This window comes from Micromonospora humida (assembly GCF_016901255.1).
Taxonomy (GTDB): domain Bacteria; phylum Actinomycetota; class Actinomycetes; order Mycobacteriales; family Micromonosporaceae; genus Micromonospora; species Micromonospora wenchangensis.
On sequence record NZ_JAFEUC010000021.1, the window covers coordinates 55,962 to 110,813 of the forward strand.

At 73.9% G+C, this 54,852-nt stretch carries 55 protein-coding genes and 1 rRNA gene (1 of these 56 cut by a window edge); 35 read left to right on the forward strand and 21 right to left on the reverse strand.

Going from position 1 to position 54,852, the window contains the following annotated elements:
• Nucleotides 1-11, forward strand: partial view of a serine hydrolase domain-containing protein gene (locus JQX11_RS30410; protein ID WP_307826443.1) — the 3' end only. 1,096 nt of this gene lie to the left of the window's left edge; the window shows 11 of its 1,107 coding nt (coding positions 1,097-1,107); its start codon lies beyond the left edge, outside the window; it ends in the stop codon at nt 9-11.
• 13 nt (nt 12-24) lie between these two features.
• Here JQX11_RS30410 and JQX11_RS30415 read toward each other — a convergent pair whose 3' ends face one another.
• Nucleotides 25-1,203 carry a lycopene cyclase family protein gene (locus JQX11_RS30415; RefSeq protein WP_204928361.1) on the reverse strand — a complete coding sequence of 393 codons (1,179 nt, stop codon included), beginning with the start codon at nt 1,201-1,203 and terminating at the stop codon, nt 25-27.
• Between the two features lie 99 nt (nt 1,204-1,302).
• On the opposite strand from JQX11_RS30415, the gene JQX11_RS30420 reads away from it, so the two are divergent.
• On the forward strand, nt 1,303-2,400 hold the full coding sequence (locus JQX11_RS30420) for a serpin family protein (RefSeq protein ID WP_204928362.1): 1,098 nt from the start codon (nt 1,303-1,305) through the stop codon (nt 2,398-2,400).
• Nucleotides 2,401-2,474: 74 nt separating this feature from the next.
• Nucleotides 2,475-3,545, forward strand: coding sequence for a Gfo/Idh/MocA family oxidoreductase (locus JQX11_RS30425; protein WP_204928363.1), 1,071 nt, complete (start codon nt 2,475-2,477; stop codon nt 3,543-3,545).
• A gap of 28 nt (nt 3,546-3,573) precedes the next feature.
• Here JQX11_RS30425 and JQX11_RS30430 read toward each other — a convergent pair whose 3' ends face one another.
• Nucleotides 3,574-4,839 (reverse strand): MFS transporter, encoded by a 1,266-nt coding sequence (locus JQX11_RS30430; RefSeq protein ID WP_204928364.1) that lies wholly within the window; start codon nt 4,837-4,839, stop codon nt 3,574-3,576.
• A 109-nt stretch (nt 4,840-4,948) separates the two neighbouring features.
• On the opposite strand from JQX11_RS30430, the gene JQX11_RS30435 reads away from it, so the two are divergent.
• The 4 genes from JQX11_RS30435 (at nt 4,949) to JQX11_RS30450 (ending at nt 8,522) form a co-directional block, all read left to right on the forward strand.
• Nucleotides 4,949-5,809, forward strand: coding sequence for a class I SAM-dependent methyltransferase (locus JQX11_RS30435; RefSeq protein ID WP_204928365.1), 861 nt, complete (start codon nt 4,949-4,951; stop codon nt 5,807-5,809).
• Nucleotides 5,810-6,106: 297 nt separating this feature from the next.
• Nucleotides 6,107-6,598, forward strand: coding sequence for a hypothetical protein (locus JQX11_RS30440; RefSeq protein ID WP_204928366.1), 492 nt, complete (start codon nt 6,107-6,109; stop codon nt 6,596-6,598).
• Nucleotides 6,599-6,708: 110 nt separating this feature from the next.
• Nucleotides 6,709-7,341: a class F sortase gene (locus JQX11_RS30445; RefSeq protein ID WP_204928367.1), complete on the forward strand. Its 633-nt coding sequence runs from the start codon at nt 6,709-6,711 to the stop codon at nt 7,339-7,341.
• A 71-nt stretch (nt 7,342-7,412) separates the two neighbouring features.
• A complete protein-coding gene (locus JQX11_RS30450; RefSeq protein ID WP_307826445.1) occupies nt 7,413-8,522 on the forward strand; it encodes a magnesium and cobalt transport protein CorA in 1,110 nt (369 codons plus the stop codon).
• 13 nt (nt 8,523-8,535) lie between these two features.
• Here JQX11_RS30450 and JQX11_RS30455 read toward each other — a convergent pair whose 3' ends face one another.
• A complete protein-coding gene (locus JQX11_RS30455; protein WP_307826446.1) occupies nt 8,536-9,540 on the reverse strand; it encodes a phosphotransferase family protein in 1,005 nt (334 codons plus the stop codon).
• 523 nt (nt 9,541-10,063) lie between these two features.
• Between JQX11_RS30455 and JQX11_RS30460 the strand changes: the two genes are divergently transcribed.
• Nucleotides 10,064-10,714, forward strand: coding sequence for a C39 family peptidase (locus JQX11_RS30460; RefSeq protein WP_204928369.1), 651 nt, complete (start codon nt 10,064-10,066; stop codon nt 10,712-10,714).
• A gap of 63 nt (nt 10,715-10,777) precedes the next feature.
• The gene (locus JQX11_RS30465) at nt 10,778-11,173 is read left to right on the forward strand and encodes a YchJ family protein (RefSeq protein ID WP_307826448.1); all 396 of its coding nucleotides are present in this window, start codon (nt 10,778-10,780) and stop codon (nt 11,171-11,173) included.
• 39 nt (nt 11,174-11,212) lie between these two features.
• Here the strand turns inward: JQX11_RS30465 and JQX11_RS30470 are convergent, their stop codons facing one another.
• From JQX11_RS30470 to JQX11_RS30485, 4 genes are all read right to left on the reverse strand, one after another.
• Nucleotides 11,213-12,466, reverse strand: a complete 1,254-nt coding sequence (locus JQX11_RS30470) for an MFS transporter (protein ID WP_204928371.1) — start codon at nt 12,464-12,466, stop codon at nt 11,213-11,215.
• A gap of 205 nt (nt 12,467-12,671) precedes the next feature.
• Complete coding sequence (locus tag JQX11_RS30475; protein WP_204928372.1) at nt 12,672-13,658, reverse strand: mechanosensitive ion channel family protein; 987 nt, start codon at nt 13,656-13,658, stop codon at nt 12,672-12,674.
• A gap of 93 nt (nt 13,659-13,751) precedes the next feature.
• Entirely contained in the window at nt 13,752-15,371 is a 1,620-nt protein-coding gene (locus JQX11_RS30480) for a serine/threonine-protein kinase (RefSeq protein ID WP_204928373.1), read from the reverse strand.
• Nucleotides 15,372-15,510: 139 nt separating this feature from the next.
• On the reverse strand, nt 15,511-16,041 hold the full coding sequence (locus JQX11_RS30485) for a MarR family winged helix-turn-helix transcriptional regulator (protein ID WP_204928374.1): 531 nt from the start codon (nt 16,039-16,041) through the stop codon (nt 15,511-15,513).
• 51 nt (nt 16,042-16,092) lie between these two features.
• Between JQX11_RS30485 and pip the strand changes: the two genes are divergently transcribed.
• The 4 genes from pip (at nt 16,093) to JQX11_RS30505 (ending at nt 20,496) form a co-directional block, all read left to right on the forward strand.
• On the forward strand, nt 16,093-17,046 hold the full coding sequence (gene pip / locus JQX11_RS30490) for a prolyl aminopeptidase (RefSeq protein WP_204928375.1): 954 nt from the start codon (nt 16,093-16,095) through the stop codon (nt 17,044-17,046).
• Between the two features lie 195 nt (nt 17,047-17,241).
• Entirely contained in the window at nt 17,242-18,375 is a 1,134-nt protein-coding gene (locus JQX11_RS30495; protein ID WP_204928376.1) for a peptidoglycan recognition protein family protein, read from the forward strand.
• 59 nt (nt 18,376-18,434) lie between these two features.
• Complete coding sequence (locus JQX11_RS30500) at nt 18,435-20,009, forward strand: FMN-binding glutamate synthase family protein (protein WP_204928377.1); 1,575 nt, start codon at nt 18,435-18,437, stop codon at nt 20,007-20,009.
• Between the two features lie 115 nt (nt 20,010-20,124).
• Entirely contained in the window at nt 20,125-20,496 is a 372-nt protein-coding gene (locus JQX11_RS30505) for a hypothetical protein (protein WP_204928378.1), read from the forward strand.
• Nucleotides 20,497-20,537: 41 nt separating this feature from the next.
• On the opposite strand, the gene JQX11_RS30510 is transcribed toward JQX11_RS30505, so the two are convergent.
• Both JQX11_RS30510 and JQX11_RS30515 read right to left on the reverse strand, forming a co-directional pair.
• Nucleotides 20,538-22,004, reverse strand: coding sequence for an SDR family NAD(P)-dependent oxidoreductase (locus JQX11_RS30510; RefSeq protein ID WP_204928379.1), 1,467 nt, complete (start codon nt 22,002-22,004; stop codon nt 20,538-20,540).
• Nucleotides 22,005-22,159: 155 nt separating this feature from the next.
• Nucleotides 22,160-22,801: a hypothetical protein gene (locus JQX11_RS30515; protein WP_204928380.1), complete on the reverse strand. Its 642-nt coding sequence runs from the start codon at nt 22,799-22,801 to the stop codon at nt 22,160-22,162.
• Between the two features lie 283 nt (nt 22,802-23,084).
• Between JQX11_RS30515 and JQX11_RS30520 the strand changes: the two genes are divergently transcribed.
• Genes JQX11_RS30520 through JQX11_RS30530 form a run of 3 tightly spaced genes read left to right on the forward strand, consistent with a single transcriptional unit; the run spans nt 23,085 to nt 24,935 of the window.
• The gene (locus tag JQX11_RS30520) at nt 23,085-23,486 is read left to right on the forward strand and encodes a YbaB/EbfC family DNA-binding protein (RefSeq protein WP_204928381.1); all 402 of its coding nucleotides are present in this window, start codon (nt 23,085-23,087) and stop codon (nt 23,484-23,486) included.
• The gene (locus JQX11_RS30525; RefSeq protein WP_204928382.1) at nt 23,473-23,793 is read left to right on the forward strand and encodes a type VII secretion target; all 321 of its coding nucleotides are present in this window, start codon (nt 23,473-23,475) and stop codon (nt 23,791-23,793) included. The genes JQX11_RS30520 and JQX11_RS30525 overlap by 14 nt, the downstream gene beginning before the upstream one ends.
• The gene (locus JQX11_RS30530; protein ID WP_232378898.1) at nt 23,790-24,935 is read left to right on the forward strand and encodes a WXG100 family type VII secretion target; all 1,146 of its coding nucleotides are present in this window, start codon (nt 23,790-23,792) and stop codon (nt 24,933-24,935) included. The genes JQX11_RS30525 and JQX11_RS30530 overlap by 4 nt, the downstream gene beginning before the upstream one ends.
• Nucleotides 24,936-25,276: 341 nt before the next feature.
• On the opposite strand, the gene JQX11_RS30535 is transcribed toward JQX11_RS30530, so the two are convergent.
• The 6 genes from JQX11_RS30535 to JQX11_RS30560 all read right to left on the reverse strand — a co-directional run bounded on the left by JQX11_RS30535 (nt 25,277) and on the right by JQX11_RS30560 (nt 29,654).
• Nucleotides 25,277-26,260, reverse strand: a complete 984-nt coding sequence (locus JQX11_RS30535; RefSeq protein ID WP_204928383.1) for a hypothetical protein — start codon at nt 26,258-26,260, stop codon at nt 25,277-25,279.
• Nucleotides 26,257-26,478 carry a hypothetical protein gene (locus tag JQX11_RS30540; RefSeq protein WP_204928384.1) on the reverse strand — a complete coding sequence of 74 codons (222 nt, stop codon included), beginning with the start codon at nt 26,476-26,478 and terminating at the stop codon, nt 26,257-26,259. Before JQX11_RS30540 ends, JQX11_RS30535 begins: the two co-directional genes overlap by 4 nt.
• A gap of 38 nt (nt 26,479-26,516) precedes the next feature.
• A complete protein-coding gene (locus JQX11_RS30545; protein WP_204928385.1) occupies nt 26,517-27,191 on the reverse strand; it encodes a DUF6308 family protein in 675 nt (224 codons plus the stop codon).
• A gap of 260 nt (nt 27,192-27,451) precedes the next feature.
• Complete coding sequence (locus tag JQX11_RS30550; protein WP_204928386.1) at nt 27,452-28,399, reverse strand: phosphotransferase; 948 nt, start codon at nt 28,397-28,399, stop codon at nt 27,452-27,454.
• A 123-nt stretch (nt 28,400-28,522) separates the two neighbouring features.
• Nucleotides 28,523-29,404 carry a helix-turn-helix domain-containing protein gene (locus JQX11_RS30555; RefSeq protein WP_204928387.1) on the reverse strand — a complete coding sequence of 294 codons (882 nt, stop codon included), beginning with the start codon at nt 29,402-29,404 and terminating at the stop codon, nt 28,523-28,525.
• Nucleotides 29,397-29,654: a hypothetical protein gene (locus tag JQX11_RS30560; protein WP_204928388.1), complete on the reverse strand. Its 258-nt coding sequence runs from the start codon at nt 29,652-29,654 to the stop codon at nt 29,397-29,399. Before JQX11_RS30560 ends, JQX11_RS30555 begins: the two co-directional genes overlap by 8 nt.
• Nucleotides 29,655-29,769: 115 nt before the next feature.
• Between JQX11_RS30560 and JQX11_RS30565 the strand changes: the two genes are divergently transcribed.
• The gene (locus JQX11_RS30565) at nt 29,770-30,006 is read left to right on the forward strand and encodes a GntR family transcriptional regulator (protein ID WP_204928389.1); all 237 of its coding nucleotides are present in this window, start codon (nt 29,770-29,772) and stop codon (nt 30,004-30,006) included.
• A gap of 225 nt (nt 30,007-30,231) precedes the next feature.
• Here the strand turns inward: JQX11_RS30565 and JQX11_RS30570 are convergent, their stop codons facing one another.
• Entirely contained in the window at nt 30,232-30,546 is a 315-nt protein-coding gene (locus tag JQX11_RS30570; protein ID WP_204928390.1) for a hypothetical protein, read from the reverse strand.
• Between the two features lie 9 nt (nt 30,547-30,555).
• A complete protein-coding gene (locus tag JQX11_RS30575) occupies nt 30,556-31,212 on the reverse strand; it encodes a DJ-1/PfpI family protein (RefSeq protein WP_204928391.1) in 657 nt (218 codons plus the stop codon).
• Nucleotides 31,213-31,313: 101 nt separating this feature from the next.
• Here JQX11_RS30575 and JQX11_RS30580 point away from each other — a divergent pair, with 101 nt between their 5' ends.
• Entirely contained in the window at nt 31,314-32,267 is a 954-nt protein-coding gene (locus tag JQX11_RS30580; RefSeq protein WP_204928392.1) for a GlxA family transcriptional regulator, read from the forward strand.
• Between the two features lie 33 nt (nt 32,268-32,300).
• On the opposite strand, the gene JQX11_RS30585 is transcribed toward JQX11_RS30580, so the two are convergent.
• Nucleotides 32,301-33,182: a LysR family transcriptional regulator ArgP gene (locus JQX11_RS30585; protein ID WP_204928393.1), complete on the reverse strand. Its 882-nt coding sequence runs from the start codon at nt 33,180-33,182 to the stop codon at nt 32,301-32,303.
• Nucleotides 33,183-33,251: 69 nt separating this feature from the next.
• Here JQX11_RS30585 and JQX11_RS30590 point away from each other — a divergent pair, with 69 nt between their 5' ends.
• The 17 genes from JQX11_RS30590 (at nt 33,252) to JQX11_RS30670 (ending at nt 52,897) form a co-directional block, all read left to right on the forward strand.
• Nucleotides 33,252-33,845: a LysE/ArgO family amino acid transporter gene (locus tag JQX11_RS30590; RefSeq protein ID WP_204928394.1), complete on the forward strand. Its 594-nt coding sequence runs from the start codon at nt 33,252-33,254 to the stop codon at nt 33,843-33,845.
• 120 nt (nt 33,846-33,965) lie between these two features.
• Nucleotides 33,966-35,339 carry a M23 family metallopeptidase gene (locus JQX11_RS30595; protein ID WP_204928395.1) on the forward strand — a complete coding sequence of 458 codons (1,374 nt, stop codon included), beginning with the start codon at nt 33,966-33,968 and terminating at the stop codon, nt 35,337-35,339.
• Between the two features lie 621 nt (nt 35,340-35,960).
• Nucleotides 35,961-37,313 carry an RCC1 domain-containing protein gene (locus JQX11_RS30600; protein WP_204928396.1) on the forward strand — a complete coding sequence of 451 codons (1,353 nt, stop codon included), beginning with the start codon at nt 35,961-35,963 and terminating at the stop codon, nt 37,311-37,313.
• A gap of 480 nt (nt 37,314-37,793) precedes the next feature.
• The gene (locus JQX11_RS30605; RefSeq protein WP_204928397.1) at nt 37,794-39,155 is read left to right on the forward strand and encodes a DegT/DnrJ/EryC1/StrS family aminotransferase; all 1,362 of its coding nucleotides are present in this window, start codon (nt 37,794-37,796) and stop codon (nt 39,153-39,155) included.
• Complete coding sequence (locus tag JQX11_RS30610) at nt 39,152-40,327, forward strand: MFS transporter (RefSeq protein ID WP_204928398.1); 1,176 nt, start codon at nt 39,152-39,154, stop codon at nt 40,325-40,327. Before JQX11_RS30605 ends, JQX11_RS30610 begins: the two co-directional genes overlap by 4 nt.
• On the forward strand, nt 40,324-41,280 hold the full coding sequence (locus JQX11_RS30615) for a sulfotransferase (RefSeq protein ID WP_204928399.1): 957 nt from the start codon (nt 40,324-40,326) through the stop codon (nt 41,278-41,280). Before JQX11_RS30610 ends, JQX11_RS30615 begins: the two co-directional genes overlap by 4 nt.
• A 5-nt stretch (nt 41,281-41,285) precedes the next feature.
• A complete protein-coding gene (locus tag JQX11_RS30620; RefSeq protein ID WP_204928400.1) occupies nt 41,286-42,113 on the forward strand; it encodes an SDR family NAD(P)-dependent oxidoreductase in 828 nt (275 codons plus the stop codon).
• A 45-nt stretch (nt 42,114-42,158) separates the two neighbouring features.
• Nucleotides 42,159-42,998 (forward strand): class I SAM-dependent methyltransferase, encoded by an 840-nt coding sequence (locus JQX11_RS30625; protein WP_204928401.1) that lies wholly within the window; start codon nt 42,159-42,161, stop codon nt 42,996-42,998.
• Between the two features lie 46 nt (nt 42,999-43,044).
• The gene (locus tag JQX11_RS30630; RefSeq protein ID WP_204928402.1) at nt 43,045-43,920 is read left to right on the forward strand and encodes a family 3 encapsulin nanocompartment shell protein; all 876 of its coding nucleotides are present in this window, start codon (nt 43,045-43,047) and stop codon (nt 43,918-43,920) included.
• An 11-nt stretch (nt 43,921-43,931) separates the two neighbouring features.
• Entirely contained in the window at nt 43,932-45,233 is a 1,302-nt protein-coding gene (locus JQX11_RS30635) for an NAD(P)/FAD-dependent oxidoreductase (RefSeq protein ID WP_204928403.1), read from the forward strand.
• Nucleotides 45,230-45,928 (forward strand): aspartate/glutamate racemase family protein, encoded by a 699-nt coding sequence (locus tag JQX11_RS30640; RefSeq protein ID WP_204928404.1) that lies wholly within the window; start codon nt 45,230-45,232, stop codon nt 45,926-45,928. The genes JQX11_RS30635 and JQX11_RS30640 overlap by 4 nt, the downstream gene beginning before the upstream one ends.
• 277 nt (nt 45,929-46,205) lie before the next feature.
• Nucleotides 46,206-48,803, forward strand: coding sequence for a class III lanthionine synthetase LanKC (lanKC, locus tag JQX11_RS30645; protein ID WP_204928405.1), 2,598 nt, complete (start codon nt 46,206-46,208; stop codon nt 48,801-48,803).
• A 69-nt stretch (nt 48,804-48,872) separates the two neighbouring features.
• Complete coding sequence (locus JQX11_RS30650; RefSeq protein ID WP_088647629.1) at nt 48,873-48,992, forward strand: SapB/AmfS family lanthipeptide; 120 nt, start codon at nt 48,873-48,875, stop codon at nt 48,990-48,992.
• An 82-nt stretch (nt 48,993-49,074) separates the two neighbouring features.
• Entirely contained in the window at nt 49,075-49,194 is a 120-nt protein-coding gene (locus JQX11_RS30655) for a SapB/AmfS family lanthipeptide (protein ID WP_067312693.1), read from the forward strand.
• Between the two features lie 82 nt (nt 49,195-49,276).
• Nucleotides 49,277-49,396: a SapB/AmfS family lanthipeptide gene (locus tag JQX11_RS30660; RefSeq protein ID WP_067312693.1), complete on the forward strand. Its 120-nt coding sequence runs from the start codon at nt 49,277-49,279 to the stop codon at nt 49,394-49,396.
• 70 nt (nt 49,397-49,466) lie between these two features.
• Nucleotides 49,467-51,134 carry an ABC transporter ATP-binding protein gene (locus JQX11_RS30665; RefSeq protein ID WP_204928406.1) on the forward strand — a complete coding sequence of 556 codons (1,668 nt, stop codon included), beginning with the start codon at nt 49,467-49,469 and terminating at the stop codon, nt 51,132-51,134.
• A complete protein-coding gene (locus JQX11_RS30670) occupies nt 51,131-52,897 on the forward strand; it encodes an ATP-binding cassette domain-containing protein (protein WP_204928407.1) in 1,767 nt (588 codons plus the stop codon). The genes JQX11_RS30665 and JQX11_RS30670 overlap by 4 nt, the downstream gene beginning before the upstream one ends.
• 200 nt (nt 52,898-53,097) lie before the next feature.
• Here JQX11_RS30670 and JQX11_RS30675 read toward each other — a convergent pair whose 3' ends face one another.
• The 3 genes from JQX11_RS30675 to rrf all read right to left on the reverse strand — a co-directional run.
• A complete protein-coding gene (locus tag JQX11_RS30675; RefSeq protein ID WP_204928408.1) occupies nt 53,098-53,790 on the reverse strand; it encodes a response regulator transcription factor in 693 nt (230 codons plus the stop codon).
• Nucleotides 53,791-53,900: 110 nt separating this feature from the next.
• The gene (locus JQX11_RS33535; RefSeq protein WP_204928409.1) at nt 53,901-54,488 is read right to left on the reverse strand and encodes a helix-turn-helix transcriptional regulator; all 588 of its coding nucleotides are present in this window, start codon (nt 54,486-54,488) and stop codon (nt 53,901-53,903) included.
• A 288-nt stretch (nt 54,489-54,776) separates the two neighbouring features.
• Nucleotides 54,777-54,852, reverse strand: a 5S ribosomal RNA gene (gene rrf / locus JQX11_RS33735); the annotation flags it as partial.

Genomic DNA, 54,852 nt, shown 5'->3' on the forward strand with positions numbered 1-54,852 from the left:
CCGCCGGCTGACCGACGCCCCCGCTCAGCGCCGGGTCAGCCGGGCCCGCAGCCGGCCCACCGCGTCACCGACCACCGCCGAGGTCATCGGCAGCAGCGGACTCGACCGCATCAGGGCCACGTCCTCCGCCGGGCCGGTCGCCCCGTCGAGGAACCGCAGCACCCGCGACGCCGGGTTCCGGTCGAACAGCCGGTCGAAGAACTCCGGCCCGCCCACCGCGCCGGAGTCCCACGCCCGCAACGCCACCGCGTCCATCCACCGGTGCCGCCCCGGGTACGCCGGCCGGGGCACCGGCGGACGACCCGCGGCGAGCGCGGCGGCGACCTGCCCGGCCTGGCGGTGCATCGCCGAGAAGGTGAACCCGGTCGACGGGCGGGTCGCCCCACCGGCGGTGCCCAGGCGCACCACCCGTGGCGACGGGCGGCCGTCGAACGGCGCGTCGGTCATCGGGATCACCCCGTCCTCCACCTCCCGCACCGTCAACGCCGCCAGATCCAGCCCGAGCAGCCCCGCGTAGCCGCGCAGGCCGGCGTCGTAGCCCGCGTCGGTGAGCACCGCCGGGGAGAACTCGGTGTACTCGACGAGCGCGTACCGGTCGCTGACCGGCAGCACGTAGCCGAACGACACCCCCCGGGTCGGCTGCGGGGTGCGGAAGTCCATCAGCACCGCCCGCCCCGGATCGAACACCGGGGTCGACGACTCCAACCACCAGCCCCGGAAGTGCTGCAACCAGGCCGTCCGGCCGGGCCGGCGGGGCGGGCGGGGACGCGAGTCGAGGACCCACCCGGCGCGCAGCACCGCCCGCCCGTCGGTGTCGCGCACCGTCACCGTCGTGCCGTCGTCGTCGAGCGCCCCCACCGCCACGTCGTGGCGGGCCGCGCCGAGGCGCCGTTCCGCCTCGGCGGCCCGCTCGTAGACCGGGGCGGAACGCAGCATCGCGTACCGCAGCGGGGTCAGCTCCAGCACCCGGGTCGCCGCCGGGGTGGCCACCTCCACCCGCGACCAGCTGGCGCTGAGCATCGGCTCCAGATCGCCGCCGGGAGCGCCCCAGAACGCCCAGGTGCGGTCCTGGCCGCGCTTGCGCACCGGGTCCACCACGGCGACCCGCAACCCCGCCAGTTCGTGCCGGGCCAGCGCGGCGAGCACCAGCGAACCGGCCCCACCACCACCGACGACGGCCAGGTCGACCTCGCGTACACCCACCCGGCCACGCTGTCACACCACCGCCGGCCGGCCGCACCGACCCCACCGCACCACGCCGGGCGGGCACCCGGCAGGGTGCGCCGGGTAGCCTGCCGCCCCATGAGCCCGCCCGCCAACGCCCTCACCGCCCGCTGGGCGGCCCGCCTGGATGACCGGCAGACCGTCCTGTCCGGCGCCGGGGCGTACCCGCTGCTCGCCCTGCTCGCCCGGTACGCCACCGGCCCGGCCCGCACCGAACTGCACGCCGTCGCCCCCACCCCGGCCACCCCGGTCGACTCCCCCACCATCCGCCTCGCGGCAGGCTTCTGGTCCCGCGCCGGACTGCCCCTGGGCCACCGGTGGCTGACCGAGGTGGACGCCTCGACCCGGGGCGAGCTGACCGGCGACCCGACCGTCGACCAACCGCGTCTCGACCGGTGGGCGCACGACCACACCGACGGCCTGGTCCCCCGGCTGCCCGTCCCGGTCGGCCCCGGCACCGCGCTGGTGCTGGCCACCGCGCTGAGCGTGCTCGTCGACTGGGCCACCCCGTTGCACCCCGCCCCCTGCCGACCGGCGACCGGGCCGTGGCAGGGCCGCACCCTGGCCGGACTGCACTCCGGCGGCGGCGACCCGACGGCGCTGCGGGTCGCCGACACCGCCGCCGGCCCGGTCAGCCTGCTCACCGTCACCGGGGACGCCGACGTCGACGTGCTGCTCGCCCTCGGCCCGCCCGGTCAACCCGCCGCCCGGGTGCTCCCCGCCGCGATCCACGCGCTCGACCACCCGGCGACCCTGCCCGCACCGGCCGGACCGGGCGTCACCGAGGACACCGTCGACGGGCACGACGACCGGCCGGAGCTGCTGGTACGTACCGTCGGGTTCACCGTGACCGGCGAGCACGACCTGCTCGACCACGCCGACCTGTTCGGCCTCACCACCGCCGCCCGCGACGGCGACCACTTCCCCGACATCAGCCCCCGCCTGTCGGTCTCCGACGCCCGGCAGAGCGCCCGCGCCGAGTTCACCGCCACCGGCCTGCGGGCCGCCGCCGTCACCGCCCTGGCCATGCGGGCCGGCGGCGCGGCACCCCGCGCCACCGTCCGGCGACGCCGGGTACGCCTCGACGTGGACCGCCCGTTCGGTTTCCTCGCCGTGCACCGCCCCACCGGCCTGGTGCTGGTCGCCGGCTGGGTGACCGACCCGACGCCGGCCTGACACCGGACCCGCACCGACCGGCGCGTAGGTTCGGTGGGGACCGGACCACCGGCGGCGACGATCGGGGAACCAGCATGACGGACGGCACGCGGCACCCACTGCGGGTCGGGCTGCTCGGCTACGGCGTCGCCGGCCGGGTGTTCCACGCCCCGCTGATCGCCGCCACCGGCGGGCTACGGCTGGCCGCCGTCGTCACCGCCGACCCGCAGCGGCGGCAGCAGGTCGCCGACGAGCACCCCGACGCCCGGGTCGTCGACGACGCCGGGGCGTTGTGGGCCGACCCGGACGCCCTCGACCTGGTGGTGGTGGCCACCCCGAACAGCTCCCACGTCACCCACGCCCGGGCGGCGCTCGCCGCCGGGCTGCCGGTGGTGGTGGACAAGCCGCTCGCCGCCACCGCCGCCGACGCCCGCGCGCTGGTCGACGAGGCGGACCGCCGGGGCGTGCCGCTGACCGTGTTCCAGAACCGCCGGTGGGACGGCGACTTCCGCACCGTACGACGGCTGGTCGAGGACGGCGCGCTCGGCCGGGTGACCCGGTTCGAGTCCCGCTTCGAACGCTGGCGGCCGCAGATCCGGGCCGGCTGGCGGGAGGGCGGCAGCCCCGCCGACGCCGGTGGGGTCCTCTACGACCTCGGCGCACACCTCGTCGACCAGGCCGTGCAGCTGTTCGGGCCGGTCGACACCGTCTACGCCGAGGTGGACCGGCGTCGCCCCGGCGCGCAGGTCGACGACGACGCGTTCGTGGCGCTCACCCACGTCGGCGGGGTCCGCTCCCACCTGTGGATGAGCGCGGTCACCGCCCAGCTCGGCCCCCGGCTACGGGTCCTCGGCGACCGCGCCGCGTACACCTGCCACGGCCTCGACGGGCAGGAGGACGCGCTGCGCCGTGGCGGCCGGCCCGACGCACCCGGCTGGGGCGAGGTCACCCCCGACCGGTACGGCCTGCTCGGCGCGGGCGACGACCTCCGCCCGACACCCACCGAACCGGGCCGCTACCAGGACTTCTACGCCCAGGTCGAGGCGGCGTTACGCGGCGACGGACCGCTGCCGGTGGACCCCCGGGACGCGGTACGCACGGTGGAACTGATCGAGCTGGCACACCGCAGCGCCGCCGAGCGGACCGTGCTCACCGTCCCCGCCTGACGACACGCGCGTGGGCTCCCCGCCCGCCTCACCCCGTGACCGCACCGGGCGCGGCGGCCGACCGGGACGGCGTGCCGGCGTAGGCGGCGGCCACGACGGCACGGTCGAAGACCCGCCAGGTCGCCACCGCGACGGCAAGGGCCACCACGAACCCCACCCAGTAGGGCGCGGTCAGCCCGAACCGACCGGCCACCACCCCGCCGAGCAGCGCGCCCACGCAGTTGCCGCCGGCCGCGATGAACAGCGTCGTCGCACCGACCCGGCCGCGCAGCTCGGACGGGGTCAGCCGCTGCCGCAGCGAATGGAACACGATCCCCCACAGGGCGCCGTGCACCCCGAACGCGAACAGCGCGAACCCGACGAGCCAGGCGCTGGTCGAGGCGGCCAACGCCAGGTGCAGCCCCGCCTCGACCAGCAACCCGACCCGTACCGTCCAGGTCGCGCCGACCCGGGCGATGAGCCGGTCACCGACCACCGCGCCGAGCAGCCCCCCGGCCGACATGCTGGTGAACAGCAGCCCGTAGCCGACGGAGTCCAGGCCGAGACGTTCGGTCGCCAGCAGCACCAGCACCGCCATCGCCGCCGTCAGGGTGAGGTTGAGCAGGCCGATCAGCAGGGCCATCACGCGCAGCAGCCGCTGGCCGATCAGGAACCGGAAGCCCGCGCCGATCTCCGCCCGGACCGACCGGGCCGCCGCCCCGACGGCGTCCCCACCGCCCCGGTACGAGCCGCCGATCAGCGCGACGAGCACCGCGCTGAGCGCGTACGTGCCGGCGTTGGCCAGGAACGGGAGGCTCTCGGCGAGAACGAACAGGAACCCGCCGAGCGGGCCCGCCAGCATTCTCTGGGCCACCGTGGTGCCGCCGCCGAGCCAGCCGTTGGCCCGTTCCAGCCGGGCCGTGGGCACGATCGTCGGCAGCATCGCCTGGCTGGCCGACCGGAACACGATCTCACCGGTGTTCGCCACGAACAGCACGGCGTACAGCAGCGGTATCCCGGCCCGCCCGGCCAGCATCGCCACGCCCAACGCCAGCAGGGCGACCACCCGCACCCCGTCGATGACCACCATCAACCGCCGCCGGTCCAGCCGGTCGACCAGGACCCCACCGGGCAGGGCGAACAGCAGCCAGGGTAGCCAGGCCGCGCCGGCAGCGGCGGCGACCACCAGCGGATCGTCACTGCGGGCCGCCGCGTACAGCGGGGCCGCCACCGTGGCCATACCGCTGCCCAGCGCCGACAGTGTGGTCGCCGCCCAGAGCCGGCCGAACCGGGCGTCCAGTCCCTCCCCCGTCACGGGCCGGCAACCTACCAGGCAGCTCTGACACCCACCGCCGGTCACCGGGCCCGTGACCGGCCGCCGAATTGCCGTTGAGCCGACCTGGCGCATCTGCCACCGTCAGCCGGTGACCGACGACGACGAGCCGGGCCGGCAGACGCCCGGCACCGACTACCGCACCCTCAACCGGGCCAGCTGGGACGACCGGGCCGCCGCCCACGCCGCCTCCCCGGACTACGCCGTGGAGCGGTTCGCCGCCGACCCGGGCTACCTCAGCGAGGTGGTCCGGTTCGACCTGCCCCGCCTCGGTGACGTGGGCGGGCTGCGCGGTGTGCACCTGCAGTGCCACATCGGTACCGACACCGTGTCGTTGCACCGGCTCGGCGCGCGGATGACCGGCCTGGACTTCTCCGGCGCGTCGCTGGCCCAGGCCCGGTCGCTGGCCGACCGCACCAACGCGGCTGTCGACTTCGTCCAGGCCGACGTGTACGACGCGCCCGACGTGCTCGGCGTCGGCGGTTTCGACCTGGTCTACACCGGCGTCGGCGCGTTGTGCTGGCTGCCGGACATCCGCCGGTGGGCGGGCGTGGTCGCCGCCCTGCTGCGTCCGGGCGGGCGGCTGTTCCTGCGTGAGGGGCACCCGATGTTGTGGGCCCTGGACGAGACCCGCCCGGACGGCGTGCTGGCCGTCGAGCACCCGTACTTCGAGCGCGCCGAACCCCTGGTGTGGGACGAGGGCGGCACCTACGTGAGCACCGAGGCCACCTTCACCCACAACACGACCCACGAGTGGAACCACGGCCTCGGGGAGGTGGTCACCGCCCTGCTCGACGCCGGGTTGGAGCTGACCATGCTGCACGAGCACGACAGCGCCCCCTGGGACGCGCTGCCGGGGCGGCAGACCCGCGACGAGCACGGCGAGTGGCGGCTGACCGAACGCCCGTGGCGGCTCCCCCAGACGTACACCCTCCAGGCCCGTCGACGCTGATCCCGGTTCCGGCGGGTCCGTCGCGTTTCGGGCCGGACCCGTGGGTGGGACGGTCACCACCCCTAAAGCATCCTAGGAGGCTGGGTTGTGGGGTCGGCGCGGGGTGTCCGCAGTGTCCGGGCATTTCCGCAGCTCGGTGGCGGACGGGAAAACACGTGACGGCAACGAAGATTTCTCATTTACCCCGGTAGGAGGGCCCATCCCTCCTAGTGTTGGGCACACCGGTGCTAGTTACGGAGTTGGCCACCCGAACGACGTCCCACGCAGACAGCGGACGAAAAGTGAGGGAAGACGCGTATGAAGGCACAGAAGGTTCTCGTATCGACGGCGCTCGGCGTGGGACTCGGCACGCTCCTGCTCCCGACCGCCGCACTCGCGGACACCACGGTGTCACCGGCCACCACGCCGGTCGGCGGGACGGTCGTGCTCACCGCGACGACCTGCAACCCGAAGGCGGGCGACGTGCTCTTCCACGTCACCGGCCCGGACCGGGACCAGAACGTCCGTTCCACCACCGCCGCGGCGGGCGGTGGGCTCAGCGCCGAACTCTTCACCGCCGGGTTCACCCTCGGCAGCTACACCGTGGCCGCCACCTGCGGCGACGGCAGCTCCGCCGGCAGCGCCACCTTCACCGTCACGCCGATCGGCGCGGCGCCCGCCGGGGCCGGCGGCGGAGCCGGCAACACCGGCCTGCTGGCCGCCGGAGGTGCCCTCGCCGGGGCCGCCGCGCTCGGCACCACCGTGCTGCTGCGCCGCCGACGCCGAGCGACGGCGGGCACCGTCGCCTGACGGCACGACAGGCGACGGCCGACGACGCGGCACACCATCCCTGGGGACGGGTGCCCGCACCGAACCGGTACGGGCACCCCGACCACGTCGGACGTCGGGGAGGACGGGCGATGGGCGTACGCGAGTGGGCGGGCCGGACCCGCGCCGCCGTCACCGCGGTCACGGTCAGCGGCGCCGCCGGGATCGCGCTGATCGCCGCCGGGCTGACCCTCGGACCGGTCGGACCACCCCAGCCGAGCATCGACGTCAGCGGCGGCAACACCAGCCGCTCCCCGATCCCGGCCCTGCCCCGCTCCACCCCGGTGCGCATCGACATCCCCGCCATCGGCGTGCACGCCGACCTGGTGCCCGTGGCCGGCGACCCGAACGGCACCCTGGAGGTGCCGCCGCTGGACCAGCCCACCGTCGCCGGCTGGTACCGGCCCGGGGCCAGCCCCGGCGAGGCGGGCAACGCCGTCGTCGTCGGGCACGTCGACACCCGCGACGGACCGGCGGTCTTCTTCGACCTGGGGCGGCTGCGCCCCGGGGACACCGTCCGGGTCACCCGCGCCGACGGACGGGTGGTGCGGTTCGCGGTCGACGGCGTCGGGGCGTACCCGAAGCGGAACTTCCCCACCGCGCTGGTCTACGGGCCGGGCGGACCGGGACCGACGCTGCGCCTGGTCACCTGCGGAGGGCGGTTCGACGAACGGTCCCGCGACTACTCCGACAACGTCGTCGTACGGGCCACCGCCGTCGGCTGACCCGCCCCGCCCGGCGTCGCGCCGCCCTACTACGGTGGGCCGGCGGACGGGCGGCGAGGCGGAGGTACCCGGTGGAGCGGCGAGCGCTGACGACCCTGCTCGGACCCCGGCTCGGCACCCTGGTCGGCCGGCTGCGCCGACGTCCCGGGGACACCCCCGACCGGCCGGCCCGACGCTCCAACCCGGACGCCGTGGTCGACTGCGCGGTCTACGTCAACGGCCGCCGGGAGGCCGGCCGGCCGCACTACGCCGACGCGTACGCGCGCTCCCGACGCGGCCGCAACGCCTTCGTCTGGCTGGGCCTGCACGACCCGGGCGCGGCCGTGCTCGCCGCCGTCGGGCAGGTGTTCGGCCTCGACGAGCTGACCGTGGCGCAGGCGCTCGCCGACGGGCACCGCCCCACCGTGCAGCGGCACGGCCCGGTCACCCTGCTGGTGCTGCGCACCGCCGCCTACGTCGCCCAGGGCGAGCTGACCGCGACCTCCGACGTGGTGGACACCGGCGACGTGATGGTGCTGCTGGGCGACCGATTCGTGGTCACCGTCCGGCACGGCGCTTCCGGCGCCCTCGCGCCGGTCCGCCGCGAGATCGAGGGCCGCCCGTCGCTGCTCGCCGAGGGCCCGTGGGCGGTGGCGTACGCGGTGACCGCCCGCATGGTCGACCTCTACCTCGAGGTCGCCGCCCACCTCGAACGGGACCTGGAACGCGTCGAGGAGACCGTCTTCGCCCCCGAGCACGCCGCCGACATCCAGCAGATCTACCAGCTCAAACGGGAGCTGGTCGAGTTCAAGCGGGCGGTCCTGCCGCTCCAGGAGCCGCTGCGTGCCCTGGTGGCCGGCCCCGACGGCGGCCTGCCGGCGGGGCTGCGCCGCTGGTACGTCGACGTGGAGGGCCGGCTCACCCGGGCGGTCGACCGGATCACCGCCTACGACGAACTGCTCAACTCGCTCCTACAGTCCCGGCTGGCCCAGCTCGCCGTCGACCAGAACAACGACATGCGCAAGATCGCGGCGTGGGCGGCGATCGCCGCCACCCAGACGGCGGTCGCCGGGGTCTACGGGATGAACTTCGCCCGGATGCCCGAACTGTCCTGGCGGTACGGCTACCCGGCCGCGCTGGCGCTGATGGCGACCGCGGCGTTCACCCTGCACCGGCTCTTCCGCCGCTCCGGCTGGCTCTGACCCCACCGCCCGGTCAGGTCCCGTCCAGGTCGGACAGTTCCTCGTCGAGCAACCGCGTCAGGATCCGGAACCGGTCGGGTTCGGTCTCCACGGTGATCCCCCGGCTGGGCGCCTCCACCGTCATCAGCAGGTAGAGGTAGAGCCGGTAGAGGCCGAGCCGGCGGCGTACCCCCGGCTCGTCCAGCGTCACCCGCGCCCCTGCCGTGCGGTAGCCGCGCAGGAACGGGTCGTCCGGGGTGTCCTCGGCGCGGCGGAACAGCAGCGGCGACACCAGGTCCAGCAGCGGGTCGCCGTACAGGAACCGCTCACCGTCGACCAGCCCGCCGAGCCGGTGCCCGCCGTCCGGGCCCGGTACGGCGAGGACGTTGCCCGCCCAGCCGTCGAAGTGCAGCAGCGCCGGACGGCGCACCACGTCCAGCACCCCGGCGTGCCGGGCGACCAGGGCCCGCAACCGGTCGGCCGGCAGCGGCAGCGGCACCGCCCAGTCGGCCGCGTCGGCGAGCAGGTCGTCCAGCATCGCCGTGTACGCCGAGCGCCAGGTCGACCCGGCGGCCCGGCCGCCGTCGTAGCCGTACCGGTCGCCGGTAACCCGGTGCAGGGCGGCGAACGCGGCACCCAACCCGGTCCACACCCCGTCGACCGGCGTGCCTTCGGCGACGAGCGTGGACAGCATCCGCCCGGGGAGGTGGCCGGTGAGCAGCCAGTCCCCGAGGACCGGGTCACTGCCGTGGTGCAGCAGCGGGGGCACGGGCACGGTCGGCGCGTGTGCCGCCACCAGCCGCAGGTAGCGTGCCTCGGCGGCGATCAGGTCGCGTTCGTAGCGCAGCAGCGGCACCGACGGCGGCGGCCCCACCTTGAGCACCACGGCACGCCCGTCGTCGAGCCGGACCCACCAGACGGCGGCGAATCCACCTCCGCGCAGCGGCCCGCAGTCGGTGACCCGCACGGCGGGCCCGAGGGAGGCCGCGACGTACCGGCGGACCTGGTCGGTGTCGAGGAGGCGCTGGGTGGGGCTCACCGGCGTACCCACCGGTGCCGCCGGCCGTCCCGCTGTGCGACGTTCATGACCGTCCAGGCTAGCGGTGGACCGCCGCCCCGCTCCGGGGCGAGGACGGGCGTTCGCCCCGGGCATCGCCGTCTGCGCGGAATGTCGGGTTCGCCCAGGTCGCTACCGCCCGCCTGCGCGGCACGCGGCCCGCCGGCCGGTACGGGGCGACGTCGCCGTCGGTGTCCGGTGGGCGGGCCGGCGTGGCGCGCGGTCACCGCCGGTGTGTCGCCTCCGGGGCCGGTGTCGCGTGGCCGGGGCCACCCCGACGGCGGAATCGTCGCCGGGGCCGGGGCGTTGTACCTGGCATACCACCGCCGCTCCCCGCGGGGAGCAGGCCCCGGACCACCGACCACGGAATGCGGTCGCCACCGGGTTGGTTACACCTCCCCCGGACGCCCGAGCAGGTCCCCCGACCGCCGGCGCTTCCCTCCTGACTTCCGCGACGCCCTCTCCCCCGGCGTCCACCGCACCCCCGACGCAGAGGAGCCTCCCCATGCGTACCGACATCCTGCGCAAGACCGCCCTGACCGTCGCCGGCCTGGCCGCCACCGCCGGTGGCGTCGCCGGCCCCGCGATCGCCGCCCACGCCGCCGGGACCACCCGCCCCGCCGCCTTCCAGGCCGACCGCAAGCCGGCCGGCGAGCGCGAGCTGAAGGTCGACTACGAGGCGCAGCCCAACTTCTACTACTGCGGCCCGGCCGCCGCCCGCAACGCGCTGAGCGTGCAGGGCAAGAACATCGACGTGGACACCATGGCCAAGCACATGCGCACCACCGAGGACGGCACCGACAGCATCAACGACATCACCCCGGTGCTCAACCGGGAGACCGGCCGCGACGCCTACCACAGCACCGAGATCCGCAGCAGCAAGGCCGACGACAAGCAGACCGACACGCTGCGCGCCGACATCGTCCGCGCCATCGACGACGGCCGCGCCGTGGTCGCCAACATCGCCGGCACCACCACCGACACCGACGGCAACGACCACTCCTTCGAGGGCGGCCACTACATCAGCGTCACCGGCTACCACGACGACGGCAGGACCGTCACCATCGCCGACTCCGCCAACCCGGACACCGCCTCGTACCGCATCACCGTCGACAACCTCGGCGACTGGATCGCCAGCCGCGGCTACGCCTCCTGACCGCCGCACCCGGACGGGCCGACCCAGGGTCGGCCCGTCCGGCGGTTGCGGCAGGATGGGCGGGTGGCGAAACACACGTCCCTGCGGCCCTGCCCCTGCGGCACCGGCCTGCCGTACGACGACTGCTGCGGGCCGCTGCACGCCGGCCACGGCACGGCCCCGACCGCGCAGGCGTTGATGCGTTCCCGGTTCAGCGCCTTCGCCGTCGGCGACGCCGACTACCTGCTGCGGAGCTGGCACTCCACCACCCGGCCCCGTCGGCTGCACCTCGACCCCGCCACCCGGTGGACCCGGCTGGAGATCGTCGACAGCACGCGCGGCGGCCTGCTGGACACCGCCGGCACGGTGACGTTCCGCGCCCACTACCGCGAGGCCGGGCAGCCGGGCACGATGGCGGAGCACAGCCGGTTCGTCCGCGAGGACGGCAACTGGGTCTACCTGGACGCGTCACCGGACTGATCCCGGCACCGCCGCCGTGCCCGCTCCCGACGGGCCGGTTCACCGCGCCGCCGACGTCGTCGGGCGCTGCGGCACCACCGGGTGGTCACCGGCCCGCCCCGACACCGCCAGCACCCCGGCCACCAGCAGGTACGGCACGGCCGCCGCCACGAACGCCAGCGGGTGCCCGCCGGTCGCGGCGACCAGCGGGTAACCGGCGTAGGCCACGACCATGGCCAGGTCGGTGCCCATGCCCGCGACCGAGGTGACGGTGGCCCGTCCCGGGCCGGTGATCCGGTCCTGGAGGCGGGCGTCGGCGAGCACGGTGGCCAGTTGCAGCGCGCAGAACGCCACCCCGAGCAGCAGGAAGCCTCCCGGATGCCGGACGGCGGCCCCGGCGGCCAGGGCGACCGCGGCCAGGGTGAGCAGTGCCGCGTAGCCGCGGTCGGTCAGGCGTTCCGCCGCCGGGGCGAGCAGCCCGCCGACGGTCATCCCGAGCCAGACCGGCAGGAGCAGCAGCGGCACCGTGGACGCCGCGACGCCGGTGTCGCGGGCCAGCAGCGGGGCGTACTCGTCGAGAACGCCCCAGACCGCCGTCACCGCCGGGACGAGCAGCACGGCCGCCCGTACCCGCCGGTCGGCGCGGGCCCCGGCGAGACCCGCACGCAGGCCCGCCCGCCAGCCCGGCCCGGCCGGCCCGTCGGCGGGAGCGGTGGGCGGCGGGACGGAACGGTGCTCCGGGAAGCGGGTGGCGACGGCGGCGGCGAGGACGGCGGACAGCACGCTCGCCGCACCGACCGCCCGGTAACCGCCGGCGGCGAGGACCGGGCCGGCCAGCACCATCGAGGCCAGCACCCCGAGCACCCCGGCGGTCCGCCCCCGCCCCATCGTGCGGGCGTAGCGGCCGGCCGCGCCGAGCCGGTCGAGTTCGGTGTGGACCAACGCCTCCAGGGCGCCGGAGCCGAGCGCGCCGCCCGCCCCCCACAGGACGAAGCCGAGCGCGAACGCCCACCACGACCCGGCCAGCACCCACAGCGCGAAGCAGGCCCCGGTGAGCAGCGGCGCGAGGCAGAGCAGCAGACGTCGGGAGACGGCGTCGGCCCAGGCCCCGGAGGGGACCTCCAGCACGATCGCGGTCACCGACCAGATCACGAAGAGCGCGGAGATCTGTCCGACGGTGAGCCCGGTGTCGCTGAACAGCAGCACGTACACCGGGTAGAGCAGGACGAGATCACTGAGGAACAGGTAGCCGTAGAGCGTGACGGACAGCCGGCGGACACGGGTGTCGGGCACCCGCGCGGAGAGGAGATTCATCAGGGCCTTTCCCGGGGACGGAACGGACGCGGGAGGTGCGGCGTCCGTGGCGGTCCACGGTTTCGGCCTTCAGTGCCGGATCAACATCGCCAGGTCATGTGCCCGATGCTAGCCGGCTGCGGCCGTCGGCGCGGCCCCGGCGCGGTGTCCACCTGCCGACGGGGGCGGAGCCTGCTGCGGCGTCCGCCCCCGTCGCGCGGCACGGTCAGCGGCGGGGAGTCTCCGGGTCCACCGGGGGGATGACCATAGTGGCCTCGCTGTCGGTGGCGGGACCGTCGGCCGGTCCGGCCTGGCGCGGCACGACCTGGGTCGCCTCGACATCGTCGGGGCGGGTCACCACCTGGGTACGCTCGGCGTCGTCGTCCATCGCCACCGCCGCAGGCGGCGTGGGGGAAACCGGCGCGGGCGGGGCGGGGACCGGGGCGGGCGTGGTGGGCACCGGCTGGGTGCGTTCGGCCTCCGCGTACGGGTCCAGCCGGGTCTCGACGTCGCGCCGGCCGGCCTGGTAGGCGCGGGCGTGGGTGGCGATGGTGCGCGACTCCTGCTCGGCGCGGGTCAGCCAGGACTCCCAGCGGGCCTGCATCGGGCGGATCAGCCCACCGCCGACCCCGACGACGAGGATGCCGCCGACGGTGGCGAGCACGGCGACCAGCACCGGCGTGGTGACCGCGGTGGCGACGCCGATCTGGTTGAGCGCGGCGATCACCCCCAGGCCGAGGATGAACACCGAGGCGATGTTGGCCAGCACCCGGCCGTAGGACAGACCCCCGAGCGCGCTGCTGATGATGTCCTTGACCGCGTTGGCGATGGCGGCGGCGACGACCACGATGACGATCGCGACGAACGCCCGGGGCAGCCAGGCGATCACGCCGGCGATGAGGTCGGAGATCGGGTTGGGGCCCCAGATGCCGAAGGCGAGCTGGAGGGTCACCAGCAGCACCCCGTAGTAGGCGAGCTTGGCGACGATGTCGCTGGCGTCGTAGCGGGAACGGGCCAGCGCGGTCTTGATGCCGCCCCGTTCGACGGCCCGGTCGAAGTGCACCCGTTCCAGCACCTTGTCGACGATCCTGCGGACGGCCTTGGCGATCAGCCAGCCGGCCACCAGGATCGCCACGAAGGCGACCGCCTTGGGCAGGAAGAGCATCACCGCCCGTAGGGCGTCGCCCACCGCATCGCTGAACTTGTCTGTCATCCGTGGTCCTCCACCGTCAGCTCGGTCGGCCCCCGAAGCTACCCCCGGCCCGGTCGCCGGAAACCCCACGGGCCCGGCACCCGGCCGGCCCGGTCAGCGCGACGTGCAGGCGGGCAGCAGCGACACCACGACCGGGCCGGTGGGCGCCGAGGCGTTGCCGGCGTCGTCGACGGCGACGACCTGGACCGGGATCCGGGCGGTCGCCGAGGGTGCCGGCAGGTCACCGAGGGTGCCCTGGAAGACGTCCGGCGCGGTCTGGTCCATGCCGACGGTCCGGGTGGCACCGTCGAGGGTGTACCGGAACACCACCCGGAGTCCGTCGCCGGCGGCCCGGTCGTCGACGACCGTCGCGCTGACCGTGGTCGCGGTGACCCCGTTGGGGCAGCCCTGCGGCTCCACGGTGGTCGGGGTGACGTCGGGGGTGGACACGGTCGGCGGCGACACGTCCGGCGGCAGGAGCGGGACGTTCGGCGTCGTCGGCGGCGCGGGGCTCGGGGTGCGTACCCGGGTGGTGGTCGCGGCGGCGGACCGGGTCGGGGCGGTGCTGGTCGGCGCACCGGCGGTGCTCGCCGCCGGGGTGGGGCTGCGGCTCGGCTCGGCCGGCACGACGGTGATGGCCGGCGCGGCGGCCAGCGGCGCGGGGCTGCGGGTGGCGGCGGCGGTCGCGCCCGGCCCGACGGCGCCGTCGGCGAGGGTGAGCGGCCCGGACCGCCGGGCGGCGACACCTAGCGCGACGACGCCGACCAGCAGGGTGGCGGTCAGGCCCACCCCGACCAGGACGCTGCGCAGGCCGCCGCGCCGCAGGGCCGGGTGGGGACCGGCGTCGGGGGCGTCCGCCGCCTCGCCGGCTCCGGGTGCCCCGTCGGGCAGGGGCAGGGACGCGGCGAGCAGCGCGACACGCTGGGCGAGCTGACGCCGGCCGCGTTCCTCCCAGTCCCCGCCGTACGAGCGGGCGGCGGTGTGTTCCAGCTCGGTGAGGAAGATCTCGGCCGGCTGGGTACGGTCGCCGGGGCACCAGGCCAGCCCGTGCCGGAGCAGGTCGTGCACGGGTGCCGGGGTCGGGGCGTCCGGGACCGGCGCGGCGCTGTGCTGGGTGCGCAGGGTAGCCAGGTCCCGCCCGTCGTAGGGGGGTCGCCCGGTGAGGCACTCGGCGAACGTGGCGGTGGCGGCGTAGATGTCGCCGGCCGGCTCGGCGGGGGCGCCCGTCCACTGTTCGGGGGCCAGCCGGCGGCCGGTGCCGGTGGGCAGGACGACGGCGAAGTCCGTGAGCTTGCCCCGCCCGTCCGGGGTGACGAGGACGTTCTCCGGCCGGTGGTCGCCGTGCACCACGCCCCGGGCGTGCGCGGCGGCGAGCCCGGCGAGCGAACTCTTGAGGACGTGGAGCGCGGCCTCCGGCGGGACCGGGCCGTGCGCGCGCAGCAGGTCGCGCAGCGTCACCCCGTTGACCAGTTCGGTGACGATCGCGGCGGCGGAGTGCGACTCGGCGTACTCGAAGAGCCGGCAGACGTGCGGATCGTCCACGTCGACCAGCAGCCGCGCCTGCTCCCGGAAGGCCATCCGGAAGGCGGGGTCGGCACCGAGGGACGGGGTGAGGTAGCGGATGGCGACCGGGGTGCCGGTGGCGTCGTGGGTGGCGAGCAGCACCCGACCGGACGCGCCCGTGCCGAGCTGCCGTACCGGGGTGTAGCCGGACAACCGCCAGTCGCCGGTCACCCGCCGGCCTTTCCGGTCCGCCGGGACTGGTCACAGGTCAGGGCCACACTGATCATTCTTACCCGGGTCGAGCTGCGGTCCATCGGCGCAACGGTTGTTTCCTCGCGTCCGGACGTCCGGCTGCGGAGATTGTTTCCGGTCACCCGGTCGGGGGTGCCGGCCGGTCGCCCGGGTCGTGGCCGGTCGGGCGGGCGAACTGGGGGGCGACGTCGGCGACGCGTTGCCGCATCGACCGCCGCCGCAGCGCGGCCAGGGCCTCGTCGACGAGGCGGCTCAGCGGGTACGCCAGCTCCGCCTCGAACCGGCGGGCGGCGGTGGCGGTGGCGGCGTACTCGGCGTGCAGGACGGGCAGCAGGTCCCGGGCCCGGTCGGTGGGGGTGACGATGCGGTGCCGGGCGTCGACGCCGGGGCTGAGGGTGACCAGCCCGTCGGCGGCCATCCGGGCGATCGTCTGGCTGGCGGCGGAGTGGGTCACCCCGGTCGCCCCGGCGAGGGTACGGATCGACACCGGGCCGAGCCGGTCGAGCGCGATCAGGACCGGGGTGTAGCGGGGGCGCAGGCCAGGCAGCCCGAGGTCGGCGTAGACGGCGGCGACGTCGCCGTCGAGCAGTTCGAGCAGGTGCCGCAGCCGGGTGCCGAGCAGTGCGGGGTCGGACGCTTCGTCGGGCATGCCGTAATGTAACAGCGCTGTTGTATCTCGCGACCCCGGGGAGGTCCACCGATGGACGAGCGGTACCCGCCGATCGAGCCGTACGACCAGGGCATGCTCGACGTCGGCGACGGCAACCAGGTCTACTGGGAGGTCTGCGGCAACCCGGCGGGCCGCCCGGCGCTGGTCGTCCACGGTGGACCGGGCTCGGGCTGCGGCCCGTGGGCCCGGCGGTACTTCGACCCGGCCCGCTACCGGGTGGTCCTGTTCGACCAGCGCAACTGCGGGCGCAGCACCCCGCACGCCGCCGACCCGGCCACCGACCTGCGGCACAACACCACCGCGCACCTGGTCGCCGACATGGAACGGCTGCGCGAGCACGTGGGCGTCGACAGGTGGCTGCTCTACGGCGGCTCGTGGGGCTCGACGCTGCTGCTGGCGTACGCGCAGCAGCACCCGCAGCGGGTGTCGGCGATCGTGATCGGGGCGGTCACCACCACCCGCCGGTCGGAGGTCGACTGGCTCTACCGGGGTGTCGGCAGGTACTTCCCCCGCGAGTGGGAACGGTTCCTCGCCGGCGGCGGCGTCGGCCCGGACGACGACGTGGTCGGCGCGTACGCCCGGCTGGTGGAGGATCCGGACCCGGCGGTCCGCGAGCGGGCGGTGCGGGACTGGTGCGCCTGGGAGGACGCGGTGGTCTCCGCCGAGGGGGTGGGCAACCCGTACGGCGACCGCCCGTCGGCCGAGCGGACCGCGATGGTCCGGATCTGCGCGCACTACTTCTCGCAGGGGGCCTGGCTGGCCGAGGGTGAGCTGATCCGGCGGGCCGACCGGCTCGCCGGCATCCCGGGGGTGCTGATCCACGGCCGGGTCGACCTGGGCAGCCCGCTGACCACCGCCTGGGAGCTGCACCGGGCCTGGCCGGATTCGCGCCTGCACGTGGTCGAGGGGGCGGGTCACTTCGGCACGGTGCAGACCCGGCGGCACCTGCTGGCCGCCCTGGACGACTTCGCCGTCGCCGACTGAGCGGTCGCCCCGGGACCCCGACGGCAGGAAATTCGGACAGTTCTGCCCGGCACGCCGCGACGATGGGCAGAATCGATCGATGACGCCCTCTAGCGCCGACCGCCGGGGTGGCAATATCCTCCATCTCACGCGTAATCGTTGGAGCTAGTTTTCAGATTCGTCGCCAGTGCCGTCGCCGGTCGCCGAGGAGATGCCATGCCCGTCGTACGCCCCGCACTCGACCGTCGTACGCTGCTGCGGGCCGGCCTCGGCGCGGCCACCGTCGCGGTCGTCGGCTCCGAACTGGCCCTGCCGGGCGAGGCCCGGGCCGCCGCCCCCGGCGCGGACCTGGACTGGATCATCGGGTGCGACGAGTGGGACGCCCGCCCGCCGGCCGACCCGCTGTCGGTCAGCACGATCCCCACCAACAAGATCATCGTGCACCACATGGCCTTCCCGAACGTCACCGACTACTCCCGCGAGCAGGCGGTCACCCTGGCCCACGACTGCCAGGACCTGCACATGGACGGCAACGGCTGGTCGGACACCGGCCAGCACTTCACCGTCAGCCGGGGCGGGTACGTCCTGGAGGGACGACACGGCAGCCTGGAGCGGTTGCGGGCCGGCGACCGGCAGATGATCTCGGCGCACTGCCCCGGCGAGAACGGCCGGGCCATCGGCATCGAGAACGAGGGCACCTACGTCACCGACACCCCGCCACAGGCGCTGCTCGACTCGCTGGTCCGGCTCTGCACCACCATCTGCCGGCAGTACGGCCTGCACGCCCACGACATCTTCGGCCACTGGGACTTCCGCGCCACGCTCTGCCCCGGCGCGCAGTTCTACCGCCTCTTCCCCGGCGTGCGCCGGGAGGTGTTCCGCCGGCTCGGCACCCGCCCGGTCGACGTGCCGGAGCGCCGCTGGCCCGACCTGTGGCGCTTCGTCAACGCCCCCGGCGTCCAGGTCGCCCAGTACCTGCTGGCCTACCGGGGCTACCCGGTCACCCCGAGCGGCACGTTCGACGCCGCCACCGTCGCCGCCGTCGGCGACTGGCAGGCGCGCAACGGCATCCCCGTCGACGTCGACGCCACCCTGACCGCCCCCACCTGGGAGACCCTCGCGCCCGAACTGGACCGCGACGCCACCGGCCTGCCCGTGCAGGCGGTGCAGTTCATCCTGAACTGGAAGGGCTACGCCGAGGTCACCGTCACCGGCAGCTACGACCCGGCCACCCGCCGCGCCGTGCAGGACCTCCAGGCGCTGCACAACCTGCCCCGCACCGGCCGGGTCTCCACCAGCACCTGGTGCGCACTGGTCGGCGGCATCGTGCGGCAGTCGCTGCGGCGCTGACCACACGCCACGCGGGCAGGGGCGTTTGGGCGGCGGCGGCAACGGGGAGTGTGGCCGGCATGACGTGGGCCCGCCGTACCGTACCCGTGATCGCCGCCGCCGTCGCCGGCCTGGCCGCCCGGGACGTCCTCCAACGTGACCATGCGCTGCTGCGCAACTTCCCGCTGGTCGGGCGGGCCCGGTACCTGCTGGAGGCGATCGGGCCGGAGCTGCGGCAGTACATCGTCGCCGGTAACGACGAGGAACGCCCGTTCACCCGGGACCAGCGGCGGTGGATCTACGCCTCGGCCAAGCAGGAGAACAACTACTTCGGGTTCGGCACCGACAACGACGTCGAACGCAGTCCCGGCTACCCGATCATCAAACACCGCACGTTCGCCCGAACCGTCCCGTCGTCGGTTCCGGCCGCCGGGCACGACGTACGGCTGCCGGCGGCCAAGGTGCTCGGCGGGCCACGCGACCGGGCGAAGTCGTTCCGCCCCGGGTCGGTGGTCAACATCTCCGGGATGAGCTTCGGCTCGCTGTCCGGCAACGCGGTGTCCGCCCTCAACCAGGGGGCGGCGCTGGCCGGCTGCCTGCAGAACACCGGCGAGGGCGGCCTGTCGCCGTACCACCGTCACGGCGGCGAGCTGGTCTTCCAGCTCGGTACGGCGTACTTCGGTTGCCGGGACACCCGGGGCCGGTTCGACCTCGCCCGGCTGCGCGACCTGGTCGCCGGGGCACCGGTGCGGGCCCTGGAGATCAAGCTCAGCCAGGGCGCGAAGCCCAGCCTGGGCGGGCTGCTGCCCGGGGCGAAGGTGTCCGCCGAGATCGCCGCCACCCGGGGGATCACCCCCGGGCAGGACTGCGTGAGCCCGTCGCGACACGCCGAGTTCTCCGACTGCGACAGCCTGCTGGACTGGGTGGAGCTGCTGGCCGCCGAGACCGGGCTGCCGGTCGGCATCAAGTCCGCCGTCGGCGACCTGGGGTTCTGGGAGGAGCTGACCACGCTGATGCGCGACACCGGCCGGGGCGTCGACTTCGTCACCGTCGACGGCGGCGAGGGCGGCACCGGCGCCGCACCGCTGATCTTCACCGACTCGGTGTCGCTGCCGTTCCAGCAGGGCTTCGCCCGGGTCTACCGCACCTTCGCCGAGCGGGGGCTGCACGAGCAGACCGTCTTCGTCGGCGCGGGCAAGCTCGGCCTGCCGGACAACGCGGTGGTGGCCTTCGCGCTCGGCTGCGACCTGGTCAACGTGGGACGGGAGGCGATGCTGGCGATCGGCTGCATCCAGGCGCAGAAGTGCCACACCGACACCTGCCCCACCGGGGTGGCCACCCAGAACGCCTGGCTGGCCCGGGGCCTGGACCCGGCCCGCAAGTCGGTGCGGGCGGCCAACTACATCGGCACCCTGCGCCGGGACCTGGTCAAGGTGGCCGAGGCGTGCGGGGTGGAGCACCCGGGGCTGATCGACACCGACGCCATCGAGATCCTCGACGGCCGGACCTCGGCCCGCCCCCTGCGGGAGGTCTACGGCTACCAACCGCAGTGGGGGCTGCCGTCGGCGGCCGACCGGGCGGAGATCGCCCGACTGATGGCCGGCGAGGCGCCCCGGGGCGGCAGCGCACTCCCCTCGGCCACCGCCCAGGGCTGACGCGGTTCGCTCCTGCGGGGACGCCGAGCCATCCGACCCGACCGGGAAACGCCCCGATTGCCCGACTGATCCGTCGGGGCTTCCCGGTCGCCGTCGGCTCGGGCATGCTGGACGGATGGGAGAGGTACTGCCGATGCCCAGCTTCGGTGACCTGTTCACCGACACGCGGGGCGACGACCGGACGATGCGGGTCAGCTACCACCCGGAGCGGGCAGCAGTGGTGCTGTCCCTGTGGAGCGGAACGACCTGCCGGGGGTCGTTCCGGATGGCCCTCGACGACGTGTCCCGGCTGCGCGCCGTGCTGGCCGAGATCGAGGCGTCGTCCACCCCGACCACGGTGCTGCCGGCCGTCCCGCCCGCCGGCGGGCCATCCGGTCCGCTCAACGTTACCGCTCCGGTCGCGCCGAGATCACCGGCCGTCGACCAGACCGGCGACATCTCGGGCACCGCCCACCGGGGCATGCTGCCGGTCCCCCGGGTAGCCTGACGCGGCGGATCGCGTCCCGGGCCGGGGTTGCCCCGTGCCGTTCACCAGGCGCAGGGCGCGTAGTCCTTCAGGAAGCAGCCGTACAGTTCCTCGCCCCGCTCGCCACGCACGATCGGGTCGTACACCCGGGCGGCCCCGTCGACCAGGTCCAGCGGAGCGTGGAACCCCTCGTCGGCCAGGCGCATCTTCGTCGGGTGCGGGCGCTCGTCGGTGATCCACCCGGTGTCGACGCTGGTCATCAGGATGCCGTCGGCGCGCATGTCCTCGGCGCTGGTGCGGGTGAGCATGTTCAGCGCCGCCTTCGCCATGTTGGTGTGCGGATGCCCCGCCCCCTTGTAACCCCGGGCGAACTGCCCCTCCATCGCCGACACGTTCACCACGTACGCCCGCCCGGTCGGCGCGGCGGCCAACGCCGGCCGGAGCCGACTGACCAGCACGAACGGGGCGGTCACGTTGCACAGCTGCACCTCGAGCAGCTCGACCGGGTCGACCTCGTGCACCCGCTGCACCCAACTGTTGGTGTCCCCCAGGTCGGGGGCGAGCCCACCGGCGTCCACGGCGGTGGCGGCGGCGATCCGCTCCGGCGTGGCGGACCGGCCGGTCAACGCCAGCGCGGTGAGCGCGTGCGGGGCGATGGTGGGTGTCGGCAGGGTGCCCTCGGGCAGCGCCAGGGTGACGCCCCGGCCACCGGTGAAGGTGAGCAGCTCCGGCAGCGGTCCCTCGGGCAGTGCCGCCGCCTCGGCGGCGACCAGGTGGGCGTACGCGCCGGGGGTGCGGCGTACGGTCTGCGCGGCGTTGTTGATCAGGATGTCCAGCGGGCCCTGCGCGGCGACCGAGTCGGCAAGCGCCACCACCTGGGCGGGATCGCGCAGGTCGATGCCGACCACGCGCAGCCGGTGCAGCCAGTCGGCGCTGTCGGGCATGGCGGTGAACCGGCGGACCGCGTCGTGCGGGAACCGGGTGGTGATCGTGGTGTGCGCGCCGTCGCGCAGCAGGCGCAGCGCGATGTACATGCCGATCTTGGCGCGCCCCCCGGTGAGCAGGGCCCGCCGCCCGGTCAGGTCGCACCGTGCGTCGCGGCGTTCCCGGTTGAGCGCGGCGCAGTCGGGGCAGAGCTGGTGGTAGAACGCGTCCACCTGGCGGTACCGGGTCTTGCAGATGTAGCAGCCGCGCGGGTTGATCAGGGTTCCGGCGGTGTCCCCGGCGGTGGGTGAGGCCAGCGGGATGCCCTTGGTCTCGTCGTCGATCCGCCCCGGGGCGCCGGTGGCGGTGGCGGCCGTCACGGCCCGGTCGTGCGCCAGGACGGCGTCCCGCCGCTCCTCGCGTCGCCGCTGCTTCACCATCTTGAACAGCCGGGCGGTGGCGCGCTGCACCCGTACCACGTCCGGGTGGTCGCTGGGCAGCGACTCCAGCGCCGCGAAGACCCGCAGCGCGACCGCCAGCTCGTCCTGGTCGACGCCGGGGGTGCCGGCGTCGGGGACCGGTTGTCCGACGTTGTCCACCGTCATGTCCGCTATCGTCCCGCCCTCGCGTCCGGGGCCGACCGCCGGCCCGACCCGGGAACTCTACGCACCCGGGCCGGGCCGACGCGACGCGCGGGGCTCGGCGTCGGCGGTGAGCCGGGCCACGGCCCCCGTCCGGAGCCGCAGCCCGAGCCCGCCCGTCAGGGCAGCCTGATGCTCTTGGTGTTCGGGAAGCTGTACGGGCAGGACGCCGACGAGCCGGTGCCGACCACGACATAACCGGCGGGGATCGGCGAGGCCGAGCAGATGACGGTGATGCCCGTGGTGGACGGGGTGGTGATGGTCCAGGTGTTGGGGAAGCTGTAGGGACAGGACGCCGACGAGCCCTGCGCGACGATCACGAAACCGGACGGCAGGGTGGACGCCTTGCACATCACGCTCGCCGAGCCGGTCGGCGGGATCTTGATGGTCCACGTGTTCGGGAAGCTGTACGGGCAGGACGCCGACGACCCCTCCGCCAGGATCACGTAGCCGGGCGGGATGGTGGAGACCTTGCACACGACGGTGGTCGAGGTGGTCGACGGCGTGGTGATGGTCCACGTGTTCGGGAAGCTGTACGGGCAGGATGCGGACGACCCCTCCGCCACGATCACGTAGCCGGCGGGGATCGGGGAACTCTTGCAGATCGTCGTGGTCGCGGCGCTGGCCGGCGTGGCGACGGTGAACGTGGCGGCCACCCCCGCGACAAGCACGGCGAGGGCGGCCAGGACGGCACGCAGGGGGGTGGTCGTTCCCGGGCCCCGCCGCCGCAGCGGCAGGCCCGTCCGGGCGATCCAGTTCACGCGGGATTCCCTTCACTCACAGGGTGCGCGACTACCGAGGGCATCGTTGCCAATACGCGCTGTGAGCATAATGGACGCTCGGGGGCCGCCCGGCAACCCCCGGCCCTGATCGGAGCAATCAGGGGCGGACAGCGGCACCGCCGGCCGCCAGGCTCCCACCGACGGGACACTGCCGCGCGTAACCGGTTGATACCGTGTCGGTGACGTCGGGTCGGTCGACCACGGCGGGCCGACGCCACCGGGCGAGGTGGCGTCGGGGCCACTGTCCCCTGGGGAGGGTCGGATGTGGGCGGACGAGTCGGCACTGGACGCCGCCGCACGCCGGCTCGACGAGTGGGAGTCCTCGCTCGTCGGGCAGGCCGAGCGGGCACGGGCCCTGTCGGCCAGCGCACAGGCGTTGACCGGCACCGCCCGCAGCTCCGACCGCACCATCGAGGTCACCGTCGACTCCACCGGCCTGCTGGTCGACCTGCGGCTCGACGAGCAGACCCGGCAGCACTCCGCCGCCCACACCGCACGGCAGATCATGGCCACCACCCGGGCCGCCCGCACCGACCTGCTGCGGCAGCTCACCGAGGCCACCACCCGGGCCCTCGGCGCCGATGACCCGGCCACCCGGGCGATCATCGAGTCCCACCGGCGGCGACTCGACGCCGGGCCGGGCACGCCGGATGCCCACCGGTGACGGCATCCGGGTCGACCCGGACGACCTGAACCGGCACGCCGCCCACCTCGACCGCTGCGCCGACAGCCTCGACACCGCCGGCAGGGCCGGCCGACACGTCCAACTCGACGCCGACGCGTACGGGCAACTCTGCGCGATCATGCCGACGCTGCTCGACGGCCTCCAGCAGACCCTGGTTGACGGCGTCGGCACCGCCGCCGGATCGGTCCGGGACACCGCCGCGAAGCTGCGGTCCAGCGCCGCGGGCTACCGGGCCACGGACAGCCGCGCCGCCCGGCACCTCGACCGGATACGGGACGGCCGGTGACCGGCAACCCACTGGTCGCCACGGCGTCGGACGCCGGCCCCAGCGCGTGGGCGGGGATCTGGATCTGCGAGGACATCGAACTCATCGCCCAGGGCGTCCGCACCGGCAGTTGGATCGACGGCAGCCTCGGCGTGGTCAGCGCCGGCCTGGACGCCCTCGCCCTCGTCTCCGACCCGGTCGGCGCGCTGCTCCAGTACGGCATCGCCTGGCTCATCGAACACGTCAGGCCGCTCAGCGAAGCCCTCGACTGGCTCGCCGGCGACCCCGCACAGATCACCGCCCACGCCCAGACCTGGCGCAACGTCGCCGCCGCCCTCCGGCAGGACGCCGCCGAACTGACCCAGGCGGTGCGCACCGAGGTCACCGGTTGGGGCGGCAGCGCCGGCAGCGCCTACCGGGCCTGGGCCACCGAGCAGCACCGGGCGATCACCGGTCTCGCCGAGGGCGCCGACACCCTCGCCACCGCCACCGAGGCCGCCGCCGGCCTCGTCGCCGCCGTCCGGCTCCTCGTCCGCGACGCCATCGCCGCCTGCGTCTCCCGCCTCATCGTGTACGCGGGCGAACTGCTCGCCACCGGAGGGCTCGCCACGCCGTGGGTGGTGGAGCAGGTGACCACGCTGGTGGGCTCGTGGGCGGCGCGCATCGCCCGGCTGCTGCGCGGGCTGCTGGCCAGCCTGCGGCGGCTACTGCCGGAACTACGCCGCCTCGGCGACCTCATCGAAAAGCTCAAGCAGGCCCTCAACCGGCTCCGGCATGCCGACCCCGCCGCTGATGACCTCAATCGAGTACGAGGCAGAGGCCACGGACCCCGGATGCCGATGAGTCTGGACTCGGTACAGGAGATCGCCACCAAATACGGCATCGACGTATCCGGCATTCGATTCAGCATCAACAACCGGATCTCAGGCGTATGTGGGGTGACCAGACCCGATCAGTCGGTCATGCTCTGCCGCGAGGCGTTCCGCAGCGAGGAGGATCTTGCCCGGACCCTTGAGCACGAGAAGTTCCACGTGTCGGAGCTCCGTGACGGCCGCCCCTACCCCACCACCCGTGACGAGGCCGACGCCTTCGAGGACCGGGCCTATGCCCATGAGGAACGATGGTGGAACAGCCACCCGGTCAGGCCAGAGAGAGAGCGTTGATGGCAAGCTTCGACGATTGGCTGGACGCGTACGACGTCGTGTACCGCGCCCTACCGGCCTCCTCCGATCTTCCGTGCCCGAACTGCGGTCATGAGACGCTACGTTTGGCCTTCACCGCTCCCCCGGGGGCGCGACACGGCTACGCCTCGTTCTGGTGCGACACCTGCCTGGAGGGAATCCACCTCTCCAGGGCACCCATTCCTGACGGGGTCAGGGCACTCTCCCTTGACCTGCCCGCCGAGGAACGTAACCGGGGCATCCCCAACTACCGCCTCATCACGTAGCACCGGCCGGACGGCGGGCCGCTCACCATTCCACCCGCCCCATGAACAGTGAAATCGTCAGGCACTGTCCCGCTTCGTGTCAGGTGTGCTGGTGAAGCGGCTGGTCACGTCGATTCCGTCGCGCAGGTAGTCGGCGAGGCTGATCCGTACGCCGTTCCGGACCACTTCGGTGCCCGCTCCGAACGACTCCGGCATCCGCCGGATACGCCACCAGCGCAACGGCTCCCCCGCCGCCCGCTTCTGCCGCTTGAGAACCGCTTCCGCCTCGATGACGTCCGCGTGCCGACCCTCGACGACCTCCACCAGTTGGGCACCCGCCCGCAGGTGCTGCCGTACCCGGCTCGCCCCGCCGACGCCGAACTTGAGCAGTCCGCGGTGTCGCACCAGATACAGCAGGTACGGCGTGTCGCGGAGCGCGGCGAAGGTGCGGTCCTCGGGCTCGGGTGGGCACTGGGCGCAGGTGCGGTCGCGCAGCCGTTGCCACGAGCCGCAGCGCAGGTGCAGGCCCCAGGTGCCGTGGGAAAAGGGTGCCTGCCGTGCGCCGTACCACGGTAGGCCGTGGACGTCACCGGCCAGGTCGGTCCAGCCGTCGCGGCGGTGCCTGTCGAGTTCCTCGCCGAGGGCGATCGCCGCCTGGAACTCGGCGGCGGCCCGGATGGAGACAGGCTCGGGGCCGGCGAAGCGGCGAACCCGGTCGGCGAGCGCGGGTTCGTCCGGCAACCGGGTCAGCAGGCGTGCCCCGGCGGTGAGGCTCGGGCCGGCGGACCGCTCGTCCAGACAGAGGTGACACCGGGTCCGCCAGCCGGTACGACAGACCCGGAGGCTGCCGCAGGTTTGGCACCGGTAGAGGTCGACGCTGCGGTCGGGTAGCAGGCCGAGCGGTTGCATCTGGTCGGCGACCAGGTTCGCGCAGGGTCGGCAGTGGACGTACCAGGCGATGTCGGGCCCACGCCGGCGGGTGTTCGCCCGGCCGTGGACGGTGTCGCCGCAGTTGACGCAGATGCACTGCGTCGGACGAACGCGCGACCTCGGTGCTGTCATCGACCGGTGTCGGTGGAGCGCCGCTTGCCCGCCGCCTTCGCCTGCGGCGTCCCGCCCCGGCTGCCCGCTGTCCAGGACACCTGGCTGTACGAGTCCCACTGGGCGTCGAGTACAGCCGCATCCCCGTGCTCGTCCGGCGTGACGGTGAAGTCGCAATCGATCGCCCGTAGCTGCATCCACACCGCGTTGACGATGTCGGCGTACTTCTTCGGCTCCACGCCCCTGATGCGTACCGTGAAATGCCGTTCGTCCTGGCTCACGGCAGACGGATTCCGACGCAGTGGTCGCCACTGTGCACCGGGCGGTGCCGCATCCAGAACACCACGTCGAGGACGCGGAGCAGGCTCACCGCCTCGGGCAGGCCCGCCTCCTTGTGCAGTGCGTGCAGCCGCTGCGTAAGCACGCCCTCATCCTCGCGGAGCCTGCCGTGCAACCACTCCCAGAAGCCGGTACCGGTGCGGTAGGCGCAGGACACCACCGTGTCGTATACCGGCACCAGCTTCGGACGCTTGCGGGCGAGCAACTTGCCGGCGACGACCCATCCGATGCCCCTGACGTCGCGCAGCGCCCGCCAGGCGGTGTCGGCGGGACCACCCGCCACCACCAGGGGGTACGCCTCGTCTGCGCCCAGCGCCACGTCGACCGGGATCCTCCCCAACTCGGCGGCGACCCGCTCGCCGAGGGGCCCCTGCAACAGGTCGAGCGCCTGCTGCGGTGGCACCCGCACCCGCAGCAGTTCCACGGCGACAAGGTCCTCGGCGGTGATGGCGCCGGCCGTCTCGGGACGGCTGCCGCCACCACCGAGTTGGTCGAACTGTCCACCGGTGAACGTCTCGTCGCCGGTGCCGAGGTAGTAGGTGTGCAGGTCGGAAACCGACCGGGGATCATCGAGGACGGCCAGCATCTCGGTGAGCGTCAGGGGTTGCGGCACGCTTCTCCTTCGAGGGCTCCGTGGTCCCGGCAGCGAACTACAGGTCGGCTAGACAACCAGATCGGTGACCGGCGGGGCAACACCACTTCGCGGCTCAGCCGTCACTCGTGTGTGGCCGGGCAGAACGCCACCGCAGCCGTCGCCGACCTGCGCTTTCACCCGGTCGGTGATGCCGGGGAGCGGGCGCACATCATCGTCTGCATCGATGGCGACCGCAGTCGCGTCGTGAACCTGACAGCCAGCGACGCGGGATCACCCGCTCAGCCGAGCCCTCCGGCGAACGGCGTCGACCGCCACTGGTCGAGCATGCCGCCGAGGGCGTCCGCCAGCATCGGCAGCTGGGGGGCCAGGGCGAGACAGGCGACGCCTCGCAGCATCCCCACCGCCGTCACGAAGCGCAGCACCCCCTCGTCGAGGTCCCGCAGGTTCCGGCGCTGCGCCGCACTCCGGTAGGCGGCCTCACCGTCCGGACCGACTCCGACGACGTCCCACTCGACGGGCCCTAGCGTCACCATCTCGAAGTCGGCGTAGCGGTGCCCGTCCACCCCGGCGACCATGTTCACGACCGGGGAGTCGCCGTGGACGGGTTGCAGGTCGACCCCGGGGAACGTCTTCTCGAGCAGTTCGCGGGAGCGTACGAGTGGTGCCAGCACCTGCCATTCCCGGCGGGCGCGGTCCAGGTCGGCCGGGTCGATGAGTTCGGGCTGACCGTCGAGCGCGACGAGGCCGTCCTCGACGAACTGCGGTTCGGCTGCGGACAGGAACGACAACTCACCCGGGTAGTCGCGCAGCGCGGCGTGCAGTTCGGGTACGAGGGCACAGTTCGCCACGTAGTCGGGTTCCCCGGCTGGGGCCAGCTCGATCAGCTGCCAGAACGTCATCGAGAACCCGTCGTGCCGGACGGGTTCGCGGGGCACGAGGGGGCTGGGCGGGATGACCGGGACGCCCCGCTCGGTGAGCCATGCCGTCACGTCCAGTTCCGCCCGCTGCCGACCGGCCACACTGTCGAGGTCCGCATAGGCGGGCAGGACGGTGGGCACCCGGGCCACGACCGGCGACGGCGCGAGGTGCACGACCACGGAGAAGGCTTCGTAGAGCACGCGGGCGTCGGTCACGTCGAGCCCCCGTGCGCGTCCGGCGTGGACGGCCGCGTCGACCGCACGCCGGGTGCGGTGGGCGATCTGCTCCGGGGTCAGGAAGCTCTGCATACCCCCATCCTTCCGCACGCACCCGACGGGTCGGGGTCTCCGTCGGCACCGGGCCGACGAGACGAATGCCGGCGTCCCTCACCGGCATGGTCCTCGTCACGGCTCCACGGTCATCGGGGCCGGTCATCCGGGGTGCAGTTCCTCGCCGATCGTGAGGATCAGCCGGCGTGACTCCTCCTCGTCCAGGGCCGCCCCGTCCAGGCCTGCCCAGACCTGCTCGTAGGCGGCCCACTCCGCCGGCCGGTCGAGGTAGAGCGCCCCGGTCAACGACTCCTGGTAGACCACCGGCGGGTCGGGGTCGGCGCGCAGGCCGAGCGGGAATTCCAGCAGCACGAACGAGCCGGTGAGCGCCGCGTCGTGCGCTCCGGCGGCCAGCGGCAGCACCCGGATCGACACCTGCGGCAGCCGGCTCGCCTCCGCCAGGTGCCGGAGCTGTCCGGCCGTCACCGCCGCGCCGCCCACCTCCCGCAGCAGCACCGCCTCGGCGAGCAGCACCTCGTAGCGCGGAGGTCGGGGCAGTCGCCGCCGGAGCAGGTCCTGCCGCCGCAGCCGCGCCTCGACCGGCTGTTCCCGCTCCTCGCCGGTCGCGCCGGGCCAGTGCGGGCAGGTCGCGGCGGCGTACGCCGGGGTCTGGAGCAGGGCGGGGACGAGCGCCCCGGCGTGCTCGCGGAGCCGGCACGCGGCGGACTCCAGGCCGCCGTAGAGGTCGAACCATTCGGGTACGGGGTCCCCGTACGCGTGCCACCAGCCCCTCCCCCGCGTCTCGCCGGCCAGCGCGACCAGCGCGGCGGTCAGCGCACGCCGCGCCGCGTACAGCTCGCACATGGCCCGTACGTCGACCGCGCGCACCATGCCGAGGCCGCTCTCGATGCGCCACATCTTGTGCCGGCTGCACTCCAGCGCCTCGGCCGCAGCGTCCAGCGTCATGCACGCCGCGATGCGCAACTCCCGCAGCACCCGCCCGAGGTGCCGACGCGGCACGGACGAGCCGGTGGCCTCAACCATCGGAACCCGCCCGCCGTTGGCGGGGCACCCGCACCCGGTAGCGGTCCGCGCGCTGGTTAGGCGTCTCCCCCGCCCGCCGCGCGTGGCCGAGCGCGCCGTCGCACCGCGACGTCACCACCCCATCGGGTACGACACCCTCGACCGTCCTGCGCCGCCAGCGCCCCGGGCCGTTCCCGTCGGGCACCACCTGCCCGGTCAGATCCACCGCGACCGTCCCCGACCGCAGGAACCACTTCCACCGCCTACCCATGCCGCCTCCCCTTCCTAGCTCGCGCCAGTTTACAACCAAACAAGCTATTCAAGCTATAGACTTTAAACAAGGCATAGGTTGCACCGCGCCAAGGCGGCCGTGATGGAGTCGGCGCATGGTGCCATACGTGCCGCTGTGGCGAAGGATCCGGCAGGACATCCTGGACCGGATCAGCGCCGGGATCCTGAAGCCCGGCGACAAGCTGCCGACGACCAAGGAGCTTGCCGAGCAGTACGACACCTCGGGCGTGACCGTCCGCAAGGCCATCGACATCCTGATCGAGTCGGGCGTATTGGAAGGCAGGCAGGGCATCGGTGTCTTCGTCGCTGGCCCGCCGCAGCAGACCTCGTAGCCCACTGCTCGACGAACCCGCAGGTCAGGGGTTCGTGCTGCCGTCTCCGAGGCGGTTGAGGTTGACCAAGAGCGCTTCGATCTCGGCAGAGGCGGGACCGCCGCCTGCCTGGCCGGCGCGCTCAACCGTCAGTACCCGATGGACAGCGGCTTCCCGGTCAACACCCCGCAAGGGCGACCCCGGCCACAGCAGCGGGGGCGGGCTGCTTGCGCCGGGCGGTGGTCCTCAACTGCCGGCTGAACGGCGGGTGCCGGTGACCACCGTGCGGGGCAGTCGCCCCGCGCGGGAATGACCGGCCAGGGTGTCGCCCTCCACGACCACGTCGAAGTCGAGGTGCAGGCGCATCGGCCGGGTCACCGACTGTCGCCAGGTCACGCGGGTGTCGGCGCAGGTCACCGCCGTCAGCGCCACGGTTTCCGCCGCCGTCGACGCGGTGCCGGCGGGCACCCCGCCGGTGTCGTGGAAGACGTAGGTGGCGCGGAGCGTGCCGATGGGGGTCTTCAGGCTGACGTCCCAGGTGCCGATGACGGGGTGTACCACCGGTTCTCCTCAGACCAGGACGGGAAGGTGGCCGGCGGCACGCCACACGGTGCCGCGTCGCTCGTAGGCGAAGAGGGTTTCCACGGCGTGCGCGACCCGGGGACCGAACTCCCGTTCCAGGATGTGCAGCCCGAGGTCCAGGCCGGAGGTGACGCCGCCCGCGGTGACGAGGTCACCGTCGTCGACGACCCGCGCCGGCACCGCGTGTACGCCGGTGGCGTCGAGCACGTCCATGCCGAGGTGGTGGGTCACCGCGTGGCGGCCCTCGATCAGGCCGGCCATGGCCAGGGCGAGCGACCCGCCGCAGACGGTCGCCACGGTCACGTCGGGGTTGTCGAGGGCGGCGCGCAGCAGCGGTACGGCCGCCGAGTCGGCGAACCGGGCCAGCAGCACGGGGATGGTCACCACGCCCTCGTCGGGGTCGCCGGTGCTCGGACCGCTGGCACCGGGCACCACGACGTAGCCCGACCGGGTCGGGTCCAGCGTCCCGGTCGCCCGCAGCGTCAGACCCCGGGTGCCGCTGACCACCTCCCTCGGACCCTGCGCCGAGACGAGTTCCACCGTCAGTGCGCCCTCGACGGTGTCGCCGCCGGCGGCGAGGACCTCGAAGGGCGCGATGACGTCGAGCGGGTCGAACCCGTCGAACAACACGATCTGTACCAACATGCCACCGATCCTCGACTTCGCCGCCTGACCCGACCAGTGGCAGGATTGCCATCGTCCGACTGTTTCTTGCCACGTGTCGTCGATTCCGGGGAGGTGCCGCCGTGCACACCGTGGTGGTTCTGGCGCTGCCGGGCACGATCGCGTTCGACCTGGCCACCCCGATCGAGGTGCTGGGTCGGGTGCGGTTGCCGGGCGGCCGGGCCGGCTACCGGGTGTTGGTCTGCGGCAGCGGGCCGGTCGTCGACGCCGGCCCGCTGCGGCTGGCCGTCGACCACGGCCTCGACGCGCTCGCCGCCGCCGACACCGTCATCGTGCCCGGCCGGTACGACCCGACCGCGCCGGTGCCCGGCGCGGTGCTGGACGCGTTGCGGGCGGCTGCCGCCGCCGGCGTCCGGATCGCCTCGATCTGCGTGGGCGCGTTCACCCTGGCCGCCGCCGGGTTGCTCGACGGCGGGCGGGCCACCACGCACTGGGCCGCCGCCGAGCTGTTCCAGGCGACGTACCCGGCCGTCCGGGTGGAGCCGGAGGTGCTGTACGTCGACACCGGCCAGTTCGTCACCTCCGCCGGGGCGACCGCGGGCGTGGACATGTGCCTGCACCTAGTCCGCCGCGACCACGGTGCCGCGGTCGCCGCCGACGCGTCCCGGCAGGCCGTGGCCCCGCTGCACCGCGACGGGGGGCAGGCGCAGTTCATCGTGCGCCCTGGCGTGGACCCCGCCGGGGTGGGTCTCGGCCCGGTCCTGGAGTGGTGGGAGTCGCACGCGGACGAGCGGCTGACCCTGGCCTACGTGGCCGCCCGGGCCGGGCTCAGCGTGCGTACGCTCAACCGCCGTTTCCACGAGGAGACCGGTCGTACCCCGATGCAGTGGGTCGCCGCCGTGCGGGTCCGCCGGGCGCAGGAGCTGCTGGAACGCAGCGACCATGGCGTCGACCGGATCGCCCACCTCGTCGGTTTCGCCTCACCGGCGCAGTTCCGGGTCCAGTTCAAGCGGCTCAGTGGAGTGTCGCCGCAGGTGTACCGCAGGACGTTCGTCGCCGGGCGGGTGCCCGGCTGAGCGGAGTCCCGGCTGGTTCCGCCCAGCTCACCGTCAGCGCAGTGCGGTGCGGGCGGCGGCCCGGACCGCCGCCGTCAGCGCCGCCAGCGCCGTCGACTCCAGTCGCCAGTACTGCCAGTACAGCGGCACGTCGAGGTGCCGGCCGGGGGCCGGCTCGACGAGGCGACCGGCGGCGAGGTCGGGGCGGGCGACGGTTTCGGGGAGCAGGCCCCAGCCGAGGCCGAGCCGGACCGCCTCGGTGAAGGCGGCCGTCCCCGGCACGAAGTGCGTCGGCGGGTCGACGTCGCGGCGGGTGAGCGTACGGGCGAAGCGGTGTTGCAGGGTGTCCTTGCGGTCGAAGCGGATCATCGTCGCGGTCGGGAACACGGTGGCGGGGTCGCGGTCGGCGAAGCATGCGGCGTGCAGGGCGGGTGCGGCGACGGCGAGGTAGCGCATCGCGCCGAGGCGCAGGACCCGGCAGCCCTGCACGGCGACGCGTTCGGTGGTGACCGCCGCCATCACGGTGCCGTCGCGCAGCAGCCGCGCGGTGTGCCCCTCGTCGTCGGTGTGCAGGTCGACCAGCATGTCGGGGACGGCGGTCAGGGCGGGCAGGAACCAGCCGGCGAGGGAGTCGGCGTTGACCACGACGGCTACCCGGGTGCGGGTGGGGTCGCCCAGCGTGCCGCGCGCCGCGTCGAGGGCCTCCTGTTCCAGCAGCGCCACCTGCCCGCCGAGGCGGACCAGCGGGGCACCGGCGGCGGTCGGCACGCAGGGCCGGGTACGGCGGACGAGCACCTGCCCGACGGCCTGTTCGAGGGCCTTGATGCGCTGGCTGACCGCCGACGGGGTGACGTTCATCGCCCGCGCGGCGGCGTCGAAGCTGCCGTGGGTGACGACGGCCTGGAACGTCGCGAGCTGGACCGGGTCGAGCGGCATAAGCGATTCTAACGGTGATGCAGATTCTTTAGCTGGAGTGCAGGAGGCCGCCGTCCTAGCGTGGCCGTCATGGGTTCCGTGCTCGCCGGTTTCGGCTTCTCCCTCGCGCTGATCGTCGCCATCGGGGCGCAGAACGCCTTCGTGCTGCGCCAGGGGCTGCGCCGGGAGCACGTGCTGCCGGTGGTGGCGATCTGCGTGGCCGCCGACGCCACCCTGATGACCGCCGGCATCGCCGGTCTGGGGGCGGCGCTGACCGCGACGCCGGCCGTCCTGGTCGCCGTCCGCTGGGGCGGCGTCGCGTTCCTGCTCGGGTACGCGCTGCTGGCCGCCCGCCGCGCCCTGCGCCCCGCCGCCCTCAGCCCGTTGGACCGCCCTGCGGCCACGTTGCGGGCTACGCTGCTGGCCTGTCTGGCGTTCACGTTCCTCAACCCGCACGTCTATCTCGACACGGTGGTGCTGCTCGGCACGGTCGCCCACCAGGACCCGAACCGGTGGGCGTTCGGTGCCGGCGCGGTGGCGGCGAGCCTGGCCTGGTTCACCGGGTTGGGCCTCGGTGCCCGCCGGCTGGGGCCGCTGCTCGCCCGTCCGGCGGCGTGGCGGGCCGTCGACGGGACGATCGCCGTGATCATGATGGCCGTCGCCGTCTCGGTCGCCACCGGCTGAACGGCGGCCGGCAGGGGCACCCCTCTGCTGATCCGCCACCGGCGCGGGCCCTCCGGGCGGACCTCGGGACCGTAGGATCGACATCCTTCAACCAGTGATCCACTTTGGAGGGAACCGCGCATGACGGGTCCACTCGCCCGGCTCCGCACCGCCGCCCGACTGACGCTCGCGACCGCCGGCGTCGCGGTGCTCGCGCTCGCGGGCGCTGCCGCCGTCGTGACCACCCCGGCCCAGGCCGCCGGCCCCCGGCCGAACTTCCAGATGCCGGTGCCCTGCGGCGAGACGTGGCGGATGGCCACCTACTACGGTCACGACGACTACGACATCGACCTGACCTTCACCGGCGGGGCCAGCAACGGCCGGCCGATCCTCGCCTCCGCCAGCGGCACCGTCTCCTTCGCCGGCTGGGGCAGCGGCGGCGGCTGGCACGTGATCATCGAACACGGCGGCGGGTGGCGGACGCTCTACCTGCACATGATTGAGACGCCGATGGTCGCCGCCGGCCAGGGGGTGTCGACCGGCCAGCAGCTCGGCCGGGTCGGCAGCACCGGCAACTCCACCGGCCCGCACCTGCACTACGAGCAGGTACGCGACGGCGTCAAGACCGAGTCGTACTTCAACGGGGTGCCCTCCGGCATCACCTCCGACGGCAGCCCGTCCACCGGCCCGCTCTACATCTCCGGCCCCACCTCGCCGGCCCGGAACATGACCAGCCAGAACTGCAGCCAGGCCGCCAACCGCCAGGTGTACGAGTCGGGCAGCCACAGCGGCTGGCAGATGCTGCCGGTCAACAGCATCACCGGCTCGGCCACCGCGGCCATGGTCATGGGCACCAACAAGCTGCTCTACACGGTCAACAACGGCCTGGTGTACGAGGCGTCCAGCGACACCGGCTGGCGCAACCTGTGGACCGGCATCTCCGGGGTCAGCAACAACGCCCTCGCCGTGATCAACGTGGGCGGCGTGAAGTACATCTACACCGTGGTCGGCGGCTGGGTGCACGAGGCGTCCAGCGCCAACGGCTGGAAGAACCTGAACACCGGCATCTCCGGGGTCAGCCCCGACGCCCTGGCCGCCATCAACCACAACGGCGTGAAGATCATCTACACCGTGGTCGGCGGTCTGGTGCACGAGGCGGCCAGCAACAACGGCTGGCGCAACCTGTGGACCGGCATCTCCGGCGTGAGCAACAACGCCCTCGCCGTGATCAGCATGGACGGCGTCAAGTACATCTACACGGTCGTCGGCGGCTGGGTGCACGAGGCGAACAGCATCAACGGCTGGCGCAACCTCAACTCCGGCATCTCCGGGGTCAGCCCCGACGCCCTCGCCGCGATCAGCTTCAACGGCGTGAAGATCATCTACACCGTGGTCGGCGGAATGGTGCACGAGGCGGCCAGCAACAACGGCTGGCGCAACCTCAACTCCAACGTCCGGGGCACCGCCGTCTCGGCGACCACCGTCACCGGCGTGAAGGTCCTCTACACCGTCTGACGGTCACCTGCATCCGCCCGCCCCGGCTGATCACCCCGCTCGCACGGGTGGCCGGTGGCTGCCGCCCGCCGGACGGGGCGAGCCACCCGGCGGCGTAGCCACCGGCCCACCCCGCCGGACACCTCGACCGTACGCCCATTCAGGCCCCGGGCTGCCGCCGGAGGTCCCCGGCGGCAGCCCGGCCCCGTCGCCGTACCCGACAGCACGGACGCGACCGCACCACGGTATGTGGCGGGCACGCGCAGCCGACCCGACGGCGGCACGGAAGCTCTGAATGGTGAGCAGATTATTCATTCGAGACGCCTATTTTCTGATCATTCGGCAGCGGTATATATTTCCGCTGAACCCGCCCGGAAATCTACGGACGACAAGGTGAACGGCGATCACGTTCCCGCACCCCACCGACGCTTTCCCGGAGGGTCCTTCAGTTCCCGGAAACGGCGAATCCCCGCCCCCACCTGACGGCCCATCCTGATCAGGTCGGCGCACAGCCCATGCCGCCCTCGGAGGGAGAGAAGAATGAGCAGCCGGCCATCCGAAAGGTCGTCACACCCCACCGCAGCCGTGACGACGCTCCACTGCCGACGATCGGCCCTCGCCGCTGGGGTGGCGGTACTCGCGATGGTGGCGGCGATCGGCGACGCGTCCGCCGGACACGCCGACGGCGTACCCGGCGGACGTGCCGTCACCGCCACGGTGCCGGCCCACGACGCAACGGGGCGGGCGACGGCGAAACTGGGCGCCGTGACCGCCGTCGGCGCGGGTGAGAGCCACAGCCTCGCGCTGCGCTCGGACGGCACCGTCGTCGCCTGGGGCGGGAACCAATCCGGGCAGTTGGGCGACGGCACCACCGTCGACCGCACCACCCCGGTGCGGGTGTGCGCGGTGGGACAGGACGCACCCTGCACCCGGTTCCTCACCGGCGTGATCGCCATCGCCGCCGGCCGCAATCACAACCTCGCCCTGCTCAGGGACCGCACCGTCGTCGCCTGGGGCGAAAACTGGGGGGATCTTGGTAACGGCACCCATAACAACCGCCCCACTCCGGTACGGGTGTGCGCGGTGGGGCAGGTCCCACCCTGCACCAAGTTCCTGACCGGGGTCAGGTCCATCGCCGCCGGCGCGTTCCACAGCCTGGCGGTGCTGAACGACACCTCTGCCATCGCCTGGGGCTACAACTCCTTCGGCGAGCTCGGCGACGGCACCATCTACACCCGCCTCACTCCCGTACGGGTCTGCGCGGTGGGGCAGGTCGCACCGTGCACGAAGTTCCTCAGCGGAGTCAGGTCCATCGCCGGCGGCTGGGTCCACACCGTGGCGGTGGCCGACAACGCGCTGGCCCTGGCCTGGGGCTGGAACCAGGTCGGGCAGTTGGGCGACGGCACCACCGTCGGCCGCGCCACCCCGGTGCGGGTGTGCGCGGTGGGACAGGTCGCCCCCTGCACCCGCTTCCTGTACGCGGCGGGATCCGTGGCTGCCAACGCCGGCGACAGCATGGCGCTGTTGGGTGACGGGGGCCCCGTCACCTGGGGCGACAACTTCACAGGCGTGCTCGGCGACGGAACGTTCACCGGCCGGACAACCCCGGTGCGGGTGTGCGCCGTGGGGCAGACGGCGCCCTGCGAGCGGTTCCTGTACGGAATCCGCCGCGTCGCCGCCGGCCCGGTCCACACCATGGCGCAACTGAGTAGCGGCGGCGTCCTGACCTGGGGCGACAACTTCACAGGTGAGCTCGGCGACGGAACGTTCACCGGCCGGACGGTCCCGGGGCGGGTGTGTGCGGTGGGACAGACCGCCCCCTGCGAGCGGTTCCTGTACGGGATCCGGGACATCGCCGCCGGCGCCTACCACAGCCTGGCGCTCCAGCCGGACTACACGGTGGTCGCCTGGGGTGCCAACGGCCAGGGCCAACTCGGGGACGGCAGTAACGAGCCTCGGCCCACCCCGGTCCAGGTTCTCGCACCCCAGAGTTAGCGGGAGGCGGGGTCCGGGCGCGATGGCCGGGCCCACCCGGGCCCCGGCCGCAGGAGCCGACCCACCCTCCGGTTCGAGGCGGAACGCCCGCCCGGCGCATCAACGGCTCCGAGCCGCGTCGGCCGCCCCACACGCACGGTAGGAGGCCGCACCGCAGCCGGCAGCGCATAACGGCAGGCCGGGACGATCCGGCGCGGCGGAATGCCCGACATTCGTCATTAGTAATGGTCACTGTCCGCCACCAGACCCACGGCCGACTGACCTCAACGGATGTTAAGTCGACGCTCATTCCCGGCACATGGTTGACGGCCCGCATCCCGCGGGCAATCATGTTGTTCACCGGATTCCCGGCCCGCGCACATGTCGGATCTGGTAGTTGTTCCGGCGTTTCGACGCGGTTGCCCGCGAGGCGGATGCCCCGTGCGCAATTCCCTGTCGACCCAGTCGGGAAAACTGCCGCAGGCAGTCAGGAGCACACCGGTGAACGGGAACGACGAAGATCCCGCGCCGACCCGGCCCCGGCCGGCATCACACGGCGCTGAGCTGCACGAACAGCTTGCCCTGCACGGTGGCGCACCGATCCGCCGCACCCCCTGGCCCACCTACGACAAAGGTGCGGTGCACGTCTGCGCCGACGACGAGGAAGCGGCGATACGCGCTATCCGCAGTCACCTCTACTTCCGTTACGACCATCGCACCGAGGCGGAAACGGAGTGTGGGCAGTTCGAGGAGGAACTGTGCCGTTACTTCGGTACCCGGCACGCCCTCGCCGTATCCAGTGGCACCGCCGCGCTCGCCCTGGCGATCATGGGTGCCGCCGTTCCGCCCGGCTCATTGGTGGCCTGCCCGGGATTCACTTTCGTCGCCACCCCGAGCGCCATTGTGCTGGCCGGGTGCCGACCATTCCTGGTCGAGGTGGACGACGACCTGCGGATGGACCTCGACGACCTGCGCCGTCGCTGGCGACCGGAGATCAGGGCGATCCTCGTGGTGCACATGCGTGGTTTCGCCGCCGACGTCGCCGCGCTGGCCGCCTTCGCCGCCGAGATGGGCGTGCCGCTGATCGAGGACGCGGTGCCCGCGCTCGGCGCCGAACTGCATGGCCGCAAGCTCGGCACGTTCGGCGTGGCCGGGGCGTTCAGCACCCAGTCCGACAAGGCGCTCAACTGCGGTGAGGGCGGCTTCCTGGTCACCGACGACAGCACCCTGTTCGGTCGGGCGGTGGCGCTGTCCGGGGCGTACGAGGGGCGGCTGCGGCGGCACTTCCCCGGCACCGAGCCGCCCGTCGACGGGCTGGACCTGCCCCTGCTCAGCCTGCGGATGGACGAGATCCGGGCCGCTCTGCTGCGTGCCGAGCTGACCCGGCTGCCGCAGCGGCTGGCCCTGTTCCACCGCAACTACGCCCAGGTCAGCGGCGCGCTGGCCGACCTGCCGGGGATCGCTATCCGCAACCCGGTCGCACCCGGGGCGTACCTCGGTGAGGCGTTCGTGTTCCGGGTGCCCGGCGGGGACGCCGGCTGGTTCGCCCGCGCCCTGCGCGCCGAGGGCATCGACGCCCGCAACATCGGCGCGGACGACGACCTCAACGTGCGGGCCTTCTGGAACTGGCGGTTCATGTACGACGACCGCGACCCGGCGCGGGTGCGGGCCACCCTGCCGCGCACCGCCCGGCTGCTGGCCGAGACCGTCGACGTGCCGCTGTCGTCCAGTCTGACCCCCGACGACTGCGACCAGCTGATCCGCGCGGTCCGCAAGGTCGCCGCCGCGGCGGGCACACCCGGTGGCGCGGCACCGGACGGGTCGCTCCCGGCGGCCGTCGGGGTGGAGCCGGTGCGGGCATGACCACCGCCCCGACCCGGGACACCGTCGTCCCCCGGCTGGCGATGGTGGGCATCTTCGGTGGTCTCTTCGCCGGCTACCTGGGGCTCACCGCGGTCATCCCGGTGCTCCCGGCGTTCCTGCGCGACCGGCACGACGCCGGGGACTTCACCGTCGGCCTGGTGGTCACCGTGACGGCGGCGACCGCGCTGCTGGTCCGCCCGGTGGCCGGCGCGCTGGCCGACCGGTACGGCCACCGCACGGTGATGCTGACCGGGGCGCTGGTCGTCGCCGCCGGCGGACTGCTCTACCTGCTGCCGTTGAGCGTGCCCGCGCTGGTCGCGGTGCGGCTGCTGCTCGGGGCCGGTGAGGCCGCCCTGTTCACCGCCGGTGCGGTGTGGACGGTGGCCCTCGCCCCGCACCACCGGCGCGGCCAGCTCATCGGCCTCTACGGGGTGAGCATGTGGGGCGGCATCTCCGCCGGCACGTTCCTCGGCGCGACCCTGCAACAGGTTTCCTACCCGGCGGTGTGGGCGCTCAGCGCCGCCGCGCCGCTTCTCGCCGCCGGGCTGGTCGCCGTGGTGCCGACGCCACCCCGCACCGCCCCGACCGGCGGTGGCGGTGGGTTGCTGCTGCGGCCGGCGCTGCTGCCCGGGATCGCCCTCACCTTCGGCGCGGCCGGTTACGCCGGGCTCGCCGCGTTCGTGGTGCTGCACCTCGACGCCCGCGACATCGGACACGGGGTGGTGGTGCTGAGCTGCTTCAGCGCCGTCTACGCCGGCACCCGGCTGGTCATCGGGCACCTGCCCGACCGGCTCGGCCCGCGCCGGGTGGCGGCCTGGTGCGGGGTCGGCGAGGCGGTCGGGCTGGCCGTCGTCGCGGTCGCCCCGAACCTGCCGGTCGCGGTGGCCGGCAGCGTGGTCATGGGGGTCGGCTTCTCGCTGCTGCACCCGTCGCTGGCGCTGATGGTGATGAACCGGACCGACCCGGCCCGGCAGGGCGCGGCGATCGGCGCGTACACCTCGTTCTGGGATCTGGGGCTCGCGGTGTGGGGGCCGGTCACCGGCCTGGTCGCCGCCGGCTTCGGCTACCCGGCGGTGTTCGCCGTCGGCGCGGCCTGCGCGCTGGTCGCGGCGGCCCTGGCGGTACGCATCGGCCGCCCGGTCACCACACCCACGGAGGTACGCGCCGGATGAGCGACCCGTTGACCGTCCTGTGCATCACCGGCTGGTGCCGCAACGGCAGCACCATCATCGGCAACGTCCTCAACGAGGTGCCCGGTTTCTTCCACGTCGGTGAGCTGCACTTCCTGTGGAAGAACGCCACCGGTCGGGGGGTCAACGACCGGTGCGGCTGCGGCGAGCCGTTGACCGGCTGCCCGATCTGGTCGACGGTGCTGCCGATCGGCCGGCCCGAGGGCACGTCCCCGGACGCGCACGCCACGGCGGTGATCCGGCGGCAGTGGTCCCGGGTGCGGACCCGGCACACCTGGCGGGTGCTGCGACGCGGCCTGCACGACGACGAGATCCGCGCGCACGCCGACCTGATGGGCCGGGTCTACCACGGCATCGCCGACCGGACCGGGGCACGGGTGATCGTGGACACCACGAAGATCCCCGGCGAGGCCGCGCTGCTGGCGCACCTGCCCGGTATCCGGCCGTACTACGTGCACCTGGTCCGCGACCCCCGGGCGGTGGCGCACTCGTGGCGGGAGCCGAAGCAGTACGTCTATGCGATGTCCGCCGCCCGCAGCACCGGCTACTGGCACGGCTTCAACCGGGCCAGCGCCGCGATCACCCGCCGGTACCCGGACCGGTCGATGTTCCTGCGCTACGAGCAGTTCACCGCCGACCCGGCCGGCACCGTCGACGCGCTGCTGCGGCTCTGCGCCGCCGACCCGGCCGGCAACCCGGTGCGCGGGCGCACCGTGCACCTGCACACCAACCACACGGTCACCGGCAACCCGGACCGGTTCCGCACCGGGCCGACGCTCATCCGGGACTCCGACGACGGCTGGCGGCGCACCCTGTCCCCCGGCCGGCGGTGGGCCGCGACCGCGCTGGCCTGGCCGCTGTTCGGCCGGTACGGCTACCGCTCCCCCGGCCCCGCCCCGGCGACGGTCGGCAGCACATCGGACAACGGGAGGTAACGGGCGTGGATCTCGGGCTGAAGGGGCGGGTCGCCCTGGTCGCGGGTGGCACCAGCGGCATCGGGTTGGCCTGCGCGAAGGAGTTCGCCGCCGAGGGCGCCCAGGTGGCGATCTGCGGACGCGACCCGGACCGGCTGGCCGCCGCCGAGCGGGAGTTGACGCAGGTGGCGACCGGTCGGGTCAGCGCCACCAGCGTCGACCTCACCGACCCCGACGCGGCCCGCGACTGGGTCGACGCGGTCGCCGCCGACCTGGGCGGGGTGCACGTGCTGGTGGCCGGGGGCGGCAGCCCGCCGGTCGGCACCGCCAGCGGCTTCGCCGTCGCCGACTACCGGGCCGCCGTGGACCGGGTGCTGCTGCCGGCGGTGGCGCTGGCCACGGCCGCGCTGCCGCACCTGCGGGCCGCCGGCTGGGGACGGCTGCTCTTCGTCGCCTCCGAGACGGCCTGCGTGCCGATCGGGCCGCTGGTGCTCTCCGGGGTGACCCGGGCGGCGCTGGTCCGGTTCGCCCAGGGCCTCGCCGTCGACGTGGGCCGCGACGGCATCACCGTCAACGTGCTCGCCCCGGGCGGGGTACGGACCCCGCCGATGGAACGCGCCGCCGCCCGCCTCGCCACCGACGGCGACGTGGAGGCGCGGCTGGCGGCGATGGGCCACCACAGCGCGGTGGGCCGGCTGGCCCGGCCGGACGAGGTGGCCGCGGTGGCCGCCTTCCTGGCCAGCGAGCGGGCCTCCTTCGTCACCGCCGGGGTGCACCTGATCGACGGCGGGGCCGCCGCGACCGGCCCGGAGCTGCCCCACCTGACCGGCGTCGGCCGGGACACCTACGCCTGACCCCACCCCACACCCCCGCCCGCCCCGCGCACGAAGGAGTGCCGCATGTCCACGACCAGCCAGTTCACCGAACGGGACGTCTCCGAGTTCTTCGACCAGACCACCCAGACGTACCTCAGCTTCTGGGACAGCGAGGGGGTGCTGCACACCGGCTACTTCGCCGACGCCGACGACACCGACTACCCGGCGGCGGCCGACCGGACATCGGACATCCTCGCCGCCGAGGCCGGCATCGACGCGTCCTCGACGGTGCTGGACGTCGGCTGCGGCTGCGGCAACTTCCTGCTGCGGCTGGCCGGGCACACCGGCTGCCGGGGCGAGGGGCTGGACCTGAGCATCGAACGGGTCCGCTTCGCCCAGACCAAGCTGGCCGAACGCGGGGTTGGCCTGCCGGTCGCCTTCCGGCACGGTTCGGCCACCGCCATGCCGTACGCCGACGGCAGCTTCACCCACGCGGTCAGCCAGGACGCGCTGTTCCTCGTGCCGGACAAGGCGCGCAGCCACGCGGAGATGTTCCGGGTGCTCACCCCCGGCGGGACGCTGGCCGTCACCGACTTCCTGCAACCCGTCGCCGAGGTCGGCGAGGCGGCCCGCCGGCACGTCTACGACCGGGTGCGGTGGAGCAGCGGCTACTCCCTCGACGGCTACCGGGAGGCGTTGACGGCGGCCGGGTTCGAGGTGACCGTCGCCCGCAGCCTCGACACGCACATCCGGCAGACGTACCGGGTGCTCGGGGAGACCGCCCGGCAGCGGGCCGCCGGAAGCGACGACGAGGCGGCCCGGCGGTGGATCCTCGGCTTCGCCGCCTCCTGCGACGAGATCCAGGCGGCGATCGACCGGGGCGAGTTCGGCTGGGGCATGTTCGTCGCCCGCAAGCCGGCCTGACCGGCCGCACCGACCCGCGTACCAGCTTCGGACCAGGAGGGTAGTCATGCAGCGCACCGACGCCGTCAAGCGGACGATCGCCGAGGTGGTCGCCGAACGCAGGACCCAGATGTCGCCCGGCGGGTTGTTCGTCGAGGCGTTCAGCAAGGACGGTTTCGACACCAGCGTCGACTACGACGTCACCATCACCGACTCGCTGACCAGCTCCCGGCGCAAGCCCCGCTACCCGTCGCGGAACATGCTCAAGGTGGTGGACCTGTCCCGGGAGCCGCAGGAGTTCTACTGGCACGAGAGCCCACCGCGCCCCGGCGACCCGGTGGTGGACGGCGCGGACCTGCGCCGGGAGGCCGCCAACCACTTCCACCGCTCCCCCATCCCGGAGCTGCTGACCACCCGGGCCTGGGTGCAGGTGCCCGACGAGCTGTGGGCCGACCCGGTGGGTTTCGCCCAGTTCATCGACTACCGCCTGGTGGTGCGGCTGGCCACCGCCGAGAACCACACCATCCTGCGTGGCGAGGGCGGGCTGCTGAACATGCCGCAGCTCGGCCGGCTCACCGACCCCGCGCCGTTCACGTCGACCATCCTGGCCGCCTGCAACGAGGTGGAGCAGATGGGCAGCACCGCCGACGGGTTGATCATCAACCCCGCCGACTACTACCGGCTGCTCGGCGAGGGGCACCTGATGCGCGACGTGGAGGACAACGGCGTCTTCATCGTCCGGACCCGGCTGGTCGACCCGGGCACCGCGATCGTCGGCGACTTCGGCCACGGCGCGGTGCTGTTCGACGCCGGCCGGTCGACGATCCGGTTCGCCGAGCCACCGCCGGGCACCTTCGCCGAACCGGGTCGGGCGTTGTGCGCCGAGATCTGGGAACGGGTCGTGGTCAACCTGCCCACCTGCTTCTTCGTCGTCACCCTGTAGCGGGGGCCGACATGGCGACCACCCCCGCGCCGGACGACGTACCCGCACGGTCCGACCCCGACGTCCTGGTCGTCGGCGCGGGCGTGGCCGGGCTGTTCTGCGCCTGGTTCCTGCGCCGGGCCGGGCTGAGCGTGACGGTGGTGGACCGGGGCGAGGTCGGCGACCCGGCCGCCTGCTCGTCGGGCAACACCGGTTTCGTCGGCACCCAGGGGGCCGCTCCGCTGGCGGAGCCGGGGGTGCCGGCGAAGGGGCTGCGCTGGATGCTTCACCCGGACAGCCCGTTCCACGTCCGGCCCCGGCTCGACCGGGAGCTGCTGGCCTGGCTGTGGCACTTCCGCCGGAACTGCACGCAGCGGCAGGCCCGCGCCGGCTTCGAGGTGCTGCTCGACCTCAAGCAGCGCAGCCTGGCCATCCTGCGGGAGGTCTGCGCACACGACGACCTGGCCGGCACCCTCACCGCCCGCGGCATGCTGCTGGCCTGCCGTACGCCGCAGGGGTACGCGCAGGCGCGGGCGTCGGTGCCGGCGGCGGTGGCCCGGGGGGTGCCGCTGCGCACCGTGGACCGGGCGGAGCTGGCCCGGCTGCAACCGGGCGTCGAGTTCGCCGTCGCCGGGGCGCTGCTCAACGAGGAGGGCGCCGCGCTACGCATCCCGGCGTTCCTGGTCGCGTTCGCCCGGCTGTTGCGGGCGTCCGGGGTGGAGATCCTCACCGACACCGAGGTACGCGGCTTCGACACCGTGGACCGTCGGGTCCGCGCCGTCCGTACCAGCCGGGGCGACCTGCGCCCCGGTGAGGTGGTGCTCGCCGCCGGGGTGTGGTCGGCGGCGTGCGCCAGGCAGTTGGGCGTCGGCCTGCTGCTGCAACCTGCCAAGGGGTACGCGGTGACCGTCGACGCCGGCCCCGCCACCCCGACCCTGCCGGTGCTGCTCAGTGAGGGGAAGGTGGCCGTCATGCCGTTGGGCGACCGGATACGTCTGGCCGGGACGCTGGAGTTGACCGGTCTGGACACCAGCGTGTCCCCGCGCCGGGTGGACGGCATCCGGCGCACCGTGCGGTCGTACCTGCCGGGGTGCGACACCGGGGGCCGGGTGCAGGTGTGGAGCGGGCTGCGGCCGTGCACCCCGGACAGCCTGCCGCTGATCGGCCGGCTCGGGTCGTACCGCAACGTCAGCGTCGCGACCGGGCACGGGCACATCGGGATGGGGCTCGCCCCGGCCGGTGGGCGGCTGCTCGCCCAGCTCGTCACCGGCGCGGAGCCGGACGTGCCACTGGCGACGTTCGCGGTGGACCGGCACCGGCGGGGGCACCGGTGAGCACCCCCACGATCGGGGTGCTCTGTCTACAGACCAGCTTCGACAAGATCCCCGGCCACATCCGCAACCCGGCGACGTTCGACTTCCCGGTGGTGTACCGGGTCGTCGAGGGGGCCACCCCGCAGCGGCTGGTCCGCGAGGCCGATCCGACCCTGCTCACGCCGTTCGTCACGGCCGCCCGGGACCTGCAGGGTGCCGGGGTCGCCGCGATCACCGGGGCATGCGGTTTCCTGGTGCTGTTCCAGGCGGAGCTGGCCGCCGCCGTGGACGTGCCGCTGCACTCGTCGAGCCTGCTCCAGTTGCCGATGGTGCACCGGATGCTCGGTCCGGGCCGGACGGTCGGGGTGCTGACCGCCGACGCGGCGGCGCTGACCCGCCGGCACCTGGCCGCGATCGGCGCGCAGGACGTACCGATCCGGGTGGCCGGGATGGCCGACGCGCCGGAGTTCCGCGAGGTGATGCTGGAGGGCCGGCGCGACGCCCTCGACGTCGACCGGTTGGCCGCCGAGGTGGTGGCCCGGGCGGACGCTCTGGCCGGGCCGGACCTGGGGGCGGTGGTCATCGAGTGCACCGACCTGGTGCCGTTCGCGCACCTGGTCCAGGCCCGGCTCGGGGTGCCGGTCTACGACATCGTCACCCTGACCACGATGGTGCACGCCGGGCTGGCCCGGCACCCGTACGCCGACCGCCGGTAGGTCGCGTTCCCCGTTCCGCCGGTCGGCCGGGTCCCCACGGACCCGGCCGACCGGCGGTCTTTTGTGGCTTCCCACGGGTAGCGCGGCGGCCGCGCGGGCCGGGGCCGACGCCGGGGCCGATCCGCAGGTGATGCGGTATTCACGATTTCAAACTCCGCCATTGTCACGAGTTTCCGGCCGAATCCTCACCGTCGGTCGATGACGCATCGCACTGTGCGCGACGGCCCGCCGATCGCAGGATTGACATCAACCGATCAGGGGATGGGAGGCAGCCGGGATGGACGACAGATACGACGCGTACTGCGCGGTCGATCCGCTCTTCTACGACTCGTTGTCCAGCGCGAGCGCCACCGCCACCGGCATCGGCTACGCCACCGACCGCCCGCAGCCGGCGGACTGGGAACGCGAGGTCAAGGACGACTGGCTGATCCACGCGCCGGTCGGCGGCACCCTGCCCGCCCAGGGCTGGAAGATCCACGTCTCGGCCCGGCTGGACAACGCCGAGCGGGTCCTCACCCGGGTGATGGACTACTGCGAGCCGCGCGGCATCCCGTTCAAGCACCTGCGCGGCCCCCGGATGCTGCTGATGCGCAACAGCAAGTACGCCCGCCGCGGCGGCAGCGGCAAGTTCGTCACCGTCTACCCCCGTGACGACGCCGAACTGGAGCTGACCGCCAAGGAACTGGCGGCGCTGCTCGACGGCGAGCAGGGGCCCTACATCCTCAGCGACCTGCGCTACGGCGACGGCCCGGTCTACCTGCGCTACGGCGGTTTCGCCGCCCGCTACTGCCTGTCACCCGAGGGTCAGGTGGTGCCGGCCATCGCCGACGCCACCGGCACCCTGGTCCCCGACCGCCGCGACCCGGTGTTCCACCTGCCCGACTGGGTGACCCTGCCGGACTTCCTCGGCCCGCACCTGGCCGCCCGCAACGCCGCCAGCACCACCGAGCTGCCCTACCGGATCGAGAAGGTCATCCACTTCTCCAACGGCGGCGGCCTGTACGAGGCGCGGGACACCCGGACCGACACCCGGGTGGTGCTCAAGGAGGCCCGCCCGTACGCCGGCCTCGACGCCACCGGGGCGGACGCGGTGACCCGGCTGCACCGGGAGGCCACGGTGCTGCGCCAACTCGCCGACGTCCCGCACCTGGTGCGGGTGCACGACGAGTTCAGCTTCGGCGGGCACGAGTTCCTCGCCCTGGAGTTCGTCGAGGGCCGCCCGCTCAACCAGGTCGTCGTGCAGCGCTACCCGCTGGTGCACCCGGACGCCGACCGCGCCGACTACACCCGCTGGGCGCTGGACGTGCACCGGCAGGTCGCCGAGGCGGTCGAGGCCATCCACGCGCACGGCATCGTCTACGGCGACCTGCACATGTTCAACATCATGGTCGGCGACGACGGCGCGGTCACCCTGATCGACTTCGAGGTCGCCGCGCCGGCCGCCGAGGCGAGTCGCCCGGCGCTGCGCAACCAGGCGTTCGCCGCGCCCCGCGACCGGGTCGGCCCCGACGTCGACCGGTACGCCCTGGCCTGCCTGCGACTCGCCCTGTTCCTGCCGCTGACCGCGATGCTGCGGCTGGCCCCGGACAAGGCGGCGCACCTGGCCGACCTGGTGGCCGAGCACTTCCCGGTCGACCGGGCGGTGCTCGACGAGACCGTCGCGGTGATCGTCGGTCCCCCACCGGCCACCGGCACCGCCGACCCGACGACCCCCGCCGTGACGGCACCGACCCGGCTGGACCCGGACGTGGTGCGGGTCGACCCGGACGACTGGCCGGGCCTGCGCGACCGGCTGGTCCGGGCGATCACCGCCAGCGCCACGCCGCACCGCGACGACCGGCTCTTCCCCGGCGACATCCGGCAGTTCAGCGGCAACGACGGCGGGCTGAACCTCGCCCACGGCGCGGCCGGGGTGCTCTGGGCGCTGCACGCCACCGGTGCCCCCGTCGACCCCGACCACGTCCGCTGGCTGATCGACCGGGTCCGGGAGCCGGCCTCCGGCAGCCGACTCGGCTTCTTCGACGGGCTGCACGGGGTGGCGTACGTGCTGGACCTGCTCGGGCACCGCGACGAGGCCCGCCGGCTGCTCGACCGCTGCCTCGGCGAACCGTGGACGGAACTCGGCAACGACCTGGTGGGCGGGCTGCCCGGCATCGCGCTGAACCTGACCCACTTCGCCGCGCTGACCGGCGAGGACCGCTACGAGGCCGCCGCCCGCCAGGCCGTCGACCTGGTCGTCGACCGGCTCGGCGACGTCGACTCGGTGGCCGAGGTCAGCGGCGGCCGGCACCCGTACGCCGGACTGATGCGCGGCGGCGCGGGAGTGGCGCTGATGCTGCTGCACCGGCACGAGCGGGAACCCGACGCACGGCTGCTCGACCACGCCGCAACCGCGCTGCGGCAGGACCTGCGCCGCTGCGTGCGCCGCGACGACGGGCACCTGGAGGTCAACGAGGGCTGGCGGACCATGCCGTACCTCGCGGAGGGCAGCGTCGGGGTGGGGCTGGTGCTCGACCGGTACCTGCGCCACCGGCCCGACGAGGCCCTGCGCGAGCAGGCCGACGCGATCCGCCGTTGCGCCGACTTCCCGTTCTACGCCCAGTCCGGGCTGTTCGCCGGACGCGCCGGCATCGTGGCCTACCTGGCCGCCCGGGGCGAGTACGACGTGGCCCACGACCAGGCCCGCCTGCTGGGTTGGCACGCCCTGCCGTACGCCGGCGGCACCGCCTTCCCCGGCGACCAGCTGCTGCGGCTCTCGATGGACCTGGCCACCGGCACCGCCGGCGTGCTGGCCGCCGTGGCCGCCAGCCGACCCACCGATCCGGTCCGGTTGCCGCTGCTGGCGCCGACCGGCGACCCCACCCCGGCCGACTGACGGCCCACCCGCTCCCCGGGGGTCACCCCGGGGCCACCCGACCCGACGACTGTGGAAAGGAGGAAAGACATGGCCCTGCTCGACCTTCAGGGGATGGAGCTGCCGGCCGCCGAGCGTACCGGCGGTGGTAGCCGGGCGAGTCTGCTGCTCTGCGGCGACAGCTCGCTGAGCGTCACCACCTGCAACTGAACCGACGGTCGTCGACCCGACGACCCGACCGGATTCACACCAGGCACATCAATACCGAACACCGACAGAAAGAGGTAAGACCATGGCTCTGCTCGACCTCCAGGCGATGGAACTGCCGGCCACCGAGCGCACCGGCGGCGGCAGCCAGGCCAGCCTGCTGCTCTGCGGCGACAGCTCGCTGAGCGTCACCACCTGCAACTGAACCGACGGTCGTCGACCCGACGACCCGACCGGATTCACACCAGGCACATCAATACCGAACACCGACAGAAAGAGGTAAGACCATGGCTCTGCTCGACCTCCAGGCGATGGAACTGCCGGCCACCGAGCGCACCGGCGGCGGCAGCCAGGCCAGCCTGCTGCTCTGCGGCGACAGCTCGCTGAGCGTCACCACCTGCAACTGATCGACCGGTATCGCATGGCCCCGGACCGGCACCTGCCGGTCCGGGGCCGCGCGGCGTGGGAGGGGACGCGATGACACCGACCGACCGGCTCCTGCTGCGGGCCGTCCGCGCGGCCGGCTGGTGGACCCCGACGCTGGCCGTGGTCACCGTGGCCGGCACGGTCGCCGAGCTGGCCCTGCCGGCCGTGCTGGGCCGGGCCGTCGACGCCGCCGTCGGCACCGCGCCGCAGGACTCCCCCGACCGGTGGCTGGCCGCCGTCGTCGGGCTGATCGCGCTGCTGGTCGTCGTCGGCGTCGTGCGGGACTACGGCACCGGCGCGGCCACCGCCCGCTCGGTGGCCCACCTGCGGCACACCCTGGTCCGGCACCTGTTCGCGCTCGCCCCGCAGACCGCCGCCCGCCGTCAGGTGGGCGACCTCGCCGGACGGGTGGTGGGCCAGGTCGCCGACGCCGGTCAGGCCGCCCCGACACTGGTCACGGTCGCCACCGTGGCGCTGCCGCCGGTGGGCAGCCTGGTGGCGCTCACCCTGATCGACCCGTGGCTCGGCGTCACCTTCGTCACCGGGCTGCTCCTGCTCGGTCTGCTGCTGCGCGGCTTCGTCGCCGACGCCTCCGCCGCCGTCGCCGGCTACCAGCAGGCCCAGGGCGAGCTCGCCGGGCGGCTGGTGGAGGCGCTGGCCGGGGCGCGCACCATCGCCGCCGCCGGCACCGGGGAACGGGAGGTCGAGCGGGTGCTGACCCCGCTGGCCGCGCTGCACCGGCACGGGGCACGGACCTGGACGGTGCTCGCCGGCGCGGCCACCCGGGGCGCGGTGCTCAACCCGCTGCTCCAGGTCGCGATCGTCGCCGTCGGCGGGTTGTCGCTGACCGCCGGCCGGTTGACCCCCGGGGAACTGCTGGCCGCCATCCAGTACGCCGCCCTCGGCGCGGGCCTCGGCACCGTGGTCGCCGCCCTCAACACCGCCGTCCGGGTACGCGCCGGCTGCCGCCGGGCCGCCGACGTGCTCACCGAACCCGTCCGCCCGTACGGCGTCCGGCCGCTGGCGTCCGGGCCGGGCACCCTGGAACTGCGCGGCGTCACCGTCCGCGACGCCGACGGCCGGGCCCTGCTCGACCGGGTGGACCTGCGGGTGCCCGGCGGCACGCTGCTGGTCGTCGTCGGCGCCTCCGGTGCGGGCAAGTCCCTGCTCGCCGCCGTCGCCGGCCGGCTACGCGACCCCGACGACGGGGTGGTGCTCCTGGACGGTGTGCCGCTGCCGGAACTGACCCCGGCCGCCCTGCACGCCGCGATCGGCTACGGGTTCGAACGTCCGGTGCTCGTCGGCGACACGGTCGCAGCCGCCGTCGGGGCCGGTGCGGACCCGGTGCCGTTGGCCCGCGCCGCCGCCATCCACGACTTCGTCGAACGGCTGCCCGACCGGTACGGCACCCCGCTGGCCGAGGTCGCCATGTCCGGTGGTGAACGGCAACGGCTCGGGCTGGCCCGCGCGTTGCGCGCCGAACGGCTGCTGATCCTCGACGACGCCACGTCCAGCCTGGACACCGCCACCGAGTACCAGGTGACCCGGGCGCTGACCGGGCCGGGTGACCGGCGTACCCGGGTGGTGGTCAGCCACCGGCTCGGCATGGCCGCCCGCGCGGACCTGGTCGCGTGGGTGGCCGACGGGCGGATCCGTGCCGTCGGCCCGCACGGGGCGCTCTGGGCCGACCCCGACTACCGGGAGGTGTTCCGGTCATGACCACGGTCGTCGGCGTGACCCGGGCCGCGCTGCGGGCCCGACGGGCGCAGCTGTGGCGGTTGGCCGGCTGGTCGGCCGCCGAGGTGCTGCCGGCCGCCCTGTCCGGGCTGTTCACCGCGCGGGCCGTGGACAGCGGCTTCCTGGCCGGCCGGCCGGGCGTCGGGCTGGCCTGGCTGGCCCTGCTGGGGCTTGCGGTGCTGGTCGGCGCGGCCGGCACCAACCGGTCGTACGCGCTGCTCGGCGCGGTGGTGGAGCCGTTCCGCGACGACCTGCTGCGCCGGGTGGTGCGTGGCGCGGTGGCCGGCGCGGCCGGCGGCCGGGCCGACGACGCGGCGGTGGCCCGGCTCACCCACCAGGTGGAACTGGTCCGGGACACCTACGCCGGCCTGCTGATGGTGGTGCGGGGCTTCCTGTTCGCCCTCGGTGCCGCCGTGCTCGGCCTGTTCTCGCTGGCCGCCCCGGTGGCGCTGCTGGTCGCGGTGCCGGTGCTGGCCGGTCTCGGCCTGTTCGCCGTGGCGCTGCCGGTGATGGTGGCCCGGCAGCGGGAGTACGTACTGGCCGACGAGCAGCTCGGCCGGGCCGTGGTGACCGCGGTGAGCGGGCACCGCGACGTCACCGCCAGCGGGGCCCGCGACCAGGTCACCGGGTGGGTCGGCGGGTCCGTCGACGCGCAGGCCCGGGTGGAACGCCGGCTGGCCACCATGGCGGCGACCCGCAGCCTGAGCCTCGCGTTGGGCGGCTGGCTGCCGGTGCCGGCGCTGCTGCTGGCCGCGCCGTGGCTGGTCCGTCAGGGGCTGGGACCGGGCGCGCTGCTGGGCGCGCTCGTCTATGTCACGCGGGGGGTGCAGCCGGCGCTGCACAGCCTGGTGCAGGGGGTCGCGGCCGGCGGCCTCCGGTTCGCCGTCACCCTGGACCGGCTGCTGCGTACCGCCGCGCCGGCCGACAGTGACCCGGCCGGGTCGCCGCTGCCCCGCCCCACGCCGCAGCGGACCGGGGCGGGGTTGTCGCTGCGCGGGGTGACCTTCCGGTACGGCCCGCACGCCGACCCGGTGCTCGACGACCTCGACCTCGAGGTGCCCGTCGGCGACCACCTGGTGATCGTCGGGGCCAGCGGGATCGGCAAGTCGACCCTGGCGGGGCTGATCGCCGGGGTGCTGCACCCCCAGTCGGGCACCGTCCACGTCGGGGGGTCGCCGGTGGGCGGGGCGACGCCCGGCGAACTGGCCGAGCGACGCGTGCTCATCCCCCAGGAGGCGTACGTCTTCACCGGCACGCTCCGCGACAACCTCGGCTACCTGACCCCCGGTGTGCCGGACGACGTGGTGGACCGGTCGGCGGCCCGGCTGGGACTGACCGGGTTGCTGACCCGGCTCGGCGGGTACGACGCGATGCTGCGCCCGGCGGACCTGTCGGCCGGGGAGCGCCAGCAGGTGGCGTTGCTGCGGGCCTGGCTCTCCCCCGCCCCGCTGGCCATCCTCGACGAGGCGACCTGTCACCTGGACCCGGCCACCGAGGCCCGACTGGAGACGGCCTTCGCCGCCCGACCCGGCACACTGGTGGTGATCGCCCACCGGGTCAGTTCGGCGCTGCGGGCGCGGCGGGTCCTGCTGCTCGACGGGCGGACCGCGCTGCTGGACACCCACCAGGGGCTGCTGGAACGCTCAGCGGCCTACCGTGCCCTGGTCGGCTACGGCGAGACGGAACCGTCGGACCCCGCCACCTTCTGGACGGCGTCGGACGGGACACCGGCGGCCCGGGCCTAGGCGCCGCGAGCCTCAGCCGAACAGGCCACCTCGGAGATACGTCCCGGGCGGTGCCCGGGGTCAGGTCGGGGGCGCGGCCGGCGGCATCGCCCGGGGGCAGATCGGAGGCGCGGCCAGCGGTGGGGCCGGGGTCACGCCGAGGGAGGGCCCCGCGGCGGTGCCGGCGGGCACGCCGGGTGCCGGGATCGGGTGGGTGCCGGTCACAGCCAGCCGGACTCCCGGGCGATCCGCACCGCCTCCCAGCGGGTCCGCGCTCCGGTCTTCGCCATGATCCGCGACAGGTGGTTACGCACCGTGCCGGCCGACAGCACCAGACGTTCGGCGATCTCCTGGACCGGATGCCCCTCGGCGACCACGTCGAGCACCTCCCGCTCCCGGTTGGTCAACGGGTTGTCGGCGACCTCGAGGGCGGCGACCACGAGATCGGGGTCGAGGACGACCCGTCCCTCGGCGAGCTGCCGTATCCCGTCGACGATCCGGCCGGGTGGCACGTCGCGGCTGAGGAAGCCGATCCGGTGGCCGTGCTCGGCGAGCACCGGCCCGAGCCGGCCGGCCCGTCGCTGTTCGACGAGAACCAGCAGGGAACCCACGGGTGTGCTCGTCGGCTCCGTCGGCGAGCACAGCGCCGGGGCGGTGGACCCGCCACCGGCAGCCGGAGTGGTTTCGACGACGGGTTCCGCCACGCCCAGGGTGGCCAGCCGGACCAGTTCCGTCACGGTCAACATGTCGAACTCGACCACTGCCACGTCGGGGCGCTCGGCCCTGACCGCCGCATGCAGGTGGTGTGGACTGTCCACCTCACCCACGATCTCGATGTCGTGTTCGGCGGCGAGCAGCTGGGCGAGTGCGCCCCGGAGCAGCCCGCCCTGGAGGGCGAGCAATGTGCGAACCATAAGCGACTCCCGAGATGATGCCCGTGTTGACGAAATGTGTGCGGTCGATGACGCACGGTTCGGAATCTTATTGAATCCGTAACTGGTTCGACACCCCTTCCCACGGGTGGTCAGATCCACCCGGCGTCCTGGGCCCGCTGAACCGCTTCCCACCGGTTGCGGGCACCGGTCTTACGGAGCACCGCGGACAGGTGGTTGCGGACGGTGCCCGGCGCCAGGTGCAGGTGACCGGCGATCTCCTTGGTGGACATTCCCCGGGCGGCCGCGGCGGTCACCTCGCGCTCCCGCTCGTTGAGGGGATTGACCGCGGCGTCCAGTGCGGCCAGGGCAGTCACCGGGTCGATCATCCGCTGCCCCTCCGCGACCAGACGAAGCTGGTCCAGGAGTTCCTGGGGCGCAACGTCCTTGGCGATGATCCCCCGGGCCCGGGCCCCGAGGGCCCGGCGCAGCGCCCGGGCGGTCCGCCGGGAGGTCAGCACCACCACCGCACACTCCGGCAGCCGGGCGTGCCATCGCCCGGAGAGCACGGCGGGGTCCTCGATCGCGTCGAGATCGACCAGGACGACGTGGGGACGTCGGGTGACGACCCCATCCGTCAGATGGTGGTCGGGATCGCTCTCGCCGGCCAACTCGAATCCGGGGGCTGCGGCCAGGATCGCCGCGAGGGCGGTACGCAACAGTCCCGGCGGCCCCACCACGACGACACGAATCGTCGGTTCATCGTTTTCTGCCGCCCGGTCCGGACCCGACGATGATTGTTTTCCGCTCGCCAGTTCGTCCATCCGTCACATTTTCCCAAACGGAGGCGGCCGCAGACGCGACTGTCGGAATGACGACCCGTTCCCGGCCAACGGAAAAGCGGTCGAAATGCATCATGTGACGGAAGAAGCGAGCCGGCGGACTGCCGGACGTCCGGAAAGCACCGATCTGACGGATACAGCAGTTGAGGCCAACCCCTGTTAGGGGTTGGCCTCAACTGAAAGGTTGTCCGGCGGTGTCCTACTCTCCCACACCCTCCCGAGTGCAGTACCATCGGCGCTGGAGGGCTTAGCTTCCGGGTTC

Excerpts from the sequence above, each read along its gene's own strand:
- JQX11_RS30460 (WP_204928369.1), top strand. The coding sequence starts at position 10,064 with ATGCGTACCGACATCCTGCGCAAGACCGCCCTGACCGTCGCCGGCCTG.
- pip (WP_204928375.1), top strand. The coding sequence starts at position 16,093 with ATGGACGAGCGGTACCCGCCGATCGAGCCGTACGACCAGGGCATGCTC.
- JQX11_RS30505 (WP_204928378.1), top strand. The coding sequence starts at position 20,125 with ATGGGAGAGGTACTGCCGATGCCCAGCTTCGGTGACCTGTTCACCGAC.
- JQX11_RS30440 (WP_204928366.1), top strand. The coding sequence starts at position 6,107 with ATGAAGGCACAGAAGGTTCTCGTATCGACGGCGCTCGGCGTGGGACTC.
- JQX11_RS30565 (WP_204928389.1), top strand. The coding sequence starts at position 29,770 with ATGGTGCCATACGTGCCGCTGTGGCGAAGGATCCGGCAGGACATCCTG.
- JQX11_RS30535 (WP_204928383.1), bottom strand. The coding sequence starts at position 26,260 with ATGACAGCACCGAGGTCGCGCGTTCGTCCGACGCAGTGCATCTGCGTC.
- JQX11_RS30445 (WP_204928367.1), top strand. The coding sequence starts at position 6,709 with ATGGGCGTACGCGAGTGGGCGGGCCGGACCCGCGCCGCCGTCACCGCG.
- JQX11_RS30500 (WP_204928377.1), top strand. The coding sequence starts at position 18,435 with ATGACGTGGGCCCGCCGTACCGTACCCGTGATCGCCGCCGCCGTCGCC.
- JQX11_RS30470 (WP_204928371.1), bottom strand. The coding sequence starts at position 12,466 with ATGAATCTCCTCTCCGCGCGGGTGCCCGACACCCGTGTCCGCCGGCTG.
- JQX11_RS30425 (WP_204928363.1), top strand. The coding sequence starts at position 2,475 with ATGACGGACGGCACGCGGCACCCACTGCGGGTCGGGCTGCTCGGCTAC.
- JQX11_RS30520 (WP_204928381.1), top strand. The coding sequence starts at position 23,085 with ATGTGGGCGGACGAGTCGGCACTGGACGCCGCCGCACGCCGGCTCGAC.
- JQX11_RS30635 (WP_204928403.1), top strand. The coding sequence starts at position 43,932 with ATGGCGACCACCCCCGCGCCGGACGACGTACCCGCACGGTCCGACCCC.
- JQX11_RS30550 (WP_204928386.1), bottom strand. The coding sequence starts at position 28,399 with ATGCAGAGCTTCCTGACCCCGGAGCAGATCGCCCACCGCACCCGGCGT.
- JQX11_RS30585 (WP_204928393.1), bottom strand. The coding sequence starts at position 33,182 with ATGCCGCTCGACCCGGTCCAGCTCGCGACGTTCCAGGCCGTCGTCACC.
- JQX11_RS30650 (WP_088647629.1), top strand. The coding sequence starts at position 48,873 with ATGGCCCTGCTCGACCTTCAGGGGATGGAGCTGCCGGCCGCCGAGCGT.
- JQX11_RS30675 (WP_204928408.1), bottom strand. The coding sequence starts at position 53,790 with ATGGTTCGCACATTGCTCGCCCTCCAGGGCGGGCTGCTCCGGGGCGCA.
- JQX11_RS30525 (WP_204928382.1), top strand. The coding sequence starts at position 23,473 with ATGCCCACCGGTGACGGCATCCGGGTCGACCCGGACGACCTGAACCGG.
- JQX11_RS30510 (WP_204928379.1), bottom strand. The coding sequence starts at position 22,004 with ATGACGGTGGACAACGTCGGACAACCGGTCCCCGACGCCGGCACCCCC.
- JQX11_RS30660 (WP_067312693.1), top strand. The coding sequence starts at position 49,277 with ATGGCTCTGCTCGACCTCCAGGCGATGGAACTGCCGGCCACCGAGCGC.
- JQX11_RS30495 (WP_204928376.1), top strand. The coding sequence starts at position 17,242 with ATGCCCGTCGTACGCCCCGCACTCGACCGTCGTACGCTGCTGCGGGCC.
- lanKC (WP_204928405.1), top strand. The coding sequence starts at position 46,206 with ATGGACGACAGATACGACGCGTACTGCGCGGTCGATCCGCTCTTCTAC.
- JQX11_RS30555 (WP_204928387.1), bottom strand. The coding sequence starts at position 29,404 with ATGGTTGAGGCCACCGGCTCGTCCGTGCCGCGTCGGCACCTCGGGCGG.
- JQX11_RS30485 (WP_204928374.1), bottom strand. The coding sequence starts at position 16,041 with ATGCCCGACGAAGCGTCCGACCCCGCACTGCTCGGCACCCGGCTGCGG.
- JQX11_RS30575 (WP_204928391.1), bottom strand. The coding sequence starts at position 31,212 with ATGTTGGTACAGATCGTGTTGTTCGACGGGTTCGACCCGCTCGACGTC.
- JQX11_RS30420 (WP_204928362.1), top strand. The coding sequence starts at position 1,303 with ATGAGCCCGCCCGCCAACGCCCTCACCGCCCGCTGGGCGGCCCGCCTG.
- JQX11_RS30665 (WP_204928406.1), top strand. The coding sequence starts at position 49,467 with ATGACACCGACCGACCGGCTCCTGCTGCGGGCCGTCCGCGCGGCCGGC.
- JQX11_RS30655 (WP_067312693.1), top strand. The coding sequence starts at position 49,075 with ATGGCTCTGCTCGACCTCCAGGCGATGGAACTGCCGGCCACCGAGCGC.
- JQX11_RS30600 (WP_204928396.1), top strand. The coding sequence starts at position 35,961 with ATGGTGGCGGCGATCGGCGACGCGTCCGCCGGACACGCCGACGGCGTA.
- JQX11_RS30560 (WP_204928388.1), bottom strand. The coding sequence starts at position 29,654 with ATGGGTAGGCGGTGGAAGTGGTTCCTGCGGTCGGGGACGGTCGCGGTG.
- JQX11_RS30475 (WP_204928372.1), bottom strand. The coding sequence starts at position 13,658 with ATGACAGACAAGTTCAGCGATGCGGTGGGCGACGCCCTACGGGCGGTG.
- JQX11_RS30615 (WP_204928399.1), top strand. The coding sequence starts at position 40,324 with ATGAGCGACCCGTTGACCGTCCTGTGCATCACCGGCTGGTGCCGCAAC.
- JQX11_RS30625 (WP_204928401.1), top strand. The coding sequence starts at position 42,159 with ATGTCCACGACCAGCCAGTTCACCGAACGGGACGTCTCCGAGTTCTTC.
- JQX11_RS30590 (WP_204928394.1), top strand. The coding sequence starts at position 33,252 with ATGGGTTCCGTGCTCGCCGGTTTCGGCTTCTCCCTCGCGCTGATCGTC.
- JQX11_RS30595 (WP_204928395.1), top strand. The coding sequence starts at position 33,966 with ATGACGGGTCCACTCGCCCGGCTCCGCACCGCCGCCCGACTGACGCTC.
- JQX11_RS30630 (WP_204928402.1), top strand. The coding sequence starts at position 43,045 with ATGCAGCGCACCGACGCCGTCAAGCGGACGATCGCCGAGGTGGTCGCC.
- JQX11_RS30670 (WP_204928407.1), top strand. The coding sequence starts at position 51,131 with ATGACCACGGTCGTCGGCGTGACCCGGGCCGCGCTGCGGGCCCGACGG.
- JQX11_RS30610 (WP_204928398.1), top strand. The coding sequence starts at position 39,152 with ATGACCACCGCCCCGACCCGGGACACCGTCGTCCCCCGGCTGGCGATG.